At 72.3% G+C, this 56,870-nt stretch carries 53 protein-coding genes (1 of these 53 running past the window's edge); 25 read left to right on the forward strand and 28 right to left on the reverse strand.

Annotated elements, in window-relative coordinates; all coding sequences use genetic code 11:
- Positions 1 to 262 precede the first annotated feature (262 nt).
- Positions 263 to 2,032 (forward strand): M14 family zinc carboxypeptidase, encoded by a 1,770-nt coding sequence (locus AB0H12_RS35965; protein WP_499628916.1) that lies wholly within the window; start codon positions 263 to 265, stop codon positions 2,030 to 2,032.
- Between the two features lie 69 nt (positions 2,033 to 2,101).
- On the opposite strand, the gene AB0H12_RS35970 is transcribed toward AB0H12_RS35965, so the two are convergent.
- Both AB0H12_RS35970 and AB0H12_RS35975 read right to left on the reverse strand, forming a co-directional pair.
- On the reverse strand, positions 2,102 to 2,476 hold the full coding sequence (locus AB0H12_RS35970; protein WP_499628918.1) for a hypothetical protein: 375 nt from the start codon (positions 2,474 to 2,476) through the stop codon (positions 2,102 to 2,104).
- A 398-nt stretch (positions 2,477 to 2,874) separates the two neighbouring features.
- Positions 2,875 to 4,497 carry a glycosyl hydrolase family 18 protein gene (locus AB0H12_RS35975; RefSeq protein ID WP_499628919.1) on the reverse strand — a complete coding sequence of 541 codons (1,623 nt, stop codon included), beginning with the start codon at positions 4,495 to 4,497 and terminating at the stop codon, positions 2,875 to 2,877.
- Between the two features lie 264 nt (positions 4,498 to 4,761).
- Between AB0H12_RS35975 and AB0H12_RS35980 the strand changes: the two genes are divergently transcribed.
- The gene (locus AB0H12_RS35980) at positions 4,762 to 5,871 is read left to right on the forward strand and encodes a serine hydrolase domain-containing protein (RefSeq protein ID WP_499628921.1); all 1,110 of its coding nucleotides are present in this window, start codon (positions 4,762 to 4,764) and stop codon (positions 5,869 to 5,871) included.
- Between the two features lie 80 nt (positions 5,872 to 5,951).
- Here the strand turns inward: AB0H12_RS35980 and AB0H12_RS35985 are convergent, their stop codons facing one another.
- Positions 5,952 to 7,706, reverse strand: a complete 1,755-nt coding sequence (locus AB0H12_RS35985; protein ID WP_499628923.1) for a serine hydrolase — start codon at positions 7,704 to 7,706, stop codon at positions 5,952 to 5,954.
- A gap of 141 nt (positions 7,707 to 7,847) precedes the next feature.
- Here AB0H12_RS35985 and sigJ point away from each other — a divergent pair, with 141 nt between their 5' ends.
- Positions 7,848 to 8,771: an RNA polymerase sigma factor SigJ gene (sigJ, locus tag AB0H12_RS35990; RefSeq protein ID WP_499628924.1), complete on the forward strand. Its 924-nt coding sequence runs from the start codon at positions 7,848 to 7,850 to the stop codon at positions 8,769 to 8,771.
- A gap of 82 nt (positions 8,772 to 8,853) precedes the next feature.
- On the opposite strand, the gene AB0H12_RS35995 is transcribed toward sigJ, so the two are convergent.
- A complete protein-coding gene (locus AB0H12_RS35995) occupies positions 8,854 to 9,315 on the reverse strand; it encodes a heme-degrading domain-containing protein (protein ID WP_499628926.1) in 462 nt (153 codons plus the stop codon).
- On the reverse strand, positions 9,312 to 10,331 hold the full coding sequence (locus AB0H12_RS36000) for a Gfo/Idh/MocA family protein (protein WP_499628928.1): 1,020 nt from the start codon (positions 10,329 to 10,331) through the stop codon (positions 9,312 to 9,314). The genes AB0H12_RS35995 and AB0H12_RS36000 overlap by 4 nt, the downstream gene beginning before the upstream one ends.
- A gap of 53 nt (positions 10,332 to 10,384) precedes the next feature.
- Between AB0H12_RS36000 and AB0H12_RS36005 the strand changes: the two genes are divergently transcribed.
- Together AB0H12_RS36005 and AB0H12_RS36010 are read left to right on the forward strand one after the other, a co-directional pair.
- On the forward strand, positions 10,385 to 11,440 hold the full coding sequence (locus AB0H12_RS36005) for an ROK family transcriptional regulator (protein ID WP_499628930.1): 1,056 nt from the start codon (positions 10,385 to 10,387) through the stop codon (positions 11,438 to 11,440).
- A gap of 66 nt (positions 11,441 to 11,506) precedes the next feature.
- A complete protein-coding gene (locus tag AB0H12_RS36010) occupies positions 11,507 to 12,256 on the forward strand; it encodes a PP2C family protein-serine/threonine phosphatase (RefSeq protein WP_499628932.1) in 750 nt (249 codons plus the stop codon).
- On the opposite strand, the gene AB0H12_RS36015 is transcribed toward AB0H12_RS36010, so the two are convergent.
- On the reverse strand, positions 12,253 to 12,930 hold the full coding sequence (locus AB0H12_RS36015; RefSeq protein WP_499628933.1) for an ArsR/SmtB family transcription factor: 678 nt from the start codon (positions 12,928 to 12,930) through the stop codon (positions 12,253 to 12,255). The genes AB0H12_RS36010 and AB0H12_RS36015 overlap by 4 nt on opposite strands.
- A 64-nt stretch (positions 12,931 to 12,994) precedes the next feature.
- On the opposite strand from AB0H12_RS36015, the gene AB0H12_RS36020 reads away from it, so the two are divergent.
- Positions 12,995 to 14,281, forward strand: a complete 1,287-nt coding sequence (locus AB0H12_RS36020) for an isocitrate lyase/PEP mutase family protein (RefSeq protein ID WP_499628935.1) — start codon at positions 12,995 to 12,997, stop codon at positions 14,279 to 14,281.
- Between the two features lie 143 nt (positions 14,282 to 14,424).
- On the opposite strand, the gene AB0H12_RS36025 is transcribed toward AB0H12_RS36020, so the two are convergent.
- From AB0H12_RS36025 to AB0H12_RS36040, 4 genes are all read right to left on the reverse strand, one after another.
- Positions 14,425 to 15,588: an alginate lyase family protein gene (locus AB0H12_RS36025; protein WP_499628937.1), complete on the reverse strand. Its 1,164-nt coding sequence runs from the start codon at positions 15,586 to 15,588 to the stop codon at positions 14,425 to 14,427.
- Positions 15,589 to 15,631: 43 nt separating this feature from the next.
- Entirely contained in the window at positions 15,632 to 16,750 is a 1,119-nt protein-coding gene (locus tag AB0H12_RS36030) for an MFS transporter (RefSeq protein ID WP_499628939.1), read from the reverse strand.
- Between the two features lie 111 nt (positions 16,751 to 16,861).
- Positions 16,862 to 18,157, reverse strand: a complete 1,296-nt coding sequence (locus AB0H12_RS36035; RefSeq protein WP_499628941.1) for a PepSY-associated TM helix domain-containing protein — start codon at positions 18,155 to 18,157, stop codon at positions 16,862 to 16,864.
- A 75-nt stretch (positions 18,158 to 18,232) separates the two neighbouring features.
- Entirely contained in the window at positions 18,233 to 18,754 is a 522-nt protein-coding gene (locus AB0H12_RS36040; protein ID WP_499628943.1) for a hypothetical protein, read from the reverse strand.
- 430 nt (positions 18,755 to 19,184) lie between these two features.
- On the opposite strand from AB0H12_RS36040, the gene AB0H12_RS36045 reads away from it, so the two are divergent.
- Positions 19,185 to 21,866, forward strand: coding sequence for an ATP-binding protein (locus tag AB0H12_RS36045; protein ID WP_499628945.1), 2,682 nt, complete (start codon positions 19,185 to 19,187; stop codon positions 21,864 to 21,866).
- Here AB0H12_RS36045 and AB0H12_RS36050 read toward each other — a convergent pair.
- Positions 21,783 to 22,334, reverse strand: coding sequence for a DUF6328 family protein (locus AB0H12_RS36050; RefSeq protein ID WP_499628947.1), 552 nt, complete (start codon positions 22,332 to 22,334; stop codon positions 21,783 to 21,785). The genes AB0H12_RS36045 and AB0H12_RS36050 overlap by 84 nt on opposite strands.
- A gap of 43 nt (positions 22,335 to 22,377) precedes the next feature.
- A complete protein-coding gene (locus AB0H12_RS36055) occupies positions 22,378 to 23,154 on the reverse strand; it encodes an NAD(P)H-binding protein (RefSeq protein ID WP_499628949.1) in 777 nt (258 codons plus the stop codon).
- A 61-nt stretch (positions 23,155 to 23,215) separates the two neighbouring features.
- Here AB0H12_RS36055 and AB0H12_RS36060 point away from each other — a divergent pair, with 61 nt between their 5' ends.
- Positions 23,216 to 23,884 (forward strand): helix-turn-helix domain-containing protein, encoded by a 669-nt coding sequence (locus tag AB0H12_RS36060; RefSeq protein ID WP_499628951.1) that lies wholly within the window; start codon positions 23,216 to 23,218, stop codon positions 23,882 to 23,884.
- Here AB0H12_RS36060 and AB0H12_RS36065 read toward each other — a convergent pair.
- The 6 genes from AB0H12_RS36065 to AB0H12_RS36090 all read right to left on the reverse strand — a co-directional run bounded on the left by AB0H12_RS36065 (position 23,881) and on the right by AB0H12_RS36090 (position 28,311).
- Positions 23,881 to 24,399 carry a GNAT family N-acetyltransferase gene (locus tag AB0H12_RS36065; RefSeq protein WP_499628953.1) on the reverse strand — a complete coding sequence of 173 codons (519 nt, stop codon included), beginning with the start codon at positions 24,397 to 24,399 and terminating at the stop codon, positions 23,881 to 23,883. The two genes, AB0H12_RS36060 and AB0H12_RS36065, sit on opposite strands and share 4 nt — an antisense overlap.
- 27 nt (positions 24,400 to 24,426) lie before the next feature.
- Complete coding sequence (locus AB0H12_RS36070) at positions 24,427 to 25,650, reverse strand: MFS transporter (protein ID WP_499628955.1); 1,224 nt, start codon at positions 25,648 to 25,650, stop codon at positions 24,427 to 24,429.
- A gap of 45 nt (positions 25,651 to 25,695) precedes the next feature.
- Positions 25,696 to 26,502 (reverse strand): aminoglycoside phosphotransferase family protein, encoded by an 807-nt coding sequence (locus AB0H12_RS36075; RefSeq protein ID WP_499628957.1) that lies wholly within the window; start codon positions 26,500 to 26,502, stop codon positions 25,696 to 25,698.
- A 97-nt stretch (positions 26,503 to 26,599) separates the two neighbouring features.
- Positions 26,600 to 27,646: a WXG100-like domain-containing protein gene (locus AB0H12_RS36080; RefSeq protein ID WP_499628959.1), complete on the reverse strand. Its 1,047-nt coding sequence runs from the start codon at positions 27,644 to 27,646 to the stop codon at positions 26,600 to 26,602.
- 15 nt (positions 27,647 to 27,661) lie between these two features.
- Complete coding sequence (locus AB0H12_RS36085) at positions 27,662 to 27,961, reverse strand: hypothetical protein (RefSeq protein ID WP_499628961.1); 300 nt, start codon at positions 27,959 to 27,961, stop codon at positions 27,662 to 27,664.
- A complete protein-coding gene (locus AB0H12_RS36090; protein ID WP_499628963.1) occupies positions 27,958 to 28,311 on the reverse strand; it encodes a YbaB/EbfC family nucleoid-associated protein in 354 nt (117 codons plus the stop codon). Before AB0H12_RS36090 ends, AB0H12_RS36085 begins: the two co-directional genes overlap by 4 nt.
- A 155-nt stretch (positions 28,312 to 28,466) precedes the next feature.
- Between AB0H12_RS36090 and AB0H12_RS36095 the strand changes: the two genes are divergently transcribed.
- Positions 28,467 to 29,525: a PLP-dependent cysteine synthase family protein gene (locus AB0H12_RS36095; RefSeq protein WP_499628965.1), complete on the forward strand. Its 1,059-nt coding sequence runs from the start codon at positions 28,467 to 28,469 to the stop codon at positions 29,523 to 29,525.
- 4 nt (positions 29,526 to 29,529) lie between these two features.
- Here AB0H12_RS36095 and AB0H12_RS36100 read toward each other — a convergent pair whose 3' ends face one another.
- The gene (locus AB0H12_RS36100) at positions 29,530 to 29,928 is read right to left on the reverse strand and encodes a hypothetical protein (protein ID WP_499628967.1); all 399 of its coding nucleotides are present in this window, start codon (positions 29,926 to 29,928) and stop codon (positions 29,530 to 29,532) included.
- 122 nt (positions 29,929 to 30,050) lie between these two features.
- On the opposite strand from AB0H12_RS36100, the gene AB0H12_RS36105 reads away from it, so the two are divergent.
- The gene (locus AB0H12_RS36105) at positions 30,051 to 30,347 is read left to right on the forward strand and encodes an ArsR/SmtB family transcription factor (protein WP_499629094.1); all 297 of its coding nucleotides are present in this window, start codon (positions 30,051 to 30,053) and stop codon (positions 30,345 to 30,347) included.
- On the forward strand, positions 30,344 to 30,808 hold the full coding sequence (locus AB0H12_RS36110) for an SRPBCC family protein (protein ID WP_499628968.1): 465 nt from the start codon (positions 30,344 to 30,346) through the stop codon (positions 30,806 to 30,808). The genes AB0H12_RS36105 and AB0H12_RS36110 overlap by 4 nt, the downstream gene beginning before the upstream one ends.
- On the opposite strand, the gene AB0H12_RS36115 is transcribed toward AB0H12_RS36110, so the two are convergent.
- The 5 genes from AB0H12_RS36115 to AB0H12_RS36135 form a co-directional block, all read right to left on the reverse strand.
- The gene (locus AB0H12_RS36115) at positions 30,782 to 32,026 is read right to left on the reverse strand and encodes an RNA polymerase sigma factor (RefSeq protein WP_499628970.1); all 1,245 of its coding nucleotides are present in this window, start codon (positions 32,024 to 32,026) and stop codon (positions 30,782 to 30,784) included. The genes AB0H12_RS36110 and AB0H12_RS36115 overlap by 27 nt on opposite strands.
- Before the next feature lie 51 nt (positions 32,027 to 32,077).
- Positions 32,078 to 32,509: a YciI family protein gene (locus tag AB0H12_RS36120; protein ID WP_499628972.1), complete on the reverse strand. Its 432-nt coding sequence runs from the start codon at positions 32,507 to 32,509 to the stop codon at positions 32,078 to 32,080.
- Positions 32,510 to 32,641: 132 nt separating this feature from the next.
- Entirely contained in the window at positions 32,642 to 33,481 is an 840-nt protein-coding gene (locus AB0H12_RS36125) for an SDR family oxidoreductase (protein WP_499628974.1), read from the reverse strand.
- An 89-nt stretch (positions 33,482 to 33,570) separates the two neighbouring features.
- The gene (locus AB0H12_RS36130) at positions 33,571 to 34,008 is read right to left on the reverse strand and encodes a DoxX family protein (protein ID WP_499628975.1); all 438 of its coding nucleotides are present in this window, start codon (positions 34,006 to 34,008) and stop codon (positions 33,571 to 33,573) included.
- 26 nt (positions 34,009 to 34,034) lie between these two features.
- Positions 34,035 to 34,784, reverse strand: coding sequence for an MSMEG_6728 family protein (locus tag AB0H12_RS36135; protein ID WP_499628977.1), 750 nt, complete (start codon positions 34,782 to 34,784; stop codon positions 34,035 to 34,037).
- Between the two features lie 85 nt (positions 34,785 to 34,869).
- Between AB0H12_RS36135 and AB0H12_RS36140 the strand changes: the two genes are divergently transcribed.
- Both AB0H12_RS36140 and AB0H12_RS36145 read left to right on the forward strand, forming a co-directional pair.
- Positions 34,870 to 35,526, forward strand: coding sequence for a TetR family transcriptional regulator (locus AB0H12_RS36140; RefSeq protein ID WP_499628979.1), 657 nt, complete (start codon positions 34,870 to 34,872; stop codon positions 35,524 to 35,526).
- A gap of 11 nt (positions 35,527 to 35,537) precedes the next feature.
- Positions 35,538 to 36,170: a ThuA domain-containing protein gene (locus tag AB0H12_RS36145; protein ID WP_499628980.1), complete on the forward strand. Its 633-nt coding sequence runs from the start codon at positions 35,538 to 35,540 to the stop codon at positions 36,168 to 36,170.
- A 143-nt stretch (positions 36,171 to 36,313) separates the two neighbouring features.
- On the opposite strand, the gene AB0H12_RS36150 is transcribed toward AB0H12_RS36145, so the two are convergent.
- Positions 36,314 to 37,585: an ROK family transcriptional regulator gene (locus AB0H12_RS36150; RefSeq protein ID WP_499628982.1), complete on the reverse strand. Its 1,272-nt coding sequence runs from the start codon at positions 37,583 to 37,585 to the stop codon at positions 36,314 to 36,316.
- A 156-nt stretch (positions 37,586 to 37,741) separates the two neighbouring features.
- Between AB0H12_RS36150 and AB0H12_RS36155 the strand changes: the two genes are divergently transcribed.
- Genes AB0H12_RS36155 through AB0H12_RS36175 form a run of 5 tightly spaced genes read left to right on the forward strand, consistent with a single transcriptional unit; the run spans position 37,742 to position 45,216 of the window.
- Complete coding sequence (locus AB0H12_RS36155; RefSeq protein ID WP_499628983.1) at positions 37,742 to 39,430, forward strand: ABC transporter substrate-binding protein; 1,689 nt, start codon at positions 37,742 to 37,744, stop codon at positions 39,428 to 39,430.
- 29 nt (positions 39,431 to 39,459) lie between these two features.
- The gene (locus tag AB0H12_RS36160) at positions 39,460 to 40,449 is read left to right on the forward strand and encodes an ABC transporter permease (RefSeq protein ID WP_499628985.1); all 990 of its coding nucleotides are present in this window, start codon (positions 39,460 to 39,462) and stop codon (positions 40,447 to 40,449) included.
- A 17-nt stretch (positions 40,450 to 40,466) separates the two neighbouring features.
- Positions 40,467 to 42,293: a dipeptide/oligopeptide/nickel ABC transporter permease/ATP-binding protein gene (locus AB0H12_RS36165; RefSeq protein WP_499628987.1), complete on the forward strand. Its 1,827-nt coding sequence runs from the start codon at positions 40,467 to 40,469 to the stop codon at positions 42,291 to 42,293.
- Complete coding sequence (locus tag AB0H12_RS36170) at positions 42,290 to 43,153, forward strand: ABC transporter ATP-binding protein (protein ID WP_499628989.1); 864 nt, start codon at positions 42,290 to 42,292, stop codon at positions 43,151 to 43,153. Before AB0H12_RS36165 ends, AB0H12_RS36170 begins: the two co-directional genes overlap by 4 nt.
- The gene (locus tag AB0H12_RS36175) at positions 43,150 to 45,216 is read left to right on the forward strand and encodes a glycoside hydrolase family 36 protein (RefSeq protein ID WP_499628991.1); all 2,067 of its coding nucleotides are present in this window, start codon (positions 43,150 to 43,152) and stop codon (positions 45,214 to 45,216) included. Before AB0H12_RS36170 ends, AB0H12_RS36175 begins: the two co-directional genes overlap by 4 nt.
- 5 nt (positions 45,217 to 45,221) lie before the next feature.
- Here the strand turns inward: AB0H12_RS36175 and AB0H12_RS36180 are convergent, their stop codons facing one another.
- Positions 45,222 to 45,755, reverse strand: coding sequence for a DUF3558 domain-containing protein (locus AB0H12_RS36180; protein ID WP_499628993.1), 534 nt, complete (start codon positions 45,753 to 45,755; stop codon positions 45,222 to 45,224).
- Positions 45,756 to 45,965: 210 nt separating this feature from the next.
- Complete coding sequence (locus AB0H12_RS36185; RefSeq protein ID WP_499628995.1) at positions 45,966 to 48,083, reverse strand: alpha-galactosidase; 2,118 nt, start codon at positions 48,081 to 48,083, stop codon at positions 45,966 to 45,968.
- A 118-nt stretch (positions 48,084 to 48,201) separates the two neighbouring features.
- On the opposite strand from AB0H12_RS36185, the gene AB0H12_RS36190 reads away from it, so the two are divergent.
- From AB0H12_RS36190 to AB0H12_RS36220, 7 genes are all read left to right on the forward strand, one after another.
- A complete protein-coding gene (locus AB0H12_RS36190) occupies positions 48,202 to 50,646 on the forward strand; it encodes a glycoside hydrolase family 2 protein (protein WP_499628997.1) in 2,445 nt (814 codons plus the stop codon).
- Complete coding sequence (locus AB0H12_RS36195) at positions 50,643 to 51,476, forward strand: LacI family DNA-binding transcriptional regulator (RefSeq protein WP_499628999.1); 834 nt, start codon at positions 50,643 to 50,645, stop codon at positions 51,474 to 51,476. The genes AB0H12_RS36190 and AB0H12_RS36195 overlap by 4 nt, the downstream gene beginning before the upstream one ends.
- A gap of 10 nt (positions 51,477 to 51,486) precedes the next feature.
- The gene (gene mgrA / locus AB0H12_RS36200) at positions 51,487 to 52,467 is read left to right on the forward strand and encodes an L-glyceraldehyde 3-phosphate reductase (RefSeq protein WP_499629002.1); all 981 of its coding nucleotides are present in this window, start codon (positions 51,487 to 51,489) and stop codon (positions 52,465 to 52,467) included.
- 86 nt (positions 52,468 to 52,553) lie between these two features.
- Positions 52,554 to 53,510, forward strand: coding sequence for an ROK family protein (locus tag AB0H12_RS36205; RefSeq protein ID WP_499629004.1), 957 nt, complete (start codon positions 52,554 to 52,556; stop codon positions 53,508 to 53,510).
- 10 nt (positions 53,511 to 53,520) lie between these two features.
- The gene (gene manA, locus AB0H12_RS36210) at positions 53,521 to 54,651 is read left to right on the forward strand and encodes a mannose-6-phosphate isomerase, class I (RefSeq protein WP_499629006.1); all 1,131 of its coding nucleotides are present in this window, start codon (positions 53,521 to 53,523) and stop codon (positions 54,649 to 54,651) included.
- 208 nt (positions 54,652 to 54,859) lie between these two features.
- On the forward strand, positions 54,860 to 55,708 hold the full coding sequence (locus AB0H12_RS36215; protein ID WP_499629008.1) for an Evf family palmitoylated virulence factor: 849 nt from the start codon (positions 54,860 to 54,862) through the stop codon (positions 55,706 to 55,708).
- A gap of 26 nt (positions 55,709 to 55,734) precedes the next feature.
- On the forward strand, positions 55,735 to 56,424 hold the full coding sequence (locus AB0H12_RS36220; protein ID WP_499629010.1) for a hypothetical protein: 690 nt from the start codon (positions 55,735 to 55,737) through the stop codon (positions 56,422 to 56,424).
- A gap of 85 nt (positions 56,425 to 56,509) precedes the next feature.
- On the opposite strand, the gene AB0H12_RS36225 is transcribed toward AB0H12_RS36220, so the two are convergent.
- Positions 56,510 to 56,870: the 3' portion of a lytic polysaccharide monooxygenase auxiliary activity family 9 protein gene (locus AB0H12_RS36225; RefSeq protein WP_499629012.1), read on the reverse strand. Its footprint extends 311 nt past the window's final position; the window shows 361 of its 672 coding nt (coding positions 312–672); the start codon falls outside the window, past its right edge; its stop codon occupies positions 56,510 to 56,512.

The following is a 56,870-nucleotide window of genomic DNA, read 5'->3' on the forward strand; positions in this document are numbered from 1 at the left end:
GGACCCCAAGCCCTTCATCTGGACCAAGGACGCGGACGAGATCCTCGACCGCCTCGCCTCATATCTTGATCGAATTCCTGGCGCAGGACACTAGTTCATCGTCCGTCACGACTCCTCCTCCATCCGGACCAAGCGCCGGGGTACCTCACCGGCATCGGTCAAAACCCCATGTCATCACGCTGAGCAATGGCCGATTGGCGGGTGTGCAAGGAGGTGGTCCGTCCCCCATCCTCCTGCTCAACCCTGCCTAGGAGGAACAACCGTGAAGTCGACCAGACGTTCACTGCTGACACTGGCCGTGGCCGGTGTCGCGGCGGCGGCGGTGGTCACCGGGGGCGTCCCCGGTACCGCCGGTCCCGCACCCGAGACCGCCGCCGTCCAAGCCGGTCCGACCTACGTCTACAAGGTCCACGCGCCGCTCGGCGCCGCCGCCCAGAACCTGCTCGGGCGCGGCTTCGACGTGCTGGAGGACCGTGACGGCGACTACCTGTTCGTGCTCGGTGACGCGAGCACCGGCGGCGGTCTCAAGCAGGCCGGTTTCGCCGCCGTGATCGACGAGGTGCTGCCCGCGCCCGAGTGGCAGCCGCCCGCGAAGAAGTCGCAGTCCCCGACGTTCGACGCCGCCGACATCAACGAGACCTACTACGGCGGCTACCGCACGATCAACGCGCACTGGTCGCACCTGGACCTGGTCGGGCAGCAGTACCCCGCGCTGACCACGTTGGTCGACTACGGCGACTCCTGGAAGAAGACGCAGGGCGCGGGCGGCTACGACCTGCGCGCCATCTGCATCACCAAGAAGAACGCGGGCGACTGCGCGCTGAACCCGTCCGCGCCGAAGCCCCGGTTCTTCGTGATGGGCCAGCTGCACGCCCGCGAGCTCACCACCGGTGACACGGCGTGGAAGTGGATCGACCACCTGACCACCGGTTACGGGGTCGACGCGGAGGTCACCGCGCTGCTCGACACCACCGAGGTGTGGGTCGTGCCGATCGCCAACCCGGACGGCGTGAACATCGTGCAGCAGGGCGGCAACTCGCCGCGCTACCAGCGCAAGAACGCCAACACCACGAACGGGTCGAACTGCTCCGGCACGTCGTCGTCGCAGATCGGCATCGACCTCAACCGCAACACCGACTCGCACTGGGGCGGCGCGGGCACGTCGTCCAACCCGTGCGACCAGACGTACAAGGGACCGTCGGCGAACTCCGAGGTGGAGACGAAGGCGTTGCAGGCGTTGTGGCGCAACCTGTACCGCGACCGCCGGGGCACCGGCACCACCGACGCCGCGCCCGCCGACACGACCGGTGTCGTGATCTCCATGCACAGCTACTCGAACCTGGTGCTGTTCCCGTGGGGCTGGACGACGCAGTACAAGACGGGCAACGACGCGCCGATGCGGGCCATGGCGAAGGACATGGCGACGTTGGCCGGCGGTTGGCAGTACGGGCAGCCGGGCGAGGTGCTCTACAACGCGGCCGGCGCGACGGACGACTGGGTGTACGACGACCTGGGCGTGGCGTCGTTCGTGTGGGAGATCGGGCCGTCGTCGGGGACGTGCTCCGGGTTCTTCCCGGCGTACTCGTGCCAGGCGTCGACGTTCTGGCCGAAGACGAAGCCGATGCTGATGTACGCGGCGAAGAAGGCGGCCAACCCGTACGGCGGCGGTGGCAACCCGCCGGTCGGGTGCGCCAAGGCGACCAACGACGCCGACGTCGCCATCCCGGACAACGGGCCGGCGGTCACCAGCACGATCACCATCGCCGACTGCGAGGGGACCGCTTCGGCGACGTCGCAGGTGGAGGTGCACATCGTGCACACCTACCGGGGTGACCTGGTGATCGACCTCGTCGCGCCGGACGGCACGGCGTACCGCCTGAAGGCGTCGAACAACGACTCGGGCGACAACATCGACACCACGTACACCGCGAACGTCTCGTCGGAGGCGCGCAACGGCGCGTGGCAGCTCCGGGTCCAGGACGTGTACTCGGCCGACACCGGGCGCATCAACTCCTGGAGCCTGACCGTCTAGCCGGCACTGCGGAGGACTCGCGCGAGCATCCGCGCGGGTCCTCCGCACGCCGCCGTGCCCGGCCGACGTTCACAGACCGGGGTTGATCGGGTCGTCGTCGCCGACCGACACCATGGTAAAAGTGCCGCGGTTGATGCGGACCAGCACCTGATTCGGGTCGCCCGGCTCGTCGGCCGGGCGCGGGGTGCAGAGGGCCATCAGGACCATGAGGTGATCGGCCAGGTCCTGGAACTGCTCCTCCGCGAACGGCTCGGCGAAGTTCGTCGGCCCGTGATCGAAGTAGTAGAGCGCCATCTGCTGCAGGCTGTACTCGCCGTAGCGGTTCAAGAACGGCTGCACGTTGTAGAACAACCGGCTGTCGGAACCGGACTCGGAGGTCAGGTCGTCCTCATCCCGCCACGCCGAGACGAGCGCTGAGACGAAGCTCTGCGCGAGCTCGACCATGCGGCCGTCCGGGACGGCGTCCCGTGGCTCTTTGCGGTGCCGGTAGTGGTACCTGGTGAAGAAGCGGATCAATGGTCCGCCCGCGCGGAGGATGACCGTGCCTCCATCCGCGGCGCGTCGGTGCGGGCCGTGTGCGCGCTAGGTGACGAGCGACATGACTTCGGTTCTCGTGACCGGCGGGACTGGGTTCACCGAGTCGCACTTCAAGTGGTGCCGGGTGCGAGAGCACTCCGCGGACGGCGTGGTGGCGCTGCGCTGAGCGTTGAACTCAGGGGCCCTGGACGTAGGACTCACGCGACGCGAACGCAGGACTCTCGCGGCCGGAAGGTAGGACACGCGGGTAGGCGAACGGGCCCTGCGGGAGGTGTCCGCAGGGCCCGTTCGCGTGGTGCAGGGGGTTACTTCAGGCCGTTGCCCATCGCGGTGACGAGCTCGCCGTTCGCGGTGTCGCCGTCGAGCGCCCAGAAGAACGCGCCGCCGAGACCCTGGTTCTTGGCGTAGGTCATCTTGCCGCCGATGGTGGACGGCGTGTCGTAGCTCCACCACTGGTTGCCGCAGTGCGCGTACGCCGTGCCCGCGATGGTGCCGGTGGCGGGGCACTTGGTCTTGAGGACCTTGTAGTCCTCGATGCCAGCCTCGTAGGTGCCCGGCGCCGCGCCGGTCGCCGTGCCGCCCGGCGCGGACTGCGTCACGCCCGTCCAGCCGCGACCGTAGAAGCCGATGCCCAGCAGCAGCTTGGCCGACGGCACGCCCTTGCCCTTGAGCTTCTGGATCGCCGCGTCGGAGTTGAACCCGGCGGTCGGGATGCCGGACCACGACGTCAGCGGCGAGTGCGGAGCCGTCGGGCCCTGCGCCGCCCACGCGCCGAAGTAGTCGTAGGTCATGACGTTGTACCAGTCGAGGTACTGCGCCGCGCCGCCGTAGTCGGCGGCGTCGATCTTGCCGCCGTTGGACCCGTCCGCCGTGATGGCGGCCGTGACGAGGTAGTTGGCGCCGAAGCGGGCGCGCAGGGCCTGGGAAACCGTCTTCATCGAGCTGAAGCCGGAGGTGTCGCAGGTCAGGCCGCAGGCGTTCGGGTACTCCCAGTCGATGTCGATGCCGTCGAACACGTCCGCCCAGCGCGGGTCCTCGACCAGCCGGTGGCACGACTCGGCGAACGCGGCCGGGTTCTGCGCCGCCTGGCCGAAGCCGCCCGACCAGGTCCAGCCGCCGAACGACCACAGCACCTTGATGTGCGGGTACATCTTCTTCAGCTTGCGCAGCTGGTTGAACGAGCCGCGCAGGGCGCCGGTGTCCCACGTGTCGGCGACACCGTCGACGGAGTTCGCCGCGGTGTAGGCCATGTCGTAGTCGGCGTAGGCGTCACCGATGGTGCACTGGCCGTTCTGCACGTTGCCGAACGCGTAGTTGATGTGCGTCAGCTTCGCGGCCGAGCCGGAGGTGTGGATGTTCTTCACGAAGTACTGGCGGCCGTAGACGCCCCACTGGGTGAAGTAGCCCAGGTTCTTCCGCGAGCCGACCGGCGGGTTCGACGTGGTCGTCGTCGGGCCCGTGGTGGTCGTCGTCGTGGTGGTGGTCGTGGTGGTCGTCGTGGTCGTCGTCGGGTTGGTCCCGCCGGCGTCGCACGACGCGCCGTTCAGCTTGCAGTTGGCCGGCCCGCTGAACGTGCCGGAGTAGGTCACGTTGAAGCCGAAGCTCACCGTGCCGCCGACGCCCACGCTGCCGTTCCACGTGTTCTTCACGGTCACGTGCTGGCCGCTGACGGTGTGCGAGCCGTCCCACACGGAGCTGACCTTGTGGCCGGCGGGCAGGTCGAACTCGACCGTCCAGGACGACAGGGCGGACGTCGAGCCGTTCTTGATCGTGTACTTGCCCTCGTAGCCGGTGCCCCAGTCCGAGCCCTTGCTGAAGGTGGCCGAGACGCCGCCCGCACCGCTGGCCGCGGGCGCGACGACCAGCCCCACCACCAACGTGGCGACCGCCACGAACAACGCTGTGACATGCCATCGGATCTTGGACATCGTGCTCCTTGTCAGGAAAGGAGTGCAGGGTTGACCCACGATGTGGTTCAGACCACTTCACGGTCAAGGTCTAGACCATTGGCGTCACTCGAACGGACTAGTGGTAAACCCTTCGGAACCGGTTCCGAAGACGCCCGACCACTAAGGGTGGACGAGCCTAAAGTCTGATCCCCTCCGAGACCGGGGGCCGACGCCGGGACGCCGCCGGACGGCCAGACTCGAACCCGCCGAAGGGGTCGGCGACGTGACCGAGGGAGGAACACGTTGACGGGCAAGAGGGGTATCGCGGTAGCCGCCGCAGTGGGGTTGGCGGTCGTGGGGGTCGGGGGGACGGCGTTGGCCGAGCCGTCGGGCGACCGGGGGACCAGGATCGACCGGCAGGTCGTCCAGCGCGCGGTGGGCGCCATGGCGCGCACCGGGGGTCAGGGGGTCCAGGTCCGCGTCAGCGACGGGCGGCAGCAGTTCACCGCGCGCGCCGGCACGGCGGAGGTCGACTCGCCGCGGCCGGTGCCGACCGACGGCCGGTTCCGGGTCGGCAGCATCACCAAGACGTTCGTGTCGACCGTGGTGCTCCAACTGGTCGGCGAGGGGGAGGTGGAGCTCGACGCGCCGGTGCAGCGGTACCTGCCCGGCCTGCTGCCGGACGGCGACCGGATCACCGTGCGGCACCTGCTGCAGCACACCAGCGGGCTCTACAACTACACGGCCGCGCTGCCGCTCGGCCCGGACGGCGTGCTGTCCATCCGGTACAAGACGTGGGCGCCGACCGAGCTGGTCGCCCTGTCCACGGCGCAGCCGCTGGACTTCCAGCCCGGCACCGGCTGGAAGTACTCGAACACCAACTACGTCGTCGCCGGGATGCTGGTGGAGAAGGTCACCGGCCGGCCGTACGGTGCGGCGGTGGAGCAGCGCGTGCTGCGCCCGCTGGGCCTGCGGTCGACCTCCGTGCCCGGCGCCCGCACCGCCATCCCCGGCCCGCACGCGCACGGCTACATCACGGCCGGCGGGCAGGTCGTCGACATCACCGAGTTCAACCCGTCGGTGGCGTACGCGGCGGGCGAGATGATCTCCACGACGGCGGACCTCGACCGGTTCCTGGACGCGCTGCTGGACGGCCGCCTGCTGCGGCCGGCGCAGCAGGCGGAGCTGACCTCGACGCTGCCGACCTCCAACGGCTACGGGTTGGGCATCGAGAAGACGGACCTGCCGTGCGGCGTGGCGGTCTGGGGCCACGGCGGCGGCATCCCCGGCTACTCGAGCCTGACGATCAGCACGCCGGACACGAAGACCCGGCTGACGGCGTCGCTGACCTCGGCTCCGGACCCGGGCCAGGTCGAGGGTTACGAGGAGCTGTTGAACGAGGTGTTCTGCTGACGACGTCGACCACGCGGACGACGCCGACGCGCTGAAGCGGTGGGGGCGACCGGGACCGGACGCCCCCACCGCCGGACGGCTCAGGCCCGCCACTGCTCCGCGGGCGCGACGCCCGGCAGCGGCTTGCCGATGAGGGCGAGGGGGATGAAGAAGCAGACCTGGCCGATCGCCACGGTCAACGTGGCCAGCGCCTTGTCGTCGTAGTGGGTGGACGCCAGGGCGTACAGCTCGTCGGTGACGCGCTCGCCGTGCGGGTTGGGGGTGAGCACGGCGTCGACGAGTGCCAGCGCGGCCCGTTCGGCGGCGGTGAAGTGGGGCGCGTCGTGCCAGGAAGCGACGGCGGTGATGCGCTCCTCCGACTCGCCGGCCCTGCGGAGGTTGCCGGTGTGCAGGGTGGTCAGGTAGGTGCTGCCGACGATCTGCCCCGCGCGCAGGTGCGCCAGGCTGACGGTGGTCTGCGGGATCGAGCCGTTGCCCACGGCCTGGAACAGGGTTCCGGCGACCTGCGCGAACTCGGGGATGAGCACGGCGGGGTCGGGCAGACGCGACTGGAGGGCGTCCGGGGTGGCGGTCATCGTGGACCTGTCCTTTCGGGATTTCGTTGCTGTCACCGCACTGACGCGTCGCGAGGCGCGGATGTGACCGTCGGCTCCCGAGGGATCCGCGGTCCGGTCGGGAACGTGTCGGCGAGCAGTGACCGCGCGGTGGACCGCGGCGGCCAGCCGGTCGTGCTCGGGGTAGGACCAGTTGAAGGAGAAGCGGCGGCGGGTGTAGCCGAAGGCGATGCCGCAGAGGGGGTCGGCGAACGACTCCGCGCCCGCGGACCCGTTGTGGCCGAACGCGTTCGCGCTCAGGAACGGGTAGCGCAGGCCTTTCGCCTGGAACCCGAGGGCGTACTGGCCCGCCTCGCCGGTGACGAGGTCGCGACCCGTGGAGTGGAGAACGGCGAACTCGCCGAGCGTGTCCGGCTCGAGCAGCGGCGCCCGGCCGTCCAGGCCGAACACCGCCGCCGCGTACATCCCGGCCAACCCGCGGGCGTTGCCGACGCCACCGGCGGACGCCTGGCCGAGCGCGCGCACCCGCCGGGTGTTGAGGAAGGCCACCTGGTCCAACGGCGGGGTGGAGTTCAGGCCGTAGCCGATGCCGGTGAGGCTGTGCGGTCCCGGGACGTCCGCCCAGAACGCGGCGAGCTCCTCCGGGCTCGCCGACCCCGGCCGCACCTCCCGGAACCGGTCCTCCAGCGCCTCCGGCAGCCCCAGGTGCAGGTCCAACCCGAAGGGCGCCCGCACCCGCTCCTCGAACTGCGCCTGGAGCGACCGGCCCGTGGCCCGGCGGACGACCTCGCCCACGATCGCGAACGTCACGAACCCGCCGTAGCCGTAGGCCGAGCCGGGCCGCCAGCACGGCCGCTGCCCGGCCAGTCGCCGGGCGATCAGCTCGTCGTCCGCGAGTTCGTCGGCGGTGAGGCCGCCGTCGACGCCGATCACGCCGGAGCGGTGCGTGAGCACGTCCCGCAGCGTTATCCGGCCCTTGCCCGCGGCGGCGAACTCCGGCCAGTGGTGCGCGACGGGCTGGTCCAGCTCCAGCGCGCCGTCCTGCACGAGCAGCGCCACCGCCAACGTCGCGGCGCCCTTGGTCGCGGAGTAGACCCCGGTCAGGGTGTCGCCGGTCACCGCGTCGCCGTCGTCGTCACCGGACCACAGGTCGACCACCAGGCGACCGTGCGCGTAGACCGCCAACTGGGCGCCGGACCCCGGGCCGACCGCGTCGGCGAACTCCTCGCGCACGGCCTCGAAACCCTCGGCTACCGTGCCCCGTACCTCGATGTCCCTCATCGTCCGGTCCGCTCCGATCGTCGTGTCACCGCTTCGTCGCGGCCATGACGCGCGGCCGGCCGGGAACGTGACCGGATCCCGCCGGTCACATCGCGGGCGTCCCGTTCGTCATCGGTTCGACCGCCGACACGAGAGGTGACCATGAACGACAGCGACTTCCTGGCCCGGCGCTTCGAGGAGCACCGCGGGCACCTGAAGGCGGTGGCCTACCGGATGCTCGGTTCCCTGACCGAGGCCGACGACGCCGTCCAGGAGGCCTGGCTGCGGCTGGCCCGCTCCGAGGCGGAGGACATCGACAACCTCGGCGGCTGGCTGACCACGGTCGTCGGCCGGGTCTGCCTCGACCTGCTGCGCTCACGCCGGCAGCGCCGCGAGGACCCGCTCGACGACCGCCTGCCCGACCCGGTCGTCACCGACGAGGTCGCCGACCCCGAGCACCAGGTGCTGGTGGCCGACTCGGTGGGCCTGGCGCTGCTGGTGGTGCTGGAATCGCTCAACCCCGCCGAACGGCTGGCGTTCGTCCTGCACGACCTGTTCGGCCTGCCGTTCGAGGAGATCGCCCCGATCCTGGACCGCACGCCGGTCGCGGCCAGGAAGCTGGCCAGCCGGGCCCGGCAACGGGTCCAGGGCGCGGCGCCCGCGCCGGACCCCGACCCGGCCGCCCAACGCCGCGTCGTCGACGCCTTCCTGGCCGCCGCGCGCGGTGGCGACCTCACGGCCCTGCTGGCCGTCCTGGACCCCGCCGTCACGCTGCGCGCCGACGGCGGCAAGGCGCTCGCCGGCATGCGGGTCCTGCACGGCGCCGAGGCCGTGGCCGGGCAGCTCGACACGTTCCACCGCATGGCCACCCTCGCGACCGCGCGTCCCGCGCTGGTCAACGGCACGGCCGGACTGGTCAACACCATCGACGGCGAGCTGTTCTCGATCATGGCGTTCACCGTCGCCGACGGGCGGATCGTCGAGATCGACATCCTGTCCGACCCCGACCGGCTGGCCGGCTTCGACCTCGACGGCTTCGGTCCCGACGACCTCGACGGCACGGACCGCGACGGCACGGGGCGCTGACGCCCGACGGCCCGCCCGGGGGCAGGACGGGCCGTCGGGTGGGGAAGAGCGCGGCGGCCGGGCGGCGCCGCCGAGCCCGGGTCTAGGCGGTGGCCAGGAACTTCTCCACCTGCTCCACGACGAACGCGTGGTCCTCGGCCTGGGGCAGGCCGGACACGCCGACGGTGCCGACCAGGCCGACGCCGGCCACGTTCACCGGGAACACGCCGCCGTGCGCGGCGTAGCGGTCGGGGTCGAGCCGCGAGTCCGCCTCGAACGTCTTGCCGCTCGCCCGGAAGCTCTCACCGACCCGGTAGGAGCTCTGCCCGTAGCGGTCCACCACGCGGCTCTTGCGGTCGATCCACTCGTCGTTGTCCGCCGACGTGCCCGGCAGCGCCGCGTGGAACAGCCGCTGCCGCCCCCGGCGCACCGAGATCGTCACCGGCAGCGATCGCTCCCGCGCGGCGGCCAGCAGGAACGCGCCCAGCGCGAGCGCCACCTCGTTGTCGAACGACGTGAACACCAGCCGGGACTCCTGCTCGACCAACGTCTCCAGCAAGCTCACAGCGACACCACCTGTCCGGTCCGGGCGGAGGCGAACGCCGCCTCGATCACGTCCAGCGCGCGCACGGCGGACGCCGGCTCGACCGGCAGCGGGCCGCCGTCGGTCAGCGCGGCCACCAGCAGCCGGTAGAACTCGGAGTAGGCGCCGGGCAGGCCGACGACCTCCTCCACGTCGTCCAGCACCCCCAACCGGCCATTTGTCGACAAATTGTCAAATGGCTTGCCGGTGTCCAGGGCCTCCTCCTGGCGGTCGAGGCCGTGCGAGACGTACGCGCCGGTCGAGCCCAGCACGCGGAACCGCGGCCCGTGGTCCGGCGCGGCGGAACTCGCCCAAAGGTGTGAACGCACCCCGTTCGCGTGCGTCAGCGCCACGAACACGTCGTCGTCCACCTCGACGCCGGGCCGCCGCAGGTCCAGTTCCGCGTACACGGTCGACACCGGGCCGAACAGCTCCAACGCCTGGTCGACCAGGTGCGCGCCGAGGTCGTACAGCAGCCCGCCGGCCTCCTCCGGCGCGCCGAACTCGCGCCAGTTGTCCCACACCTCCGGCGCCCACCGCTCGAACCGCGACTCGAACCGCGTCACCTCGCCCAGCGCGCCCTCGGCCAGCAGCGACCGGAGCGTGCGGAAGTCGCTGTCCCACCGCCGGTTCTGGAACACCGTCACCGGCACGTCCCGGTCCTCCGCCGCCTGGAGCACCTGGCGCGCGTCCGCCGAGGTCGGCGCGAACGGCTTGTCCACCACGACCGGGATGCCCGCCTCGATCGCCGCCAACGCCAGCGGCACGTGGGTCCGGTTCGGGGTGGCGACCACGACCAGGTCCAGCTCGAGCGCGAACAGCTCCTCGACCGTGCCCGGCAGCGCGACGCCGGGGTAGGTGGCCCCGACGTGCGCCCGGCGGGTGGCGTCCGAGGTGACGACGGCGCTCAGCTCCAGGCCGGGCGTCGCCGCGATGAGCGGTGCGTGGAACACGCGGCCGGCGATGCCGTAGCCGAGCAGTCCGGTGCGGAGAGGCATGGCAGTGATTAAAGCAACGGTGTGTAGTAAAAGCCAGGTGCGATGATGGACCCGTGGCCAACTTGCGCTTCCTGCGGGGGTACAACGACGCGGTGGTGCTCGGGTTGGCCAGATCCGGCGCCGTGACCAGGGTGGAGCTGGCCGACCGCAGCGGGCTCACGCCGCAGGCGGTGTCCAAAGTGGTGAGCAGGCTCATCGACGACGGCCTGCTGGTCGAGTCCGGCACCCGGAACGTGGGCGTCGGCAAGCCGCGCACCCTGCTCAAGCTCGTCGCCGACAGCAGGCTCGCGCTCGGCGCGCAGGTCGAGCGCGACGAGCTGCGCGTCGTGCTGACCGACCTCGCGGGCACCGTGCTCGACCGCGCGGTCGCGCCGCTGCCGCGCGACTTCGACCCGCCGACGTTCGTGGCGGAACTGCACCGGCTGGTCGACGGCCTGCGCAGCGACCGGCTCCGCAGCGACCGGCTCCTCGGGGTGGGCATCGGGTTCGTCGGCCCGCTGGACCACCGCACGGGCGTGGTGCACTACCCGACCGGCCTGTCCGAGTGGCAGGACGTGCCGCTGCGCGCGTTGGCCGAACGGCGGCTCGGCCTGCCGGTCGTGCTCGACAAGGACACCAACACGGCGGTCGTGGCCGAGGCGTGGCGGCGCGGCGAGGAGCTGCGGGACGCCGTGCTCGTGCTCGTCGGCACGGGTCTGGGCATCGGCATGCTCCTCGACGGCCGCGTGCACCGGGGCGTGCGCACCAACGCGGGGGAGTACGGGCACACCACCATCCAGCTCGACGGCCCGCCGTGCGTGTGCGGGCGCAGCGGGTGCATCGAGGCGCTGCACAACCTCGCCGCCGCCCGGGGCGACCTGGTCGAGGCCACGTCCGTCGTCGGCGTCGCGGTGGCCGACCTCGTGCAGCTCCTGGACATCGACCACGTGGTGCTGGCCGGTCGCGCGGTGCTCGCCGAACCCGCCGCCTACCTGGACGGCGTGCGCGCCAGGCTGCCCAAGGACGAGTGGTTGCCGGTGGACGTGTCGATCACCCCGTTGGGTGATGACGTGGTCGCGGCGGGGGCGGCGATGCTCCTGCTGAGCGAGTTCTACGGCCGTCCCCGCTGACCGGAGCCGGCCGAATTGGGACATGCCCTGCTCACGGGCACCCGTGCGGGTGATTCACTGTGCGGCATGTATGCGCTCCGGTACGCCGTCGGCACCGACCCCGGCCTGCGCCGTGAAGCGAACGAAGACTCCGTGTACTTCAGCGAACGCCTGTTCGCCGTCGCCGACGGCATGGGCGGGCACGCGTACGGCGAAGTGGCGAGTTCGATCGCGGTGGCGGTGCTGGCCGACCTCGACGTCGACGCCGACGACCCACTCGGCGAGCTGGCCGGCGCGGCGCGGGAGATCGCGATCCGGCTGACCGACCTGGCCGAGGAGAACTTCGACATGCGCGGCATGGGCACCACGCTCACCGCGCTGCTGTGGGACGGCGAGCGGTTCGCGGTCGGGCACATCGGCGACTCGCGCTGCTACGTCGTCCGCGAGGGCGAGCTGACCCAGGTCACCCGCGACCACACCATGGTCCAGGCGCTGGTGGACGACGGGCGGATGGCCGCCGAGCAGGCCGCCGAGCACCCCGGCCGGTCCATGCTGATGCGCGCGTTGCAGGCGGGCAGCGCGCACGACCCGGACCTGTTCTTCCAGGACGTCGAGGCGGGCGACCGGTACCTGATCTGCTCGGACGGGCTGTCGGACGTGGTGGGTCCGGCGGAGATCGCCGAACTGCTGACCGCGTCCGCGGACGGTGACGAGGTCGTGCGGACGCTCATCGAGGCGGCCAACGCGCGCGGCGGGCCGGACAACATCACCTGCGTCGTGGTGGACGTGCTGCCGGCGGGCAACTCGTCGTGGCTGCCGACGTGGCTGACGCGCTAGGGGGCTGAGACGCCGAGGAGGTCGCGCAGCGCCGTTACCCCCGTGGGCGTGAGGCGCACGGCGCGACTCGTGCCGATGCCGCGCACCCAGTCCCGGGCGTGCAGGTGGGCGCACACGTGCGCGCCCGCCGTGCCGGCGAGGTGGGAGCGGCGCTCGGTCCAGTCCAGGCACGCCTTGGCCAGCGGGCGGCGGGTGGCCGGCGGGGTGAACGCGAGTTCGTCCTTGAGCCACGTGAGGCCGTCGTCGGTGAGGGCGAGGTCGTCGGTGAGCAGGCCGCGGGCCGTCATGGCGTCGGTGATGGCCACGCCGAGGCGTCCGGCCAGGTGGTCGTAGCACGTCCGGCCGCGGCGCAGCGCCTGGTTGGCGGTGGACGCGCGGAGCGTGCGCGCCGGCGGGTCGGTGGGACCCAGGTAGGCGAGCAGGTCCTCGAGCAGCCTGGCCTGCTTCGGGCCGGCCAGCTGGACGTAGCGGTGGCGGCCCTGGCGGCGTTCGGCCAGGAGACCGGCTCGGACCAGGCGCGTCAGGTGCTCGCTGGCCGTGGACGGCGCCACGTCGGCGGCCTCGGCCAGTTCACCGGACGTCCAGGCCCGACCGTCCATCAGCGCGAGCAGGAAGCGGGCGCGGCTGCGGTCGGCCAGCAGCGCGGCCAGGTTCGCCAGTTCGTCTGCGGCCATGGGGCCATTGTGCGCTCGTGACGGTTCGGCGCCGGCCGAAGTGATGGCGGCTTACGTTGGCGGCATGAACGAGCTGTGGGATTCGTCTTACGTGGTTCCGCCCGTGCCCGCGGCGGCGGCCGGGGTGGCTTGGCTGCGGTCGTCGGTGGCGCGGTTCAGCGAGGGTGACGACCACGTGCGGCGGCGGGCGTCGGTGGAGCGGGTGCTGTCCACTGTGGATCCCGGGGCGTTGCGGCGGCCGGGTGAGCCGGTGGCGGTGCTGGCGGAGGCGTTGGGGCTGCCCCGGTCCGTCGCGTCGGACGTCGCGGTGGTGGCGTCGTGCTACCAGCCGCACGTCGACGTGACCGGTGAGGCCGACGAGGCGGTGGCGCGGTTGGTCGCGGCGTGCGGTGGGGCGTGGGACGAGGAGACGGCGAACCTGATCGGGGTGCTGGTGCAGGCGTCCGGCGCGACCCGGGCGTTGATCGCGGGGGTCGAGCCGCCGGTGCCGGTGACGCGGCGGGTCGCGCCGGACGGTTCGGTGGTGGAGGTGGACCTGCGCGAGGCGTGGTTCGGGGGTGGGCGGCACGGGTGCCCGGGGCGGGCGCACGCATTGGCGCTGGTGGAGGGTGCGCGGGCGTTCCACCGGATGCACGACGAGTTCCTGGTGCTGCCGAACGCGTGGGACTTCGCGTCGGCGGCGGCTTTCGTGCGGGCCGGTTTCGGGGCGGTGGGCACGACGAGCCTGGGGGTGGCGGTGGCGCACGGGCTGCCGGACGCGGCGGGGGTGGCGCGGGCGGAGACGGTGGCGTTGGCGCGGCTGCTCGTGCGGCTGCCCGTGCCGGTGACGGTGGACGTGGAGGCGGGGTTCGGGGGTGACGTGCGCGCGTTGGCGGCGGAGCTGTGGGAGATCGGTGTCGCGGGCGTGAACGTGGAGGACGGGCGCGGGACGGGCTTGGCGGACCCGGCCGACCACGCGCGGATCGTGCGCGCGTTCAAGGAGACCGCGCCGGGCCTGTTCGTCAACGCCCGCGTGGACACGCACTGGCTGGGCGTCGACCGTGCGTCGACCCTGACCCGCGCGCGGACCTACGTCGACGCCGGCGCCGACGGCGTCTTCATCCCGGGTCTCGCCGAGGAGTCCGGGATCGCCGCCGCCGTCACCGCGCTCGACGTTCCCCTGAACACCCTGCCGTCACTGCCCACCGACACCCTCCGCGACCTGGGCGTCCGCCGCGTGAGCACGGGCTCGCTCCCGTTCCGCGCCGCCCTGGCCGCAGCCGTCGACACCGCCCGCGCCGTGCGCTCCGGCACCCCCACCCCCGCCGACCTCCCCACCTACCCCGAAACCACCTCCCTCTCAACCCCGTGAGTCCTACGTTCACAGCGCGAGAGTCCTACGTTCACGCACGCTGAGTTCAACGCTCGGACCGACCGCCCGGTATGCCGAGTGTTGAACTCAGGTGCTCTGAACGTAGGACTCTCGCGCCTGAACGTAGGACTCTCGCGAGGGGGTTAAGAGGGGTTGGTGGCGTGGGTCAGGGTTTCCCAGGCGACGAACAGGCGGTCGGTGGAGGCGGGGCGTTGGCGTTCGGTCAGGGTCTGGGTGTTGGTCATGGCGATGCCCAGGCGGGTGTGCAGGGCGTTGAACGCCACCTCGGTCGTCGGGCCCAGGGATTGATTGCGGGTGCCGCCGCACAGCCAGGACGGCATCGGCTCCAGCTGGTACCGGGAGTGCAGGCCGTAGGCGTGACGCAGGCGTTCACGGACTTCCGACCACAGGTCCTGGCCCTGGTGGTGGGCGGTCTCGGCGATGTGCGCGGCGGCGGCCAGGCCGAAGCCGGTGTGCGCGAAGTCGCGGCACGTCTCCTGCGACAGCCCGTTCACGAACGTGGTCTGCCCGTGCCAGTACGAGACGATCTCGTCACGCGTGTCGATGCCACTGCCCGGCGGCGTGCGCGGCAGCGCTCCGTCGGTGGTCAGGTAGACGTACGCGGGCATCCGGGTCCGGAAGATCGACACGGCCTCGTCGTACACCGCCCGGTCCTCCAGGAACACCGAGATCCCGAGCGTCGCCTCCATCATGGACAGTTCCCAGTTGCCGTTCGTCTTCGCCCGACCGTCGACGATCTCCGGCAGGTAGACCTCGCGCAGCATGGTCGCGAACCGGCCCGAGTTCGGCCATTTCCCGTGCACGTGCTTGATGATCTCCGCCGCACGCGGCCACGACGAGCCCGCCCACGCGGTCTGCAGCGGCGCGTTGCTGTTGGTGTGATCACGGATCGTCGCCGACCACGCGTCCATGATCTCGATCGCCTTCGCCGCGTAACGGCTGTCCCGCGTCACGTACCACGCCAACGCCGTCGTGTACGCGGCCAACGCGTCCTCACGCTCGTCCGTGCACCCGTAGTTGGGGTTGGAGTACGACCCGCACTCCACCACCGCACGCGGTTTCGGCACACGTGACAGCGAGGCGAACGGGTGCGCCACCATCTGGTCGAACGCACCGCGCCACGGCTGCGCGCCCGCGTTCACCTTGGCCCGCACGAAGTCCAGCTGTCCCTTGCTCACCAACACCCCGGGGTGGGTGAACGTGGCGGGCGCCGCCGGGGACTGCGCGGGCGCCACCACCAAGCCGACCGCCACCAACGCGGCGGTGAAGAGCGATTTGCCGACCATGACCCCGAGCTTGTGTGGTCTGGACCACATTCGTCAACACCGTTCACGGTGGTGAAACGGCCACGCCGTCCGCTTCCGGCCGGGTGCGCGACCGGCCGTGACGCGCCCGGCCGGAAAGCGGCAGCAACAACGCCGGCACGAGCACCACGACCGCCACCGCGACCACGCCGCCGAACACCCAAGCCCCGTACACGGCGAACGAGAACACCTCGCTGCCCAGCCCCGCCACCGAGGTCACGGTCGCCCGCGCGTCACCGGTGATCCGCGACTGCAACCGCGCCTCCGCGCTCACCCACACCAGCCGGTACACCCCGTAGTACACCGCCAGACCCGCCAGCCCGAACGGGTGCGCGACCACGCCCAGCACACCCAACAACACCGCCGCACCGCCCAGCAGGACGCCCGACGGCAGCCGCGTCCCGCCCAACGCCGCCCCCGCCGCACCGGCCAACGGGATCGCCAACGTCGCCAGCGGCGCCAACGCGACCGGCACGCCCCAGTCCGCCGCGACCAGCGGGAAGTACTCCTCGAACGCGTCCAGGGCCGCCAACACCGCCACCACCAGCACGGCGAGCCGCACGTCCACCGCCCGCACGGTCTCCGCCAGCCCGGACCGCAACACGGCCAGGTAGCCGGAGGGTTCCGGTCGCGGCGTCTCCGGCAGCCGGGTCGCCACCAGCGCCGCGCCGAGGCACGTCGCCACGCTCACCCACCCGACGAGCGCGAACCCGCCCGCCGAGAACAGCACCACGGCCAGCAGCGCGGCCGGGATCTGCGCCAGCAAGCCGACCGCCGTGACGCGGCCGAGCACCCGCCCGAAGTGCGACGACGCACCGACCGCCGCCAACCCGTCGTGCAGCAGCGCTTCCAGCGCGCCGGACGACATCGCCCCGCCCACGCCCCACAGCACGAATCCCACGGCGAATCCGCTGAACCCGGGCAGCACGGTCCACAACGCGTAGCCGGCCGCCTGGCACACGCCGGCGCCGACGATCGACCACTTCCGCGAGAACCGGTCCGCGAACGCGCCGAACGGGACCTCCGCCACGACCGCGACCGTCGACCAGATCGCGAACAACGCGGAGACCTCGGCGTCCGACAACCCGGTGGACACGAACAGCAGCGCGTACAGCGGGTAGATCGGCACGGTGTCGGCCGGCACCGCCCAACCCACCGCGAGGCGGGCCAGCGGCCGAGCCGGGGGCGGTACGGGGCGTCAACCGAAGCGCATGGCTGGAGGCTAACCCGCTCCCGGCTCGGCCGTCGCGCCGTTTTACCCGGCCACCGGCGACGATTCCGGAGCCGGCTCACCGGACTTCCGACGCCGCGACCGCACAGCCGCCACGGCGTCGATCGCCAGGAACGCCAGCAGGCTCAGCCCGAGCAGCGGGATGAACCAGCCGACGGCGGCGGCCACCACCAGCACGGCCACGAGCTGCGCCCGCGGCACCTTCCGCCACTGCCCGCGCGGCACCGGCCGGCCGAAGCCGACGGTCGGCCGGCGCAGCCACCAGATCCGGTAGCCCAGGACCACCAACGCCACCAGGCCGAGCCCGACGGCCAGCAGCAGGAGCTGGTTGGGCCAGCCGAACAGCACGCCCATGTGCAGGTCGATGCCCCACCGGGTCAGCTTCGCCGCCAACGGGTAGTCGGCGAAGCGCACCTGGTCCACCACCTGCCCGCCGGAGACGGCGACCGCGTCCACCTGCGTGGGCCAGGCGCGGTCGATCTCGGTGACGTTCCACGCCATGCCCGCCATCGGCGGCACGGTGATCTCGATGAGCCCCGCGTCGATGCCCGCCGAACGGGCGTGGGTCAGCACCGAGTCGACCTCGCCGGGCATCACCGGGATCGGGTTGGACATGTCGTGCCCGGCGTGGTCGCCGCCGCCCTCCAGCGCCGGCGTGGTCCAGTCGAGCGCCTGGCGCACGGCGGCGACGTTCTCACCGGCGTAGGCCGACCACGTCAACCCGGTCGCGGACAGGAACAGCGCGCCCACCAGCACGGAGAGGCCGACGGTGGCGTGCTTGCGCGTGGTCGGCTTCGTGCGCTGGGTCCGACGGCGGCTGAACCACAGGAGAACGCCGCCCAGTGCCACGACCCACAGCCAGGACGCGGCCAGCTCGCTGTAGAGCCGACCGGGTTCGCCGAGCAGCAGGTTGCGGTGGATCTGGTCGATGGTGGTGCGCAGCGGCAGCACGCCGCTGGTGCCGTAGGTCATCAGCTCGCCGACCACGGCGCCGTCGGCGGGGTTCACGAACACGGTCGGCCGCGCGTCGCCGTCGGACGCGAACAGCACGCGGGTCGTCGCGCCGGGCTCGGGCGCGGGGCGGATGGCGACCAGCTCGTCGTCCGGCCGCGTGGCCACCGCCGCCTTCACCTGCTGCGACAACGGCACGGACGACGACGACTCGGGCACGCGGAGCTGGTCGGAGTAGAGCCACGACTCCAACTGCGGTGTCGCGGCGTACAGCACGCCGGTGAGGGCGGCGATCAACACGAACGGGCCGACGAGCACGCCCGCGTAGAAGTGGAAGCGCAGCACGAGGCCGCGCCAGGACTCGGTCATGGCGGGAACTCCTGGGTATGGGGGGATGCCACCGGTCCCGCGAGGCGGGACGGTGGTTGGGGGAAGTGCGGATACCTAGGAGTGGGGCGGGCCGCGACGGGGCAGCGTGCGGCGGCGCAGCACCTCGGACAGGGGCTGCTGCGGGTGCGCGGCGATCGGGATGCGCAGCGGCGCGAACGCGGGCGGCGCGCCCAGCCTGCGCGGCAGCACGGCCGCGATGGCGGCGGCCAGCCGGAACACGGCCCGCTCGAAGCCCGCCAGGGCCGCGACGACGATCGCCGTGGCGACGAGGTGGGCCAGCAGCATCGACGGCGACGGGAGCACCTCGCGCGGGTGCCGCGAGAGCACGGCCAGGAACACGTGCGCCGCCACCTGGACCACGCCGACCAGGCCGAGGAGTTCGGTGAACCCGAGTTGCCGGTCGGTCAGCGGCACGCACGTCCACGCGATGGCCAGCGCGAACACCAGCACGTGCGGCAGGGACGGCAGGTGGCCGCCGCCGCTCGCGTGGGCGAGCACGGCCAGCAGCCCGGTGGACAGCCCGACCGCGCCGCAGCGCATCGCGCGCGCGATGCCTCGGGTCGGTGCCGGTGCCACGCTTCCGCAGCGTAGTGGCCTCGTCCAGGGCGGAAGAAGGACTGATGTCCGGCGCGGCGACGACGGGCTCGCCGGACTCCGTTGTCCGGGCGACCCCTATTCGTCGTTATCCGCACCGGTCGGGTGGAATGTTCCCCATTCGGGTGGAATATCGCCGGTCAGTTGTAGGGCATTCCGCCGAACGGGCTGGTGGAGAGATCCGCGGCAGTCGTGAAGACGGCGACCAGCAGGGCGGCGATGAGCACTCGGGCGATTCGCATGCGTTCTCCAGTCGACGGGGACGGGGGAATTCCGGCGATTACCGTGGCAGCAGTCGGAGGGACGCGGAGCGGAATCGGCGTGAACAAACGGCTAACTGGTTGACGATCAGGTTAATTGGCAAACAATGTAACATCTTGTTAACCTGCCGTTTGCACCGTATTCTCACGGTGTGCGTGCCGTCACCCTGCGTCTCGCCGGCCGCGAGCGCGAACTCGGCCGCCTCTCGGCGCTGGTGGACGACCTGGCCCAGGGGCGGGGCACCGCGCTGCTCGTCGAGGGCGAGCCGGGCATCGGCAAGACGGCGCTGGTCCGCGCGGCGTGCGAGGTCGCGGCGGCCCGCGGCTTCCGGGTGTGCCGGGGCGCGGGCGACGAGCTCGGCCGCGCCCTCCCGCTGTTACCCCTGCTGGACGCGCTCGCCGTGGCCCGGTCGGAGAGCGCCGCGGTCACCGCCGAACGCCTGCTGGCGCGCGTGGACGACCTCTGCGCGATCGGCCCGGTGGTGCTGGTGCTGGACGACTTGCAGTGGGCGGACGAGGCGAGCGTCGCGGTGTGGCGGCGGCTGGCGGGCCTCGTGCCGCAACTGCCGCTGCTGCTGATCGGCGTGCTGCGGCCGTTGCCCCGCCGCGACGACGTGGCCGCGCTGCGCAAGGGCGTGACCCGGCTGCCGCTGCCGCGCCTCGCGCCGGCCGACGTGGTGGAGCTGACCGGCCGGCTGGTCGGCGGCACGCCCGACGAGGCGTTGGCGCGGCTGGCCGAGGACGCCGGCGGCAACCCGCTCTACCTGGTCGAACTGGTCGAGGCTCTGGTGCGCGGGTCCGCGATCCAGGTCGACGCCACGGGCACGGCCCGGTTGGTGGACGCGGGCGTGCCGCCGTCGCTGTCGGCGGCCATCGCGGACCGGATCGGGTTCCTCGGCGCGGACGTGCGGCGGGTGCTCGTGGCCGCCGCGCTGCTCGGCGTCGACTTCCCGGTCGCCGACCTGGCCGCCGTGCTCGGCGTGCGCGTGGTCGAGCTGCTGCCCGCGTTGCAGGAGGCGACCGTGGCGGGCGTGCTGGTGGACGGCACGGCCGGCCTGTCGTTCCGGCACCCGCTGGTGCGCACCGCGCTGTACGACGAGGTGCCCGAGGCGGCCCGGGGCGCGTGGCACACCGAGGCGGCACGGGCGCTGGCCGACACCGGCGCGGGCGTGGACCGGGTGACCCGGCAGCTGCTCGCCGCCGACGACCGGCTGCCCGACTGGGTGGCGGACTGGCTGGTCGTGCACGGCTCGATGCTCGTCGCGCACGCGCCCGAAGCCGCCGTAGACCTGTTCAGCCGGGTCGTGGTCGCGCCGAACACCGGCGTCCGGCGCGGCGTGCTGCTGGCGCACCTGGCCGAGGCGCGGTTCCGGCTGGGCGACCACCACGGCGCGGAAGCCGTCGCGCTGGCCGGGCTGGAGCACGGGACGCTCGTCGACCTGCACTGGACGTTGGCGCAGTGCCGCAGCATGACCGGGCGTTCGGCGGAGACGTTGCTGGAGGTCGAGCGCGCCCTCGCGGCGCCGGACGTCACCGCGTCGGACCGGACGCGGCTGCTCGTGCTGGCCGCCCGCGCGCACTGGGACATCGGGCGGCTGGACGACGCCGAACGTCTCGCGCAGGCCGCGCTGGTCGGTGGTGACCGGTGGGCCACGAGCTGGGCGCTGCACGTGCGCACGATCGTGGCGATGGCGCGCGGCCGGATGACCGAGGCGCTGCCGCTGTTCGACCGGGCGCTGGCGGTGGCCATGGGCGAGCCGGCGACGTCGGACCTGCGGCTGCTGCTCCAGATCAACCAGGCCGTGACGTTGGGCGAGCTGGACCGGGGCGCGGAGGCGATCGCGTCCGCTCAGGTGGTCCGGCACGCGGCCGACCAGGTCGGCAACCTCGTGCGGCTCGGGCAGGCGCAGAGCGCGCTGGGCCAGCTGCTGCTGGACGCCGGCCGGTGGGACGAGGCGCTGGTCGACGTCGACCTGCTGGCCGACGACCTGAAGCACCCGATGGTGTCGCGGTGCGACCACGGCGTGGCGGCGTTGATCCACCTGCACCGCGGTGACGCGGCGGGGGCGCGGCGGCACCTCGACGCGGCGGGCACCGGACTGGAAGGGCACGTGATCGGGCCGTTGGCGCTGGCCGTGAGCCTGTCGCTGGAGCAGGCCGGCCGGGTGCGCGAGGCGTGGTCGGTGCTGACCGGGTGGAACGGCGCGGAGGACCTGCTGCCGGACTTCGTGCGGCTGGCCGTCGAGCTGGGCGAGGACGCCTCCGCCGCGGTCGCGCACGCCGAGTCGCTGGCCGCCGAGCCGTCGACCGCGGAACCGGCCGTGCCGCACCGCCGGGCGTCCGCCGCCTACTGCCGGGCGCTGGTGTCCGCCGACCCGGTCGGGCTGCTGCACGCGGCCGAGGAGTACCGGGTGGCGGGCCGGCCGCTGTTCCGGGCCAAGGCGCTGTCGGCGGCGGCGGAGCTGTTCGCGTCGGCGGGCGATCGGACGTCGGCGCGGGCGGCGTTGAGCCACGCCGTGGACGTGCACGCGGAGCTGGGCGCGGACTGGGACTCGACCCGGCTGCTGGCCCGGTTGCGCGACCACGGCATCCGGCGCGGCCCGCACGCCAAGCACCGGCGGGCCACGCACGGGTGGGAGAGCCTGACGCCGATGGAGCTGAAGGTCACCGAGCTGGTCGTGTCCGGGTTGTCGAACCGGCAGATCGGGGAACGGCTGTTCCTGTCCGGCCGCACGGTGGCCACGCATGTGTCACACGTGCTCGCGAAGCTCGGGGTGCGGTCGCGCACCGACATCGCCCGCGAGGGCATCCGTCGCCTCGGCGCGTCGGGCTAGTCGGTAGCGCAACGGCAGCAGGTACCACCAGAAGCTGAACCAGGCGACGATGCCCGCGGTGATCCACACGGCCGGCCACCGGCCGAGGACCACGTCGAGGATCAGCAGCAACGCGGCGGCGAGCGCGAGCTTGAGCAGCACCAGCCCCGCCAGCAGGAGGTGGCTCGACGTGCGCACGAGCTGCGTCTTGAGCCGGCGGCGGAACACCAGGCGGTGGAACGGCGCGGGCGCGATCAGCAGCGCGGTCGACGTCGCGCCGAGCACGAGGCTCAGCACGTAGACGTCGAGCTGGAAGGTGTTGAGGCTGCCGAACCTCGGCGTGAACGCCAACGTGAGCAGGAACGCCAACAGCAGCTGGACACCGGTCTGCGCGACCCGCATCTCCTGCAGGATCTCGCCGTAGTTCCGGTCGATCCGCTGGGCGGGGCTCTCGTCGCGGACGGGGGTGTTCCACTTGTCGTCGTTCATGGGTCCACTGTGTCCCCGCGCGGTTGCGAAGACATCGGTCGGCCTACGTAGACGCGAGCCCCGGGAAGTTGTCGCGTGCCCAGGTGGCGTAAGCGGTCGCCGGGCGTCCGAGCACCTCGGCCACGTCGTCGGTCAGGAACGAGCCCTCGCCGGTGAGCGCCGCCCGCAGACCTTCCGCGTACTCCGGCGGCAGCGCCGTCAACGGCAGGTCCACGGTGGACAGCGTGCGGCCGAGGACCTCGGACAGCACGGCCACCTGGTCGGGCACGCTCAGCAGTTCCGGCCCGGTGAGCGTGTACGTGCGGCCGTGGTGGTCGTCGTCGAGCAGGGCGCGCACCGCCGCCTCCGCCAGGTCGCGAGGGTCCACGACGCCGAACTCCGTCGTGCCCATCGGGTTCGGGATCGGCTCGCCCGAGGCGACGTGCGGCGCCCACTGCAGCGAGTTCGTCGCGAACATGCTCGGCCGCAGCAGCGTCCACACCGGGAACGCGCGGGCCGCCTCCTCGCCGGGACGGTGCCACTCGCCGACCGGGCCGACCGGGATCGAGGACAGCTTCACCACCTTCCGCACGCCCGCGCGCCTCGCCGCGTCGAGCACGGCCGAGTCGTAGGACGGCAGGTCGGAGGTGCCCGGGCCGAGCAGGAACACCGCGTCCACGCCCTCCATCGCCCGGTCGAGGGACGCGGGTTCCGCGTGGTCCCCGCGCACCTGGTTGCCGGACGGCGTTCGTGACAGGGCGCGGAACGCGGTCCCGCGGTCGGTGAGGAGGCGGACGACTTCACGGCCGGTGGTGCCGGTGGCACCCGTGATCAGCAACATGGGACGAGTCTCGGCGTCCGGGGTCGGGAACGTCTTGGACGTTCCGGCGGTTGTCGTGTGCGTGGAGCGACGTTTGCGGCCGTGGGTCGCCGGTATCGGCACCCAGTCGTTCGGTGGCGGGAAGTTCGTGCACGCGCCGGACACGGCCACCACGCTGGTGCTGTGCACGGCGTCGGCCGGCGCGTTCGTGGTCGGTCCGCGCGACCGGGCGCGCTACGTGACCGGGCGGGAGGGCGCGCGGCGGACCGTCGTGCGGTTGACGCCAGGTCGGGCGCAGGCGGTGCTGGACGTGCCGGTGGACGGGCTGGCCGGTCGGGTCGTGCCGCTGAGCGAACTGTGGGGCCGGCCGGTGGGCGACGAGGCCGCGTTGCGGTCGGCGCTGCTGAGCCGGGTCGAGTCGACCGACCCGGAGCGGTCGGACCTGGTGCACGCGGCGGCGCGGCTGCTGCGGACGCGGGGCGTGGCGGAGACGGCACGGGCGCTGGACGTCAGCGAACGGCACCTGCGCACGTTGTTCACCAGGGCGGTCGGGCTGTCGCCCAAGCAGTACGCGCGGGTCGACCGGGTGCGGCGGGTGGTCGCCCGGGGCGAGCGCGGCGGGTGGGCGCGGCTGGCGGCGGAGCTGGGCTACTACGACCAGGCCCACCTGAGCCGGGAGTTCCGGGCCACGATGGGCGTGCCGCCCGGCGCGTACGTGGCGGGGAACCTGCCCGAGGCGACCTACTGCTAGACGTCCTGCTGGAGGTCGCGGGCGAAGAACAGCGCGACCTCGCCGCCGGCGGGCGTGCCCCGGTAGAACGTGGTGTCCAGGCCGCACAGCGCGAACCCCAGCCGTCGGTAGGCGCGCACGGCGGGCACGTTCACCGACGACGTCTCCAGCCACGCGGTCAGCGCGCCGTGCTCGCGGCCGTGGGCGCAGGCGTGCTCCACCAGCGCCCGGCCGATGCCGCGCCCCCGGTGTCCCGGCGCGACGGTGACCTGCCGGATCACCAGCCGCCGGTGCCACTCCTCCAGGTCGACGGTGACGAACCCGCGCACGCGCGGCCCGTCGGCGGCGACGAACACCGTGCCGTCCGGGTCGTCGTCGGGCGGGAAGACCTTGTGCAGCGGTGGGTCCACCGGGGTGGGGCGCAGCGTGAAACCCTCCGGCGCGGCCACGACTTCGAGCACGGTGTCGGTGGTGAACGAGTCGTCCAGCGCGGCGACCTGGTCGAGGTCGGCGGCCTTGGCGGTGCGCAGCTCCACCGCGTCCACCGTACAGCCGGCGCGGCGCTACAGCCGGGCGCGGCGCACGGCGGAGGACGTGATCCAGGCGGCCGTGCCGACCAGGCCCACCACGGCGGTCCACAGCGCCGGCCGGTTGCCGAGCACGTCGGCCAGCACGCCTCCGACCAGCGCGCCGAACACGATCATGGCCCGGTTGACCGACCGCATGGTGGCGTTCATCCGGCCCATGAGCCGGTCGGGCGTGATCGACTGCCGGTAGGCCATCTCCACCGGGGCGTCCAGGATGGCGGACAGGAAGAACACGAACTGCGCCGCGCACAGCAGCACGAACCCGGTCGTGCTCGACGTGGCCAACGGGGCCAGCGCGTAGCCGACCGGGGTGAGCCAGCGGGCAGCCACGATCACCGGGCCGACGCCGAACCGCCGTCCCACCCGCCCGGACAGCGACGCGCCGACCAGCCCGCCCACACCGCCCACCGCGAACGTCACGCCGTACAGGAACGCGTCGAAGCGCAACTCGTCGAGCACCAGCATCGTGTAGGCGGCGCCGGCCGTGGAGATGAACAGGAACCAGGCGTGCGACCCGATGGCGAGCGGGCGGAGCACCTCGTGCCGGTAGACCCACCGCAGGCCTTCCCGCACCTCCCCGCGCAGGTCGCGCTCCGGCGGCGCCTCGACCGGCCGTTCCGGCGTGCGCAGGGTGGCCAGCACCAGGCCCGACACCAGGTACGAGACGGCGTCGACCAGCACGGCGAGCGGTCCGCCGATGAGCTTCACCAACCCGCCCGCGACGAGCGGCCCGACGGCCTGGGCGCCGGCCCGGGTCTGCTCCAGGCGGGCGTTGGCCTCGGTGAGGAGTTCGGTCGGCACGAGCAGCGGCAGGAACGACTGGTGCGCCGCGTCGTAGAACAGGGACAACGTCCCGAACACCACCATCAGCCCGATCAGCGACGGCATGCCGAGCGTGCCGGTGAAGGCGGCCAGCGGGATCAGCGCCAGCACGGCGGCGCGGGCCAGGTCCGTGCCGATCAGCACCGGCCGACGTCGACACCGGTCCACCAGCGCGCCCGCGACCAGCCCGAGCAGCAGGTACGGCAGCCAGCGCGCGGCTTCGAGCATCCCCGCCTCGGTGGCGGACGCGCCCAGCGTCAGCACCGCTACGGCTCTCAGCGCCAAGGTGGTGATCGCCGTGCCGACCAACGACACCGCGTCCGCGGCCCAGAAGCGGACGAACTCCTTGTGGTGCAGCAGTTTCGCGTCGCCGCTCATGCGGTCACCCCCACGGCCATCCTGGCAAACGCCGACCGCTCCCGGTCAGCGCCTCCCCGGCGTCTCCGGCAGCCGGGCGAGGACGCCGTCCAGCCCTTCGCGGGTGATCACGGGGTCGTCGCGGTCGAGGCCGAACGTCACGTGGTGCCAAGGGCCGAGCCGGTGCCACGTGAGCGCGCGTGCCCGCTGGTCCTCGGTCACGCCGTACGCGTCGGCGACGGCCGCGGCGAAGGACGGCGCGGTGTCGTGCAGGGCCCACGCGAGGTCGAGCGCGGGGTCGCCGAGGTGGACGTCGCCGAAGTCGATCACGCCGGTCAGCACGCCGTCGGCGGTCAGCACGTGGTCGGGGCCGAGGTCGCCGTGGACGAGCGTGCCGCCGGCCAGCCGCCGTGCCGCCGCGAGCAGCTCGTAGGCGGTTTCGCGGCGCTCCGCGGGCAGCAGCGGCACCACGTCGGCCTCGAACCGCGGCACGGTGTCGCCGGGTGGCCGGGTCGGCACGCCGAGGCGGCTCGCCTCGTCGGCGGGGCAGTCGTGCAGCGCGCGCAGGAACAGCCCGAGCTCCCGTCCGTGACCGCGCCCGGGGTTGGTGAGGGGTTCGCCGGGCACGAGCACGTGCCGCACGACGAGCGGTTCGTCGGACACCACTCCGGGCACCGGCACGGGCAGCGGCAGGCGAGGCGCGAGCCACGGCATCAACCGGGTCTCCCGGCGCAACTGCGCCGCCACCTCCGGCCGCCGAGGGCGCCGCTCGACCCACCGGCCGTCCACCAACCGCGCGAGGCTGTCCCAGCCGCCGTCGAAGTCGCCGTGGCTCACGGCGCGGGCACGCCCGACCGCGTCTCCTGAGGGCACCTGCGCACCATCGCCTCCTCCCAGCCGGTTCGGGCCGAACGGTACCGGCGGGACCTGCGTGCGACCGAGCCGATTTCCCGTCGCGCCGGCGGTGCGGTCAGCCGTCACCGCGCGACCGGGCCCGCTCCTCCAGCAGGTCCGGCCGTCGGTCCGCGTCGAGCGCTCCACCCGCCGCCGACGCGTTCAGCACCGGGTTGTAGGACCCCAGCAGCGGGTCGGTGCCGCTGACCGCCTCGCCGGTCGGTCGCCAGTACTTGTTGAAGTCGTCGACGATGGTGGACGTCGGTTGGCCGCCGACGTACTCGGCCACGTCGACGCCGAGGTGGGCGAGCAGGACCGGGGTGCCGAGCGGGGAAGCCAGTCCCACCACGTCGAGCAGGAACGTCTCCGGCGGCACGTCCGCCCCGCCCAGGTAGGCGAGCGTGTGGCCCATCAGGGCGCCCCAGCCCAGCGCGGTCGACACGGCTTCGAGCCCCGCTTTCGGGATGACGCCCGCCGGACCGGCCAGCAGGGCGGCGTCGCTCGCGACGCTGAGGCCGGTGCTCGCGTCGCCGCTGACGTCGGCCAGCGCGCTGATCGTGTTCGCGTTGTCCTGGACGAGGTGCAGGGCGTGCTCGCCGAGCCCTCGTGCCGCGGCCAACTGCTCGATGATCTGCCGGTGGTCGATCGGCCCCGGCGCCGTGATCCGCGCGGCGGAGGCGGTGATCTCCGCGGCGATGGCGGACGCCAGGTCGGCGACGATCTGGTCCTGGATGCGGCGTCCGATGACCGGGGGCAGCGCGGCGGCCATGCCGAAGCTGACGAGGTTGAGGTGGATGGCGTCGCGGATGTGGTTCTTGACCCCCTCGACCTCCAGCGCGAACCGCCCGGCCCGTCCGGCGAGCTCGTTCATGTCCTGCTCGACCGCGCCGAGCGCGGCGAACACCTCGCCCAGCTTGCCCAGCAACGCCTGACCCGCCGGGTCCGGCCAAGCGCCGGCGAGCCCGCTCACGTTGGTCGACCTGAGCGCGTGGACGGCCGCTGCGGCGTCCCGCCAGCCGAAGAACAGGTCGACCGCCGCGGTCTCGTCGGTCTCCGGCCAGCCGGTGATCGCCTTGACCGCCGGCCACAGGCCCAGGGCGCTGGTCGGTTCCCCGATGGGCATGCCGAGTCCTCCCGATCAGCGCGGGAAACCCGCGGCGGCACGCTGGTCTGCGGCCACGTAGTCGGCCACACCGTCCTGACCCGCCTTGACGACCGCGGGCACGGCGGCCAACGCGCGGTCGGCGCCCTGCTTCACGGGTTCCGGCACGTAGACCGAGCGGAACGCGTCGGCCAGCGGACCGGCGCCGATGCCCGCCTCACCCGCGTCGATCGTGGCGCGGTGGCCGCGCCAGGCGTCGGTGGCGAGCTTGCCCTCGACGTCGATCCCGTTCAGCTCGAAGCGGGCGGCCTCGGGCGAGAGCTCGACGCCGCTCATCGGGCACCCCGTTCGGCGCGGTCGAGGGAGGTCAGGAAGGGGTCGAAGTCGAGGTCGGCCGTCTTCGGGGTGGCGTCGGCCGGCAGGAACCGGCGCACCAGCGTGAAGACCTCGGCCTGGGCACGCGCCACCGCGCGGTGGATGGTGGCGGTGATGGTCGTCGCCAGGGCGGCGGAGTCGGCGGTCCGGTAGATCCGCGGGTCCAGGCCCAGCTCGATCACCTCGCCGCGACCGCCGACGACGGCGCTGACGAGGCCGTCGTCGGACTCGGCGGTCGCGCGGACCTCGGCCAGCGCGCGCTGGATCGTCTTGACCTCGTCGGCGAGGCGTTCGTGGTCGACCGGGTTCACTGGACCCTCGTTCCCGTGCGGCTGCTGGGGCGTTCGAGCGAAGTGTGGGGCAGGTCCCGGACCTGTCGGGGTGCGCTGACAGGTTCCGGCCACCCGTGCGACCGGTGATGGTCACCGCCGTGGTCGTCCGCAGCCTCCTCGGTAGCATCGAAGCCGTGACGGAGTGGGCCCGGGCCGCGATCGCGTCGCTGGAGGCCTCCCGTGCGGACGAGGAGCCGACGCCGTTGCGGCGCTTCCCGTTGCCCGGGGACGGTTCGGTCGAGCTGTTCGTCAAGGACGAGTCGCTGCGCCCCACCGGCAGCCTGAAGCACGGTTCCGCGCGCGCCCTGCTGCTGGACGCGCTGCGGCGCGGCCTGGTCGCCGAGGGCACGCCGCTGGTCGGGGCCACCAGCGGCAACCTGGCCGTGGCCACGGCGTACTTCGCGCGGATGCTCGGCCTGCCGTTCACCACCGTGGTGCCGAGGCGGACCGGCAGGGCCAAGCTCGACCGCATCGAGGCGCACGGCGGGCGTTGGCTGCCGTGCGACCCGCCGTTGGCGGTCTACGAACGGGCCGCACGGTTGGCCGAGGAGACCGGCGGCCACCACCTCGACCACCTGGCCGCCCTGGGCGGTGCGGTGGACCGCGACGACGGGTGGAACCTGGCCGCCGAGGTGCTGCGCGACCTGGACCGGCTCGGCCGTCCCGCGCCCGCGTGGGTCGTGACGGGCGTGGGCACGGGTGCGACGTCGCGCGCGATCGGCCGCCACCTGCGCCGGCACGGCCACCCGACCAGGCTGGCCGTGGTGGACCCGGAGAACTCCGCGTACTTCCCCGGCTGGACCACCGACTGCGCCGACTACGCGACCGGCCTGCCGTCGAGGATCGAGGGGATCGGGCGGCCGCGGGTCGAGCCGCCGTTCGACGGCGAGGTGGTGGACCTGGTGATCCCGGTGCGGGACGCGGTCAGCGTGGCCGCGACGCGCCACCTCCGCGCGGTGACCGGGTTGGTCGCGGGTCCGTCGGCGGGCGCGTGCCTGTTCGGCGCGTTCCACCTGGTGGCGGGGATGCGGGCGCGCGGTGAGAGCGGCGCGGTGGTGATGGTGCTGGGTGATTCCGGCCTGCCGTACGCCGACACGTACTACGACGACGGCTGGGTGGCCGCCCGGGGCTGGGACCTGACCGGGCCGACGGCCGCGCTGACCCGGTTCACCGAGGACGGCACGTGGCCGTGACCGGTCAGGGCGTGGCCCGGCGGTAGTGCCGCCGAACCCGCGCCAACCGGGCCTCGGCCCGCTCCTGCTGGTCCATGCCGGCCTGGACGCGCTCCCGCAGGCGGTCCGCGACGACCTCGCCCAGCGGCGCGTCGGGGTGCTTGCGGAACCACGCGGGTCGACGGTCGCGCGCGACCTGCTCGGCGCGGTCGGCCGACGCCTCGTCGGCCCGCCCGAGCGCCGCGCGCAGCGCCTGGTCGGCGTGGTGCCGGTCGGCGCGGTGGGCGAGCCGCTTGCTGCGGGGGGTGTTCCTGCGGGAGCTCTTGTCGTTCTCGCCGTAGGTGTTGCGGCGGTCCTTGGCGTAGCTCAGCCGCTTCTTCTCCTGCGGGCCTTTCCGCACCACCGCCACCCCTCCGTCGATCACGTCCGCCGGACGGTACCGGGGCGGCACGCCGGTGGCCGAGCGGTTCTTCCCGGGCGCACGGTCGTCCGACGGGCGCTTCGAGGGCGGCGCCGCGAGCGGTTGACATCGGCGGCTGGGCGCACATACTCCACGCGCTCGCCGATCCGAGCAGGCGGTCCATGGTCGAGCGGTTGACCCTGGGCTCCGCGTCGGTCAGCGAGCTGGCGAAGCCGTTGGAGATGTCCCTCCCCGCGGTGGTCCAGCACCTGCAGGTGCTGGAGGCCGGCGGCCTGGTGCGGACCGAGAAGGTCGGGCGGGTGCGGACCTGCCACGTCGTGCCGTCCGCGTTGCGCCAGGCCGAGCAGTGGATCACCGAGCGCCGCACGACCTGGGAGAGCCGGCTCGACCGGCTCGACGACTACCTGAAGGAGCAGTCATGACCGTGGAGCACGCGACGTTCACGCTGGAACGCGACTACGACGCGCCGCCCGCCGCGGTCTTCGCCGCCTGGGCGAGACCCGAGGCGAAGTCGCGCTGGTTCGTCGGCCCGGACGAGTGGGTGGCCAAGACGCTGGAGCAGGACTTCCGCGTGGGCGGCGAGGAGCGCGTCAGCGGCGGGCAGCCGGGCGGCAAGGTCTTCCACTACGCGGCCCGCTACCAGGACACCGTGCCCGACGAGCGGATCGTCACGACCTACGAGATGCACATGGAGGACACGCGCATCTCGGTGTCGGTCGCCACGGTGGAGTTCACGCCCTCGGGCGGCGGCACGCGGCTCGTCTGCACCGAGTCGGGCGCGTTCCTCGACGGCCACGACAAGGTCGAGTACCGCGAGCGCGGCACCACCGAGCTGCTGGACAACCTCGGCAGGGCGCTAGCAGGCGGCGGCGCGGTCCAGTAGCAGCTTGCGCTCCCGCTCGTTGCGGGTCATCCCGGCCGCCCGCTCGAACTCCTCCCGCGCCTCGGCGTTGCGGCCCAGCTTGGCCAGCAGGTCGCCGCGCACGCTCGGCAGCAGGTGGTAGCCCTTGAGCGCGGGCTCGTCGACCAGCTCGTCCACCAGTTCCAACCCGACCGCCGGGCCGAACGCCATCCCGATCGCCACCGCGTGGTTCAGCTCCACGATCGGTGACGGCGCGACCAGCGACAACCGCTCGTAGAGGCCGGCGATGCGGGTCCAGTCGGTGTCCTCCGGCACGCGGGCCCGCGCGTGGCACGCGGCGATCGCCGCCTGCAACGCGTACGGCCCGCCGGCGCCGCCCAGTGACTCGGCCTTCGCCAACGCGTCCAGGCCGCGGCGGATCAGCAGCTGGTCCCAGCGGGCCCGGTTCTGCTCCAGCAGCAGCACGGGCTCGCCGTCGGGGCCGACGCGGGCCTTGGCCCGGGACGCCTGGACCTCCAGCAACGCCACCAGGCCGTGCACCTCGGGCTCGCGCGGCATCAGGCCGGCCAGCACCCGGCCCAGCCGCAACGCGTCCGCGCACAGCGCCGGGCGCATCCAGTCGTCGCCCGCGGTGGCCGAGTAGCCCTCGTTGAAGATCAGGTAGATCACGCCGAGCACGGACGCCAGCCGGGCGTCCCGCTCGTCCTCCGCCGGCACCTCGAACGGGACGCCGGCCTTGGCGAGCGTCTTCTTCGCCCGCACGATCCGCTGCGCCACGGTCGCCTCGGGCACCAGGAACGCGCGGGCGATCTCGTCGGTGGTCAGCCCCCCGAGCATGCGCAGGGTCAGCGCCACCTGAGCCTCGGTGGACAGCACCGGGTGGCACGCGGTGAACACCAGCCGCAGCAGGTCGTCGTCGATCTCACCGACTCCCGCGGCGGCGTCCTGGACGTGGTCGGCCCCGGTGTCCCGCCCGATCTGCTCCAGCTTGCGCTGGTAGTTCCGGTTGCGCCGGATCAGGTCGACGGCCCGGTTCTTCGCCGCGGTCATCAGCCACGCGCCGGGGTTGCGCGGAACGCCGTGCTCCGGCCACTGCTCCAGGGCGCTGACCAGCGCGTCCTGCGCCAGTTCCTCGGCGAGGCCGACGTCGCGCACCATCCGCGCCAACCCCGCGATCAGGCGGGCGGACTCGATCCGCCACACCGCCTCGACCGCTCGACGCGCATCGGTAGCCGTCACGACCTGGAATCAGATCAGCTACCGATGCGCGTCGGCAAGCGGCGTGCCCGGTCAGCCCTGGGCGGCGCGGGCCTCCTGCTCGGCGCGCAGCTCGCGCTCGCGGTCCTTGAGCTCTTGCGAGGCGTTGACGAAGTCGTCCTCGGTGAAGACCTGCCGGATCTCGATCTGGGACTCGTCGCCGGTGGGGTTCGGCACCCGCTTGACCCATTCGACCGCCTCTTCCAGCGACTTGAGCTCCAGCAGCCAGAAACCGGCGATCAGCTCCTTGGTCTCGGCGAACGGGCCGTCGACCACGGTGCGCTTGTCACCGGAGAAGTAGACCCGCGCGCCCTTGGAACTGGGGTGCAGCCCCTCTCCCGCCAGCAGCACGCCCGCCTTGACCAGTTCCTCGTTGAACGCGGCCATCGCGTTCAGCTCCGCCTCGGTGGGCTGGGCGCCGGCCTCGGTGTTCTCGTTCGCCTTCACGATCACCATGAAACGCATTTCGATCTCCCTGTCGGTTCGCCTGGCCGGTCCATCCTGGCCTCTGCAGACGCGACGAACGAGCGGGGGCGTGGATCGACATCAGCGGCCGAGTTTTTCCAAGATTTTTTGCGGGCCGCTGACCAGCGGTTTTCACGTGATGGGTGAGCCGCCGGTCACGCCGATGACCTCGCCGGTGATGTAGCTCGACTCGGGCGAGGCCAGGAAGACGTACAGCGGCGCGAGCTCGGCGGGCTGGCCGGCGCGGCCCATGGGCGACTGCTCGCCGAAGCTCTCCACCTTCTCCGGCGGCATGGTGGCCGGGATGAGCGGCGTCCACACCGGACCGGGCGCGACCGAGTTCACCCGGATCTTCCGGTCCACCAGGTTCTGCGCCAGGCCCTTGGTGAAGTTCACGATCGCCGCCTTGCTGGTGGCGTAGTCGAGGAGCTGGAAAGAGGGCTGGAACCCCTGGATGGACGACGTGGTGATGATCGAGGAGCCCTCGGGCATGTGCGGCACGGCCGCCCGGCACAGCCAGAACATCGCGTACACGTTGGTCTTCATGACGCGGTCGAACTGCTCGGTGGTGATGTCGAACAGGCCGCCGTCCTGCGCCATCTGGTAGGCGGCGTTGCTGACCAGGACGTCGATCCGGCCGAACTCCTCGACCGCGCGCGCCACGACGGCCGTGCAGTGCGATTCCTCCGTCAGGTCGCCGGGGACGGTGACCGCCTTGCGCCCTGCCTCCTCGACGAGCCGCGCGGTGTCGCGGGCGTCCTTCTCCTCGGACGGCAGGTAGGAGATGAGCACGTCGGCGCCCTCGCGCGCGAACGCCAGCGCGACGGCGCGGCCGATGCCGGAGTCGCCGCCGGTGATCACGGCCTTCTTGTCGGTGAGTCGTCCCGTGCCGCGGTAGGTCGCCTCGCCGTGGTCCGGGGTGGGGTGGACGTCGTCGGTCAACCCCGGGTACTTGATCGGGTTCTCGGCCATGTCCCCAGGGTGCCCAAGCCGGTGCGCCCTGAACACGCCCGAGGGCGCGCCTCCGGGTGGAGGCGCGCCCTCAGGGTTCGTGCGGGAGGTCAGCGGCGCAGGGCGCGCTGGACCGTGAAGGCGCCCGGGCCGAGGACGGCCAGCAGCAGGAACACCCAGCTGTAGACGGCGGCCAACTCGCCCATGTTGTGCATCGGCAGCAGGGCCTCCGGCTGGTGGACGGTGAAGTAGGCGTAGGCCATCACGCCGGACAGCACGAACGCCGCCGGGCGCGCGGCCAGCCCGACCAGCACCAGGACGGCGCCGACCAGTTCGATCACGCTGCCGTACCAGCCCGGCCACGAGCCGAACGGGACGGCGGCGCCCTGGCCGTCGACGCCACCGAGGAACCCGAGGCCCTGCAGGCCGTGCAGGCCGAACAGGAACGACACGACGACGCGGAAGGCGGCGAGCACCAGGTCGTTGGGCCTCGTGGCGGCGGTGGTGGTCTGGGCGGCGGCACGGCGGGTGTCGGTCGTGGTGGTCATCTCGGGCTCCCCATCTCGTGGTCTTGTCAACGTGACGAACGAGGACCCCTCCGGATCGACACGTCCGCCGAACTTTTTTCCGAGAAGTCGAGACGGAGGGTGAAACGGCTGGTCGGGGCCGGTAGGCGTTGGCCGCGGCGGAAGAAGCGGACCCGGCGCGGGTCGGTCGCCTCGGCGCGCACGGCCGCCAGGTCGGCCTCGCCGGGCAGGCGGGCGACCGACGGGCCGGGCCGGTGGTCGAGCGGCGGTGGCGGCGGCTGGTCCTCGTCGGGCAGGGCGGGGCGGTCGACGCGGCACGCGATCAGGCCGGGTGTGTCGGGGACGTCCAGCGGGAACACCGGCGCGGGCCAGACGTAGTCGAGGTCGTCCGGGACGTCGGGGAATAGCGGGCGGTAGTGGTCGGGGTCCTTGCGCAGGAGCGCGGACCGGTGGCTGCGGTGCAGGTCGTCGTCGCCGAGCCAGGGCGGGAGCAGCCCCTCGGCCAGGCACCACGACCACGTCGGCTCCCGGCCGCCGGTGTAGTCGAGGAACCCGGCGCGCAGGCCGTCGCGGTGGCCGCGCCGTCGCCACTCGTCGCACACGGCCACGCCGTAGGCGACCAGCGCGGGCGTGAAGCCGCGCCACATCAGCACCGCCGGGTGCCGCTTCCAGCCGTACTCGGGCCAGACCAGGGCGCGCAGGATCTGGGCGGTCTCCACGCGCTGCTTGCCGAGCCGCCGCGAGTCGAGCACGGCGGCGCTGCGGGCGAAGGTCGCGCACGGCAGGAACGTCTGCACACCGGCCGGCTACCCCGCGTGCGGCCGGTCAAGCGCGTCGGCCGACCGGACCGGCAAAAGACCGGTGGGCTGTTAGCCTGCGGCGGTGGAGTTCAAGCGCGCCCGGCGGCCCGAGCACGTGGAGCAGCGCCGGCGCACGATCCTCGACACGGCGTGCGCGATGCTGCGGGAGCGGTCCGTCGCCGACATCAGCCTGCGCGAGCTGAGCGACCGGGTCGGGCTCGCGAAGTCGAACGTGCTGCGGTACTTCGACAGCCGGGAGGCGATCTTCCTCGAGGTGCTCGACCAGGAGTGGGGCGCCTGGCTGGACGAGGTCGAGGCGGCGGTGGCGCCCGCCGTCGGGGCGGAGGAGGTGGCGACGGCGGTCGCGACGTCGTTGCTGCGCCGCCGGTTGTTGTGCGAGTTGGTCAGCGGCATGGCCGGGGTGCTGGAGCGCAACATCTCGGTGGACTTCGCGCGCGTGTTCAAGCGGCGGGCGCACGCGCACACGACCCGGTTGGCGGAGATCGTGCGGGCCAGGGTGCCGGTGCTGGACGAGGCGGCGGCGCGGCACTTCGCCCGCGCGGTGCTGGTCATGACGGCCGGCCTGTGGCCGCACGCGAACCCGACGGACGCGGTGGCGCAGGTGATGCGGGAGCTGGGCGGGCCGCCGGCGGGCGAGCTGGTGCGGGAGGGCCTGACGGAGGGCCTGGTGAACCAGCTGGTCGGCCTGGTGGCCCGGTCCTCACCCCGGAGGCCTTAGGGTTCGACGTCGTGAAGGCACTGGTGGTTCGCGGTGGCTGGGACGGGCACTCGCCGGTGGAGGCGACCGACTCGTTCCTGCCGTTCCTGCGCGCGTCGGGGTTCGCGGTGGACGTGTCGGACTCGCTGGAGGTCTACGACGACCGCCTCGGCCGGTACGACCTGATCGTCCAGTGCTGGAGCGACGGCGTGCTGACCGACGAGCGGTTCACGTGCCTGGAAGCGGCGGTGCGGGGTGGGACGGGGCTGGCCGGGTGGCACGGCGGCCTGGTGGACGCGTTCCGCCACTCCCGCGGCTACCTGCAATTGGTCGGAGGCCAGTTCGTCGCGCACCCGGGTGATGTCGTGGACCACCGGGTGGAGATCACCTCCACCCACCCGATCGTGGCGGGTCTGGAGGGGTTCGACCTGCGGACCGAGCAGTACTGGGTGCTGACCGACGGCCTCAACGACGTGCACGCGACCACGACCTTCGCCGCCGCCGAGCCGTGGCACGCGCCGCTCACCGTGCCCGCCGTGTGGACCCGCCGCTGGGGCGCCGGCCGCGTCTTCGCCTGCACGATCGGCCACCACCCCGCTGACCTGGACCTGCCACCGGTCCGCACCCTGGTCGAACGGGGCCTCCTCTGGGCCGCCCGCCCCTGACCCCGCGAGAGTCCTACGTCCACGAGCGGTGAATTCAACCCCCAGCCCCCGCGTGTCGAACCTTCAGGCCCCGCGTGTCGAACGCTCAGGTCCCTCGAGTCGAACCTTCAGGACCCGCGAGTTCAACGCCCAGGACCCGCGTGTCACCCGCCCGAGTCGGCCAACGCGGCGGGCTCCGAGTCGGCCAGGTTCTCCGGCAGCCTGAGCCCTTCGTGGAGCGGCACGAGCTCGGATTGCAGCACGAGCGCCGCCCCGCCGATCGCCGACGCCGTGGCGGCCGAACGGGACAGCCTCACGTCGACGCCGTGCGCCGCGCGCGAGAAGAACGTGCGGTCCAGCTCGTCGCGCACCACGGGCAGGTAGACCGACCCGGCGATGGCGAAGCTCGGCCCCGTCAGCACCAGGACCTCCAGGTCCATGACGTTCGCCAACGTCCGCGCCGCCACCGCGATGTACCGCGCCGACCGCTCCAGGATCGCCAACGCCGACGGGTCGCCGCGCCGCGCCGCCCGGCTCACCGCCGCGAAGTCCGACGACACCGACCGCGACCGCCCGGTCAGCCCCGCCGACCCGGCCAGCTCCGCGTCCGCCCGCGCCGCCGCGACCACCGCCGCCGGCCCCGCCAGCACCTCCACGCACCCACGCGCGCCGCACCAGCACTCCGGTCCGTCCGCGTCCACGCAGATGTGGCCGATCTCCCCGGCGTTGCCGCTGCTGCCGCGGTAGGCGATGCCGTTGATGATCAGGCCCGCGCCGATGCCCGTGCCCATGTACAACGCCGCCGAGATCGCCGTCCCGCCGATCGCGCCCGACCAGTGCTCGCCCAGCGCCGCCGCCGTGGCGTCGTTGTCCAGCACCACCGGCAGGCTCGTCTCCCGCTCCAGCTCCTGCGCGAGCGGGAAGTCCTCCCACTTGCGCATCGACGGCGGGGTCAGGCCCATGCCGGTGTCCGAGCTGAGCGGTCCGGGGGAGACGAGGCCGAGGCCGAGCACGCGGTTGTGGTCGACGCCGACGCCGTCGATCAGGCCCTTCACCTCGGCCGCCATCCGCGCCACCACGGTCCGCGGTTCCGCCGCGCCGGCGCCCGCCCTCGAAATGCGGGCCACGACCGAGCCGCCGAGATTGGTCAGCACGTACGTGATGCCCGCGTGGTCCAAGTGGACGCCGACGGCGTAGCGGGAGGAGTGGTTGAGCTGCAGCAGGACCCGCCGCTTGCCCCCGGTCGACTCGGCCCGCCCGGTCTCCACGACCAGGCCCTCGTCGATGAGCTTGCGGACGACCGTCGAGATCGTGGCGCCGGTGAAACCGGTGGCGTTGATCAGGCCGACGCGGCTGATCGTGCCCGCCGCGCGGATCACGTCGAGCACGGCGGACTTGCTGCTCGCGTGTTGCGTCGCCCGCGTCGGTCCGCTCACGTGGTCCCCCGCGTTGGTCTTAGTTCGTTCGTTGGACGAAGAGTAGCAACTTGACCGGTAGATGACGCGGAGGTGTTGACTTCGTTTCTTCGATGACTTAACAATCTGCCTCAACGCGGGACCGCGGCCGGTCTCGGGCCACGAGAGGAATCGACGATGTCCCTGAAGGCAAGGCGCTTCTCACGGGCGCGCATGGCGGCGGCCGGATTGGCCGCGGTCGCCATGCTGGCGACCGCGTGTGGTGGATCGAGCGCGGGCAGTGACGCGAACAAGGACACGCTGATCGTGTACACCGGCCAGTCCGGTGACTGGCAGCTGAACTTCAACCCCTTCTCGCCCACCCAGATCGAGGGCCCCGGCACGATCTTCGAACCGCTGTTCTTCTTCAACAACATCCGCGACGTCGAGCCGCGCCCCCGCCTGGGCAAGAGCTTCGAGTGGAACGCCGACGGCACCCAGCTCGACATCGAGCTGCGCGACGACGCGAAGTGGACCGACGGGCAGAAGTTCACCGCCAAGGACGTCGTCTTCACCCTCGACATGGTCTCCAAGAACCCGACCATGAACAGCACGGGCTACAAGGGCGTGGCGACCGCGGTCGACGACACGCACGTGTCGATCAAGTTCACCGAGCCGTCCTACATGGAGGGCCCGCAGGTCCTCGGCAAGATCTTCATCGTCCCCGAGCACAAGTGGAAGGACATCGCGACCCCGTCGACCGATGTCATCAAGGAGCCCGTCGGCACCGGCCCGTTCATGCTGGACGAGTTCAAGGCCCAGGCGTTCACGCTCAAGTCGAACCCCGGCTACCACTCCGGTGAGCCCGCCCTGAAGAAGGTCCGCTACCTGGCGCTGTCGGGCAACCAGTCCGGCGAGGCCGCGCTGAAGGCCGGCCAGATCGACTGGCAGACCGGCCCCGTCCCGGACATCGCCGACGTCGAGAAGAACTACCCGGGCTACAAGGCCATCACCATCCCGATGAACCAGGTCGCGCTGTTCACGTGCTCCAACGCCGCCCTGGGCTGCCAAGGCCCGCAGACCGACGTGGCCGTGCGCAAGGCGATCTACTACGCCCTCAACCGCACGCAGATCAACTCGCTCGCGTTCGAGAACACCGCCGGCGAGGTGTCACCGGGCGCCGCGCTCCTGGAGCGCGACAAGGACCAGATCTCCTCGAAGCTGAAGGAGAAGACCGCGCCGATGCAGCCGGACGAGGCCAAGGCCACGCAGCTGCTGGAGGCCGCCGGCTACACCAAGGGCGGCGACGGCGTCTACGCCAAGGACGGCAAGCCGCTGGCCCTGACCCTCAAGGTCGTCGCCGGCTGGACCGACTACATCACCGCGGTCGACACGATGTCCCAGCAGCTGCAGAAGGTCGGCATCAAGGTCACCGCGCAGCAGCTGTCCTGGAACGAGTGGTCCGACGCGCGGGGCCGCGGCGAGTTCGAGCTGCTGATCGACTCGCTGCACCAGGGCCCGGCGCCCGACCCGTTCTACAACGCGTCCTACTTCTTCAGCACCGCGACCACGGCCAAGGTCGGCGAGGTGGCGAACCCGAACTTCTCCCGGTTCTCCGACCCCCAGGTCGACGCCGCGCTCACCGGGCTCAAGGGCGTCGACCCGGCCGACGACGCCGCCCGCCAGCCCTACCTGGACACCATCCAGACCAGGATCGAGGAGTCGATCCCGTACATCCCGGTCCTGACCGGCGGCACCACCAGCGAGTACAACGCCAAGAAGTTCACCGGCTGGCCGACCAAGGACGACCTCTACGCGTTCCCGGCGGTCTGGGCGCGCCCCGAGGCGTCCGAGATCTACCTGAAGCTCAAGCCGGCCGGCCAGTGAACGACTGATCGAGGCGAATAGGCGGACCGATGAGGTACTACGCCCGAAAGTTCGCGTTCTACCTGGTCGCCCTCTGGGCGGCGCTGACGCTGAACTTCTTCATCCCGAGGCTCATGCCGGGCAACCCGGTGGACATCCTCATGGCGAAGCTCGCGCAACGCGGCGGAACCGTGGACCCGTCGGCCCGCCGGGCGTACGAGCTGCTGCTCGGCACGAACAGCGGCGAGTCGCTCTTCAACCAGTACATCTCGTACCTGGGCAACATGTTCCGCGGTGATCTGGGCATATCGGTGAGCTCGTTCCCCACGCCGGTGTCCCAGATCATCGCGGAAGCCCTGCCCTGGACCCTGATGCTCGTCGGCATCGCGACGTTCCTGTCGTTCGTCCTCGGCATCGTCCTCGGCACGTTCGTCGGCTGGCGGCGCGGCACCTGGCTGGACAGCCTGGTGCCCGCCACCACCGTGCTGGCCGCCGTGCCGTACTTCTGGCTGGCCCTGATCCTGGTCGCGGTGCTGTCCTCGGCGTGGGGCTGGTTCCCGCTCCAGGGCGGCTACGACGTGGTCCTGTGGCCCGGCTGGAACGCCGACTTCATCGGCTCGGCGATCTACTACGGCACGCTGCCCGCGTTGACCATCGTGATCTCGTCGGTCGGCGGCTGGCTGCTCGGCATGCGCAACATGATGGTGTCGGCCACGGCCGAGGACTACGTGCTCACCGCCAAGGCCAAGGGCCTGCGCGACTCCCGGATCATGATCAAGTACGCGGCCCGCAACGCGGTGCTGCCGTCGGTCGCCGGTTTCGCGATCTCCCTCGGTTTCGTGGTGGCCGGCTCCATCATCACCGAGCAGGTGTTCTCCTACCCGGGCATCGGGTCGAAGCTCCTGCAAGCGGTGCAGAACAACGACTACGCCCTCATGCAGGGCATCTTCCTGGTCATCACGGTCGCCGTGCTCGGCGCGAACCTCGTGGTCGACCTGCTCTACGCCGTCATCGACCCGCGCACCCGCGTCAGCGGCTGAGAAGGAGAACGGACACCGTGACGAATCTCAGTGCTGTCACCGTCGAGGCTCCGCGCGGGCGGGCCGGGTGGCGCTCCATGCTGCCGCGCTGGTCGCCCAAGCTCGGCGTCGGCCTCGTCCTGATCGGCCTGATCACGTTCATCGGCGTGATCGGCCCGCTCCTGGTCGGCGACCCGAACACGATCCGGGACCTGGGCCTGGCCGCGCCGGGCGGCGAGTTCTGGCTCGGCACCACCCAGACCGGCCAGGACATCGTGGCGCAGCTCGCCCACGCCACCAGGGGCTCGCTCTACATCGGCCTGCTCGTCGGCGTGATGGCGACCGCCCTGTCGGCGCTGTTCGGCATCGTCGGCTCCTACATCGGCGGTTACGTCGACGAGGCCTTCTCCCTGTTCTCCAACGTGATGCTGGTGATCCCCGGCCTGCCGCTGGTGATCGTCATCTCCGCGTTCGTGCCCGCCGACCAGCGCGGCTCGTGGACGATCGCGGTCGTGCTCGCGATCACCGGCTGGGCCGCGTCGGCACGGGTGCTGCGCGCCCAGACGCTGTCGCTGCGCAACCGCGACTACGTGGCCGCGGCCAAGGTCTCCGGCGAGAAGCCGTGGCGCGTCATCACCGTCGAGATCCTGCCGAACCTGCTGCCGCTGCTGGCCTCGCAGTTCGTGTTCTCGGTGATCTACGCGATCCTGAGCGAGGCGGGCCTGTCGTTCCTCGGCCTGGGCGCGTCCAACTCGTCCACGCTCGGCACGATGCTCTACTACGCCCAGAACGGCTTCGCGCTGCAACGCGACGCGTGGTGGTGGTTCGTGCCGCCGGGCCTGATCATCGCCCTGTTCGGCTGCGGCCTCGCGTTGATCAACTTCAGCATCGACGAGATCATCAACCCCAAGCTGCGCGACATCCCCCGCCGCACCAAGGCCGAAGCCGCACGCACGCCCGAACCCGTCGAACGCGCGGACGACGACGTGGTGCTCACCGTGAAGGACCTGTCCGTCGTCTACCAGGTGGAGAAGCCGGTGCACGCGGTCAAGGACGTGTCGATCACGCTGCGGCGCGGCGAGATCCTCGGCCTGGCCGGCGAGTCCGGCTGCGGCAAGACCACGCTGGCCTACGCGATCAACCGGCTGCACCGGCCGCCCGCCGAGGTCACCTCCGGCTCGGTCACGTTCCACGACCGCGAGGGCGGCGACGTGGACGTGCCGGCGCTCACGCCGGGCGAGCTGCGCGCCTTCCGCTGGTCCAAGCTGTCGATGGTGTTCCAGGGCGCGATGAACGCCCTGAACCCCGTCATCACGGTCCGCGCGCAGCTCGACGACGTGCTCACCACGCACCGCCCGGAGATGACCAAGGAGCAGCGCAAGGCCAAGTGCGAGGAAGTGCTCAAGCTGGTCGGCGTCGACGTGCGGCGGCTCAGCTCCTTCCCGCACGAGCTGTCCGGCGGCATGCGGCAGCGCGTGATGATCGCCATGGCGCTGCTGCTCGACCCGCAGGTCATGATCATGGACGAGCCGACCACCGCGCTGGACGTCGTCGTGCAGCGCGGCATCCTGCGCGAGATCCTGCGGCTGCGCGACGAGATCGGCTTCGCCGTCCTGTTCATCACCCACGACCTGCCGCTGCTGCTCGAACTCGCCGACCGCATCGCCGTGATGAAGGACGGCGAGGTCGTCGAGTACGCCACCGCGCAGGACATGTTCGAGCAGCCCGCCCACCCCTACACCCGCCAGCTGCTCGACTCGTTCCCCAGCCTGACCGGCGAACGCGGCTCGTTCGTCCGCTCCGGCGAGCAGATGACGCCGGTCGACCGGTCCGGCGAGCCCACCCCGTCCGGAGGCGTCCGATGACCACGTTGGAAGCTCGCGAGCTGGTCAAGGACTTCCACGTCCGGGTCGGCCTGCGGCGGGTGCGGCTGCGCGCGGTGGACAACGTCTCGTTCACCCTCACCCCCGGCCGCACGGTCGCCCTGGTCGGCGAGTCCGGCTCGGGCAAGTCGACCATCGCCCGGATGATCGCCCGCTTGGAGAAGCCGAGCGACGGCGCCATCACGCTCACCGGGCCGGAGGGCGCGAAGGTGCCCGAACGCGCGTACCGGGACAACGTGCAGATGGTGTTCCAGGACCCGTTCGCGTCGCTGAACCCGTTCCACACCATCGAGCACCACCTGGCGCGGCCGTTGAAGCTGCACGGCCGGCCGCACGGCTGGGACGACGTCGTGCAGCTGCTGGAGCGCGTGTCCCTGCCCGGCCGCGACATCGCCGGACGACGGCCGCACGAGCTCTCCGGCGGCCAGCGGCAGCGGGTGGCGATCGCGCGGGCGCTGGCGCCGGGCGCGAAGGTCGTGGTGGCCGACGAACCGGTGTCCATGCTGGACGTCTCCATCCGGCTCGGCGTGCTGAACCTCATGGCGCGGCTGCAGCGCGAGGAGAACCTGGCCGTCCTCTACATCACGCACGACCTCGCCACCGCGCGGCACTTCTCCGACGACATCCTCGTGCTCTACAAGGGGCGCGTCGTCGAACGGGGACCGGCCGACGACGTGATCCTCAACCCGCAGCACCCGTACACCAAGATCCTCGCCTCCGCCGCGCCGAACCCCGAGGCGCGCGGCCGTGCCGTCGAGATCGACCCGGCGGACGTGGAACGGGCCGGCGCCGCCGCGGCGTACGACCACAACACCGGGGCGTGGGAGGAAGTCGCCACATGATCCTCACCTGGTCCACCGGTGCGATCAGGCTGCTGCTCACGCACGGGGACGACCGTCCGGTGAGCCTGCTCTCGCTGCGCCCCGACGGGCCGGTCGAGGGCATCGGGGTGCCGCTGGTCGAGGTCCAGGCCATCGGGCACGGCCGGTTCCCCGGCAGCCACCGCTACGCGGACACCACGATCGGCGCACGGCTGCGCTACTGCTCGCACGCCGCGTCCGTGGACGAGCTCCGGGTCGTGCAGCACGACCCGGGGAGCGGGCTGGTGGTGACGTCGGTGTTCCAGGGCGTGGCCGGCGTGCCCGCGGTCCGGACGTGGACCGAGGTGGCGGTCGAGGGCGAGCCGGTCCACCTCCAGGCCGTGACGTCGCTGTCCACCGGGGCGTTCCTGGTGGACAGCGACCGTTCGGTGGACGAGGTGGACCTCGTGCACGCCGACTCCGACTGGGTCGCCGAGTCGCGCTGGCACCGCACGCCGCTGCGCGAGGCCGGCCTGGTGGCGATGGACCCGACCGTGCACCACCACGCGTCGCGCAGCCGGTTCGCGCTGACGTCGCGCAGCTCGTGGTCCACGGGCGAGCACCTGCCGACCGGAGTGCTGGTGGCGCGGGACGACAGCTGGGCGTTCGCGTGGCAGATCGAGCACAACGGCGCGTGGCACTTCGAGGTGGGGGAGACCGTCGCCGGCGCGTACCTGGCGCTGCTGGGGCCCAGCGACGGCGAGCACCAGTGGGGTCGCGTGGTGTCCGAGGGCGACGGCTTCACCACCGTGCCCGTGTCGGTGGCGATCGCCGCCGGTGGCGTGGACGAGGCGATCGGCGCGCTGACGCGGCAGCGGCGGGCGACGTTGCGCAACCGGCGCGCGCCCGGGCTGCCGGTGATCTTCAACGACTACATGAACACCCTCATGGGCGACCCGACGACGGAGAAGCTGCTGCCGTTGATCGACGCGGCGGCCTCGGTCGGCGCGGACTACTTCTGCGTCGACGCCGGCTGGTACGACGAGGACGGCAAGTGGTGGGACAGCGTCGGCGAGTGGCGGCCGTCGCGGACCCGGTTCCCCCGGGGTTTCGGCGAGGTCGCCGACCACATCCGGGCGCGCGGGATGGTGCCCGGCATCTGGCTGGAGCCCGAGGTCGTCGGCGTGCGCTCGGCGCTGGCCCGGTCGTTGCCGGACGAGGCGTTCTTCCAGCGCCAGGGCGCTCGGGTGGGGGAGCACGGCCGGTTCCACCTGGACTTCCGGCACCCCGCGGCGGTCCGGCACGTGGACGAGGTGGTCGACCGGCTGGTCGGCGAGTTCGGCGTCGGGTACCTCAAGCTGGACTACAACATCATGCCCGGCGCGGGCACCGACGTCGGTGGGTTGGCGCCGGGCGAGGGCCTGCTCGGGCACAACCGGGCGCACCTGGCGTGGTTGGACGCGCTGCTGGCCAGGCATCCGGGGCTGGTGCTGGAGAACTGCGCGTCCGGTGCCATGCGGATGGACTACGCGATGATGTCGCGCTTGCACATCCAGTCCACTTCGGACCAGCAGAACCCGTTGCTGTACCCGCCGATCGCCGCCGCCGCGCCCGCGTCGGTGCTGCCGGAGCAGGCCGGGAACTGGGCTTACGCGCAGCCGGGGATGACGCCGTCGGAGGCCGCGTTCACCCTGGCCACCGGGGTGCTGGGTCGCCTGTACCTGGCCGGCCGGGTCGACCTCATGGACTCGTCGCAGCGGGAACTGGTCGCGGAAGCGGTCTCCGTCCACAAGGGACTGCGGCCGGAAATCGCCACGTCGGTCCCGTTCTGGCCGCTGAACCTGACCGGCCGCTCCGGCCCGTGGGTGGCGCAGGGGCTGCGTGCGGCGGCGAACAGCTACGTGACCGCGTGGCGGCTGCCCGACGCCCCGCCGGCCGTGGACCTGCCCGTGCCGCACCTGCGCGGACAGGACGTCACGGTGTCCCCGGTGTTCCCGGCGACGTCACCGGAGTGGGCCTTCGAGTGGGACGCGGCGCGAGGGGTGCTGCGTGCCACCCACAGCGGCGCCACGCCGTCGGCGGTCGTCGTGCGGCTGGGCGCCTGAAGGCGTCAGGGCAGCCTGGGCTCGACCAGTTCGGCGACCCGCATCGCCGACGGGCACGGGTCCTCGGCCGGGCTGCCCGAGTTCAGCACCACGTCGACCCGGGACGACGCCGTGACGCCGATGAAGACCCCGCAGCTGCCGGTCGCGCCCACGGCCTGCTTGGCCTGGTGGCGGCCGATCACCAGCTCCTGCACCACGTTGCCGTTCGACTGGACCTGGTCCAGCCCGGACGTGGTCCGGATGCCGACGCCGAGCCGGGCCTGCCGCGGCGAGAAGTTGCACACCCGCGCCGAACCGAGCTGCTCCACCACCGGCTCGGCGGTCTGCGCGCCGGTGATCTGCTCGGCCTCGGCCTTGGTAAGCAGGTCGCAGGGGTCGGCGCCGTCCAGCGGGCCGCCCCGCGACGGCCCGACCGCGGGCGCGGTGGCCGGTTGCGACGAGCCGTCGGAGGTCGGGCCGGACGGGCTCTCGGCGGGCCCACCGCAGGCGACGGCCGAGAGCAGGACCGCGACGGCGGCCAGCGTGGTGCGAGGGTTCACTGGGTCGTTCCCCGGTCGGTCAGGGCGGGAGGGCGCGCCGCCGGCGTTCCGGTCGGTCCTCACCCCGGTGACGCTCGCGACCGGGACCGACACTTCGGTGCGCCGACCGTAGCGCACGCTCTGGGAGCGCTACCAGAGCTGTCTCCCACGAGCCGTCGGCCACGACGGCCGCCCACCCGGAGGCGGACGGCCGTCGCGCGGAACGCGCCGCTAGACCGCCGTGGCGCGCACCAGCACCAACCGCTCCGGGTGCTGCACGGGAGCCTGCACGCCCGCCGTCTCCAGCACCCGGCCCGGCAGCGTCACGCCGTCCTGCCACCACGGCAGGCGCACGCCCCAGTTGTCGGCGTTGCCGTCCGGCACGTCACCGGGCGCCAACGGGCGCACGTGGTACGAACGGTCGGCCGACAGGCCCGGCAGCCGCACCGCGCCCGGCGGGTAGAGCTGGGACGTGGCCAGCGCGACGATCGCGAACACCGCGTCGGACCCGTCCTCCGCCACCACCCCGTGCACCTCGATCGCGGGATCCGGGTGGTCGCCGTGCACCGACACGCCGGAGTGCAGCAACGGCCGCAGCTCCTTGTACAGAGCCACCCACGACCGCAGCCGCTCCAGGTCCGACTCCGACGCCGCCGTCAGGTCCCACTCGATGCCGAAGTGCCCGAACAGCGCCGTCCCCGCCCGGAAGTCGATCGGGTGCTGCCGGTGCGTCGTGTGCGACGTCCCCGAACCCACGTGCGTGCCCATGAGCTCCAACGGGATCAGCGCGTTCGTCCACCGCTGCATCGACTGCCGCTCCAGCGCGTCGATGCAGTCCGACACCCACACCCGGTCCGTGCGCTCCAGGATCTCCAGGTCCACCCGCCCGCCACCGGACGAGCACGACTCGATCTCCACCCCGGGGTGGCGCCGCCGCAGCTCGTCCAGCAGCCGGTAGACGGCCGACGTCTGGCCGTGCACCCCCGCCCGCCCGGTGGGCCGGTGCCCGGCGTCCACCAGGTCCCGGTTGTGGTCCCACTTCAGGTACGACACCGGGTACTCGGACAGCAACGCGTCCAGCCGCTCCAGGATGTGCGCGAACGCCTCCGGCCGGGCCAGGTCGAGCACCTGCTGGTGCCGTGCCGTGCCGGGCAGCCGGTCACCCGCCGCCATGATCCAGTCCGGGTGCGCCCGCGCCAGCTCCGAGTCGGGGTTGACCATCTCCGGCTCGACCCAGATGCCGAACTGCATGCCCAGCCCGGTCACGTGGTCGGTCAGCGGCCCGAGCCCGTCCGGCCACGCCTCGTCCGACACGTACCAGTCGCCGAGGCCGCGCCGGTCGTCCCGCCGCGACCCGAACCAGCCGTCGTCCAGCACGAACCGCTCCGCCCCGACCGACGCGGCGGCGTCCGCCAACGCCTTCAGCCGGCCCAGGTCGTGGTCGAAGTACACGGCCTCCCACGTGTTCACCACGACCGGCCGGGGCGAGGACGGGTGCGACGCGCGCGAGCGCAGGTGCCGGTGGAACCGCGCCGACACCTCGTCCAGCCCCCGCCCGTACGACGCGTACTGCCACGGCGACGTGTACGACTCGCCGGGTCCCAGGACGACCTCGCCGGACAGCAGCAGCTCACCCGACCCGAGCAGGGACACGGAGTGGTACGTCTTCTCGGCGAACGTCCGGTGGTTGCCCGACCAGGCGGTGTGCACGGCCCAGATCTCGCCCGAGCGGTTGCCGAACCCGGCGGTGCCCGCGGCGAGCAGGTACGCCGAGTCGAAGCCCGTCCGACCGGTCCGGTTCTCGCGCACGTGCAGGCCGTGGTTCCACGGCGTGCGCTGCGGGCTGCGCTCCCGCGTCCAGCGCCCGGTGAAGTCCAGGAGCTCGACCGCCTGCGGCGGCGCGGGCAGGGTCAGGTTCACCGCGTCCACGGCGAAGTCCGACGACCCGGTGTTGGTCAGCACGGCTCGTTGCCGCACCAGCCCGGACGGGGTCAGCTCGACGACCAGTTCCAGCCCGAGCCCGGCGACCTCGTCCACCGCGGCGACCACGGGACCGTTCACCGACACCACGCGGAACGCGGTCGAGAAGTCCCGCCCGCCCCGGTTGCCGACGATTCCCGGCGTGCCCAGCCAACCCGCCGACTGCTCGGGCAGCACGGCCACGTCCACCGCGCCGTCGACCGAGAAGCCGATGGGGTGCGGAGTGTGCGCAACGAGTACCGCGCTCAGCTCCGCCGAGGTGAGTTCTCCCAGGTCGGCGCCCCAGTAGCGGACCCGGGGGAGGGTGCTTCCGGAGAAGTCGAGCACCAGGCTCACACCCGCTGCCCGCAGGTGCGTCACGTCTGCCACTTGTGGTCTTCCTCTCTGGTGGTGAACCTCGTTGACTTACTTTAGTTGCTGGCGTAAGAATCGCCATACCTTGGATGTCACACGGCAGGAACCCACCGCCGCCGCGAAAAGAGGAACGATGATTCGCACGACCTTGCACGACGGGTGGCGCCTGAGCGCGGTGGGCGGGCCGATCCCGGCGGTCGTCGCCGATCGCCTGGTACCCGCCGCCGTGCCCGGCAGCACGCACCTCGACCTCCTCGCTGCGGGCCTGATCCCCGAGCCCTACCTGGACACCAACGAGGCCGAGCTGGCCTGGATGCACCGCGCCGACTGGCGCTACGCCCTGACCTTCGATGCCGAGGCCGCGCGGCCCGGCGAGAAGGTCGAGCTCGCGTTCGACGGCCTCGACACCGTCACCACGGTCGAGCTCAACGGCCACGTCCTCGGCCACACGGCGAACATGTTCCGCTCGTACCGCTTCGACGTTCGCGAGCACCTCAAGGACGGCGCGAACGACCTCGTCGTCACCTTCCACTCCGCCTTGGCCTACGCCGAGCAGCAGGAGGAGGAGCTGGGCCGGCGCGACCGCGCCTACCCGCACCCGATGAACGCCTTGCGCAAGATGGCCTGCTCGTTCGGCTGGGACTGGGGCCCCGACCTGCAGACCGCGGGCATCTGGAAGCCGGTGCGGCTGGAGCGCTGGACCGAGGCGCGCCTGGCGCAGGTGCGCCCGCTCGTCACGGTGGACGCCGACGGCACGGGCCGCGTCGAGGTGCACGTCGAGGTCGACCGCGCCCGAGACGGCGACCTCACCGCGATCGCGACCGTGGCCGGCGTCGAGCAGCGCGTCCGGGTCGAGGGCGACGCCGCCGTGGTGACCGTCGAGGTGCCGGACGTCGCCCTGTGGTGGCCCGTGGGCTACGGCGATCACCCCCTCTACGACTTGACCGTCATCCTCCAGGCCGGCGGCGAGGACGTCGACCGCGCCGACCGCCGCATCGGTTTCCGCACCATCACCGTCGACACGACGCCCGACGAGGTCGGCACGCCGTTCACGTTCGTCGTCAACGGCAAGCCGGTGTTCGCCAAGGGCGCCAACTGGATCCCGGACGACCACTTCCTCACCCGCGTCACCCGCGAGCGGCTGGCCCACCGGGTCGACCAGGCCGTCGACGCCAACATGAACATGCTCCGCATCTGGGGCGGCGGCATCTACGAGACCGAGGACTTCTACGACGTCTGCGACGAGCGCGGCGTGCTGGTGTGGCAGGACTTCCTGTTCGCCTGCGCCGCGTACGCCGAGGAATCGCCGCTGTGGGAGGAGGTCGAGGCCGAGGCGCGCGAGAACGTCGCCCGGCTGACCTCGCACGCCTCCCTGGCGCTGTGGAACGGCAACAACGAGAACCTCTGGGGCTTCGCCGACTGGGGCTGGGAAGAGCAGTTGCAGGGCCGCACCTGGGGCCTCGGCTTCTACACCGACCTGCTGCCGAAGATCGTCGCCGAGCTCGACCCGACCCGGCACTACTCGCCGGGCAGCCCGTACAGCCCCGGCGAGCTGCACCCGAACGAGGACACCCACGGCACCCGCCACGAGTGGGAGGTCTGGAACCGGGTCGACTACACCCACTACCGCGACCACACCCCGCGGTTCTGCTCGGAGTTCGGCTTCCAGGGCCCGCCGACCTGGGCGACGCTCACCGAGTGGGTGCACGACGAGCCGATGACGCCGACCTCGCCCGCGTTCCTGCTGCACCAGAAGGCCGAGGACGGCAACGGCAAGCTCGACCGCGGCCTCGCGCCGCACCTGCCCGCGCCGGCGGAGTTCGGGGACTGGCACTGGGCGACCCAGCTCAACCAGGCCCGCGCGGTCGCGTTCGGCGTCGAGCACTTCCGCTCGCACTGGCCCCGCACGGCGGGCGCGCTGGTGTGGCAGCTCAACGACTGCTGGCCGGTCACGTCGTGGGCCGCGATCGACGGCGAGCAGCGGCCCAAGCCGCTGTACTACGCGCTCAAGCACGCCTTCGCGCCACGCCTGCTGACCGTCCAGCCGCGTGACGGCGCGGACGTGCTCATCGCGGTCAACGACACCGACGAGGTCTGGGCCGGCGACGTCGCGCTGGAGCGCCAGACGTTCACGGGCGAGGTGCTCGCGGCGGCTAAACTCCCGCTCGACGTGCCGGCCAGGTCGGTGGCGCGGCTCGACCTGGCGGCCGAACTCCGCACGCCGGGCGACCCGAAGGGGGAGGTGCTGGTGGTGAGCACGGCCGAAGCGCGCACCGCGCACCTGTTCCGCGAGGACCTGGAGCTGGCCTACGACCCCGCGCCGCTGACCGCCGAGGTGCGGCGGGTGGACGGCGGTTACCGGGTGGACGTCACCGCGTCCTCCTTCGCCCGCGACATCGCCGTGCTGGCCGACCGGGTCGCCGAGGACGCCGTCGTGGACGACACCCTGGTCACCCTGCCGGCCGGCGGCACGCACTCGTTCCTGGTCCGGACCGCGGCCGAGCTGGCCGACCCGTCCGCGCTGACCGGTCCGCTGGTGCTGCGATCGGCCAACGACCTGTGCGCGGTGCGGACATGACGACCGGCTCGACCGGCGCCGTCGGCCTCGTCCTGGCCCGCCCCGCGCGGCTGCTGGGCGCCGAGCCGTTCTTCATGGAGTTCATCGCGGGCATCGAGGAACGGCTCGCCGAGGGCGACCGGTCCGTGCTGCTGCACGTCGTGGGCGCCGAGGACGCCGAGATCGCCGCCTACCGCAGGTGGGCGGCGGGCGGCCTGGTCGACGCGGTCGTGGTCGTCAACCGCACGGTGGACGACCACCGGCCGGCGGTGCTGCGCGAGATGGGCCTGCCCGCGCTGTACGTGGGCGAGCCGGACGAGCTGGCCGTGCCCGCGGTGCGCACCGACGACGCGGGCCCCGTGCGGGAGGCGTTGGCGTACCTGCTCGACCTCGGGCACCGGCGCATCGCCCGGGTCAGCGGCCCGGACACGCTGCTGCACACCAGGGCGCGCACCGCCGCGTTGCTCCAGGGCTGCGCGGAGGCGGGCATCGAGCCCGTCGTGCTGGAGGGCGACTACTCGGAGGAGTCGGGGGCGAAGCTCACCACCGCGCTGCTCAACTCCTCCGAGCCGCCCACCGCGATCCTCTACGACAACGACGTGATGGCCGTCGCGGGCCTCAACGTCGCCAAGGAACTCGGTGTCGCCGTGCCCGACCGGCTCAGCCTGGTTGCGTGGGACGACTCGTCGCTGTGCCGGCTCGCGTCACCCGCCCTGACCACGATGAGCGTGGACGTGCACCAGTTCGGCGTCACGGTCGCCGAGTCGGTGCTGGAGCTGATCGAAGGCGTCGAGGTCACCGAGCGCTGGTCGCCCAAGCCCACGCTCATCGCGCGGGAGAGCACCCGATAGAAGGATCCACATGACTCACCACGCCGCCGAGTCGCGGTACGACGCCATGCCCTACCGCCGGTCCGGCCGCAGCGGGCTCAAGCTGCCCGCCGTGTCGCTCGGCCTGTGGCACAACTTCGGGCACGACAAGGACCTCGACGGCCAGCGGGCCATCCTGCGCCGCGCGTTCGACCTCGGCGTGACGCACTTCGACCTGGCCAACAACTACGGGCCGCCGCCCGGCAGCGCCGAGGAGAACTTCGGCCGGCTGTTCGCGACGGACTTCCGGCCGTACCGGGACGAGATCCTGGTGTCCACCAAGGCCGGCTACCACATGTTCGCCGGCCCGTACGGCGAGTGGGGCTCCCGCAAGTACCTGGTCAGCTCGCTGGACCGGTCACTGGCCCGGATGGGCCTCGACCACGTCGACATCTTCTACCACCACCGGCCCGACCCGGACACCCCCATCGAGGAGACGATGGGCGCGCTGGACCACGTCGTGCGCTCGGGCAAGGCGCTGTACGCCGGCATCTCGAACTACTCGGCCGAGCAGACCGCGGAAGCGGCCCGGGTGCTGCGCGAGCTGGGCACGCCGCTGCTGATCCACCAGCCGTCGTACTCGATGTTCAACCGGTGGGTCGAGGACGGCCTGCTGGACGTGCTGGCCGAGGTCGGCGCGGGCAGCATCGCGTTCTCGCCGCTGGCGCAGGGCGTGCTGACGGACCGCTACCTCGACGGCGTGCCGGAGGGTTCGCGCGCGGCGAGCGCCTCGCCGTTCCTCTCGGAGTCCAACCTGGACGACGCGACGCTGGCGAAGGTGCGCGCGCTGAACGAGATCGCCAAGGGGCGCGGGCAGACGCTGGCGCAGCTGGCGATCGCGTGGGTGCTGCGCAACGTGACGTCCGCGCTGATCGGCGCCTCCAGCGTGAAGCAGCTGGAGGACAACGTGGCCGCGACGGCGAACCTGGCGTTCGAGGCCGACGAGCTGGCCGAGATCGAACGGCACCTGTGACGTCGCGAGCGGCGTGAGGTGAACCGCTTCAGTGCTGCTGGCAACGCCTCTTGACGAAACTTTGCTTAACCGCTTAACTAAGTCGCATGGGGCAAGCACTCGACCCGGTCGCGGTCGCCATCGACATCGGCGGCACCAAGCTCGCCGCGGCGTTGGTCGAGTCGGACGGCACCGTCCTGGCCCGCCGCACCGCGGCGACGCCCGCGGGTGACGCGGAAGCGGTCTGGGGCGGCCTCGCGGGAGTTCTCGACGAGCTCCTGGGCGCCGCCGCGGACCGCGCCGTGCTCGGCGCGGGCATCGCCTCGGCCGCGCCGATGGACCTGCGCACCGGCACGATCAGCCCGGTCAACATCGCGGGCTGGCGCGACTTCCCGATCACCGCCCGCGTCGGCGAGCTGCTGCCCGGCCTGCCGGTCCGGCTCGGCGGCGACGCGCTGTGCATGGCGCTGGCCGAGTACCACCACGGCAACGGCCGCGGCAGCGAGTGCCTGCTCGGCATGGTCGTGTCGACCGGCATCGGCGGCGGGTTCGTCTTCGCCGGCAAGCCGCACTTCGGCGCCACCGGCAACGCGGGCCACGTCGGTCACTTCGTGGTCGACCCGGCCGGCCCCCGGTGCGGCTGCGGCGCGAACGGCTGCTCCGAGGCCTTCGCCAGCGGCCCGTCGATGGTGCGCTGGGCGTTGGCGCAGGGCTGGCAGCCGCTCGGCGGCACGGCGGACGGCGTCGCGCTCGCCGCGTCGGCAAGGGCGGGCGACCCGACCGCGCAGGCGGCGTTCCGCCGTTCCGGCGCGGCGGTCGCCCGGGTGATCACGGTCGCCTCCGCGTTGTGCGAGGTCGACCGCGTGGTCATCGGCGGTGGTGTCGCGCAGGCCTGGGACCTGCTCGAACCCGCCATCACGCAGCCGCTCGCGGACTACGCGGGGCTGGAGTTCATGCGCCGGGTCGACGTGTGCCCGGCGACGTTGGGCGTCGACTCGGGACTGATCGGGGCCGCGGCGCTGCTCGCGGACGACCGCGTCCCGTCCGCGCCCGTGGGAATCTGAGGGACGCACCGTGCGCAAGTTGGACACCACCGTCCGGGAGTACCACTGGGGTTCGCGGACCGCGCTGGCCGAGCTGCGCGGCGAGCCGTCGCCCAGCGCCGTGCCGCAGGCCGAGCTGTGGATCGGCGCGCACCCCGACGACCCGTCCCGGCTGGCCGGCTGCGACGTGCCGCTGGACGCCTACCTCGCCGCCAACCCGGCCGGCCTGCTCGGGCCGGACAGCCTGGCCGCGTTCGGGCCGCGCCTGCCGTTCCTGCTCAAGGTGCTGGCCGTGGACGCGCCGCTGTCCTTGCAGGTGCACCCGAACCGCGAGCAGGCCGTGGTCGGGTTCGCCGAGCACGGCTACCGCGACGACCGGCCCAAGCCGGAAGTCCTGGTGGCGCTGACCGAGTTCGAGACGCTGTCCGGCTTCCGCCGCCCCGCCGAGACCGTGGCGCTGCTGGACGAGCTCGGCCTGCCGTCGCTGGCCCCGATGCGGGCCGAGCTCTCGGTCTGCGACACGTGGGGCGCGCTGCGCTGGGCGTTGCACGCCGCGGACGCGGCCCTGGTCGCGGAGGTGGCGACGGCGACGGCGCGCGTGCCCGCGCTGGCGCACGTCGCGGCACTGGCCGAGGCCTACCCGGCGGACGCGGGCGTGGTGGCGGCGTTGCTGCTCAACGCGGTGAAGCTGCGGCCGGGGCAGGGGGTCTACGTGGGCGCGGGCGTGCTGCACGCCCACCTGCGCGGCACCGGCGTCGAGCTGATGGCGAACTCCGACAACGTGCTGCGCGCGGGCCTGACCACCAAACCGGTCGACGTGCACGCCGTGCTGTCGCTGGCCGACCACGAGAGCGGACCCGCCGCCGTGCTCGACGGCGAGGGTGACGGTCCACTGAGGACCTACCGGACGCCGGAACCCGAGTTCCGCCTGCACACCGTGCGCGCGGGCGCCGTGCTGGTCGCCGACGGCCCGCAGCTCCTGTTGTGCACCAAGGGTTCCGTCGTCGTCAGCCGTGGCGGTGAGGAGGTCGCGTTGCGGGGCGGTGAGTCGGCGTTCCTGCCGCACCGCGCCGACGCGGCCGAGGTCTCCGGCGACGGCGAGGCGTTCTGGGCGACCACGAACCTCTCCGGACCCGGAACCTCGCCGGATCGCGACCTCTGACGACCGCGCACCGGCCTGCGCCCGATCGAGGGTCGGGTGACCCGCTCCCGAGTGGTTCGTGACGGTCGCATCAACAATCCGGCCCCGCGCCTCACCCGTCCTGGTGAAGTCGCCTCACCGTCGAGGTCGACCCCTGTCGATCATTCCTGCGCCGTGATGTTCTGGCCATGACTTGCTCACTCCAAACGCATTGGGAGAGGGACGAATCATGACCATCACCGTCAATTCCGGGGCGAATAAGATCGGTCGGTCCATCGTCGACGACGAATTCCTGGCCGCGAGCGCGTTCTTCGCGCACGAACTGCCCGCGGCGGGTCTCGCCGTCGACGAGGGTTCCGAGGAGAGCGTTTACAACAGAGCCGATTCGGCGGCCTCCGCGATCGTCCTGCCCGAGGTCGTGCCGCCGGAATTGCAGAAGCAGGTGGCGGAGGCCAAGAAGCGCCTGATCCAGTTGACCAGCCTCGGCTCGACCAAGATGCGCAAGTGGATCACGCAGGCCTCCGACCCTGACCTCATCTTCAACGTCGACGCGTGGAAGCAGATCTACACGAAGTACCCGCTGCTCGCGTACGACGAGGTGCTCGACTCCCGCTTCCGCCACAGCGGCAAGGGCGTCGAGGTGGCGCAGAGCGTGGCCTCGGCGCTGATCTCGCTGGCGGTGGGACCCGGCGGGGCGATGATGGCGTTCAGGCAGTTCCTGCAGGGGATGCAGACCAACATCAAGGCGTCGATCGAGAACCAGAAGGCGCCGATCGCCCTGTTCATCCAGTCGATCTCGATCACGATCCAGGGCGGGACGGTGATTCCGCGGTTGAACGGCTTCTTCATCACCTACAGCGAGAGCAAGCGGATCATCAACACGCCGTGCGCCAGCTACGAGAGCTTCGGGATCGACAGCTCCTACCAGCGCATCGGCGGCCTCTTGGACCTCGACTCGCTGGGCGAACCGGACATCAGGAAGAAGTGGGACGACCTCATGAAGCAAGCCGCTCTCGACGACATCGAGAACTCGCAGGACTTCTTCGAGGACGACGAGGGCTTCGTGCCGTCGACGTGATCCCCGCCGACATCGGGAGGCACGCAGTGACCACCTCGGTTCCGGTCCGGCGCGACCGGGTCGGCAGTGCGCAGGCCCGGGTGTTCTCCGGCAGCGACGACCACGGCACCGCCTTCGCCCTGCTCGTCAACCGCTCCGGGCGCGCGGACGAGGCGTACCGGCGGTTCGCGGACACCATGCTGACCTACCCGGTCGGGCTCGCCCGTTACGTGGCCAAGAAGTCGGACCCGTACGACGCGGACACCTGGCAGACGGCGTTCGGCGTGCTACCCGCCCTCGCCGGGGCCGACGTCGAGCACCTGGGCGGTCGACTCGACGGCGCCGAGACCGCGCGGGGGATCCTCGACGCCATGGCCCCGGAGACGCGGGGCGAGGTCGAGCAGGACAAGGCCTTCGCCGACCTGATCGGGCTGTTGGCCGGCCCGGCGATCAGCGCGCACCTGCGCGGTGCCGAGAAGTACTCGGTGGTCGGTCTGGCGCTCACCGTGGGCATCGGCGACGGGGCGGAGGAGTTCGACGGGAGGCTGCACACCTTCACGTTCGAGGTCTCGGTCGGAGCCGTCGACGCCGGTCTCCGGGCGGACTACGACGTGCGGCGCACCTCCGCGCGGTTCACCGGTGACGAGGAAGCCCTGCACAAGGTCTTCCGCAAGCCGTCGTCGGAGGAGCTGGACCTCCTGCGCGCCTCGCTCCACTACCGCGAGCTGACCGCCTGACGTGGTCGAGCACACGGGCGCGGCGTGGTTCGGCCGCACCCGTGTGCTCTTCCCGCTGTGCCACCGGGGTGGTTACCGGCAGGTCCTACTGGAAGTTCACGTCACTGCACAGGTAGTAGGCCTGGTCCATGTGGCTGGCCTGCCAGATCGTGAACACCACGTGGCGGCCGGTGCGGCTGCCCGCGTTCACCTGGGCCTGGTAGAGGCCCGTGGTGCCGTAGCGGCCGGTCGAGGTGACCAGCTCCAGGTCGCTCCAGCGCAGCGGCGTGGACCCGGTGTTGACGCCCTGGCGGGTGATGTAGATGCGCAGGTAGTCCGCGCCGTGCCGGGCCTGGTCCGTGATGGTGAGGGTGAACTGGCGCGGCTTGGTGGCGGTGTTCCACGCGCCGACCGCGTCGAGCGCGCGGTACCGGCCGCTCTCGGCCAGGCCACCGCTGCACAGCTGA

The organism is Actinosynnema sp. NPDC023794 (assembly GCF_040639675.1).
GTDB lineage: Bacteria > Actinomycetota > Actinomycetes > Mycobacteriales > Pseudonocardiaceae > Actinosynnema > Actinosynnema luteola.

Bases quoted from the DNA above. Each gene is read 5' to 3' on its own strand.
- AB0H12_RS35970 (WP_499628918.1), bottom strand. From the start codon at position 2,476: ATGGTCGAGCTCGCGCAGAGCTTCGTCTCAGCGCTCGTCTCGGCGTGG.
- AB0H12_RS35975 (WP_499628919.1), bottom strand. From the start codon at position 4,497: ATGTCCAAGATCCGATGGCATGTCACAGCGTTGTTCGTGGCGGTCGCC.
- AB0H12_RS35985 (WP_499628923.1), bottom strand. From the start codon at position 7,706: ATGAGGGACATCGAGGTACGGGGCACGGTAGCCGAGGGTTTCGAGGCC.
- sigJ (WP_499628924.1), top strand. From the start codon at position 7,848: ATGAACGACAGCGACTTCCTGGCCCGGCGCTTCGAGGAGCACCGCGGG.
- AB0H12_RS36000 (WP_499628928.1), bottom strand. From the start codon at position 10,331: ATGCCTCTCCGCACCGGACTGCTCGGCTACGGCATCGCCGGCCGCGTG.
- AB0H12_RS36010 (WP_499628932.1), top strand. From the start codon at position 11,507: ATGTATGCGCTCCGGTACGCCGTCGGCACCGACCCCGGCCTGCGCCGT.
- AB0H12_RS36015 (WP_499628933.1), bottom strand. From the start codon at position 12,930: ATGGCCGCAGACGAACTGGCGAACCTGGCCGCGCTGCTGGCCGACCGC.
- AB0H12_RS36020 (WP_499628935.1), top strand. From the start codon at position 12,995: ATGAACGAGCTGTGGGATTCGTCTTACGTGGTTCCGCCCGTGCCCGCG.
- AB0H12_RS36025 (WP_499628937.1), bottom strand. From the start codon at position 15,588: ATGGTCGGCAAATCGCTCTTCACCGCCGCGTTGGTGGCGGTCGGCTTG.
- AB0H12_RS36035 (WP_499628941.1), bottom strand. From the start codon at position 18,157: ATGACCGAGTCCTGGCGCGGCCTCGTGCTGCGCTTCCACTTCTACGCG.
- AB0H12_RS36050 (WP_499628947.1), bottom strand. From the start codon at position 22,334: ATGAACGACGACAAGTGGAACACCCCCGTCCGCGACGAGAGCCCCGCC.
- AB0H12_RS36055 (WP_499628949.1), bottom strand. From the start codon at position 23,154: ATGTTGCTGATCACGGGTGCCACCGGCACCACCGGCCGTGAAGTCGTC.
- AB0H12_RS36070 (WP_499628955.1), bottom strand. From the start codon at position 25,650: ATGAGCGGCGACGCGAAACTGCTGCACCACAAGGAGTTCGTCCGCTTC.
- AB0H12_RS36080 (WP_499628959.1), bottom strand. From the start codon at position 27,646: ATGCCCATCGGGGAACCGACCAGCGCCCTGGGCCTGTGGCCGGCGGTC.
- AB0H12_RS36085 (WP_499628961.1), bottom strand. From the start codon at position 27,961: ATGAGCGGCGTCGAGCTCTCGCCCGAGGCCGCCCGCTTCGAGCTGAAC.
- AB0H12_RS36110 (WP_499628968.1), top strand. From the start codon at position 30,344: ATGACCGTGGAGCACGCGACGTTCACGCTGGAACGCGACTACGACGCG.
- AB0H12_RS36120 (WP_499628972.1), bottom strand. From the start codon at position 32,509: ATGCGTTTCATGGTGATCGTGAAGGCGAACGAGAACACCGAGGCCGGC.
- AB0H12_RS36125 (WP_499628974.1), bottom strand. From the start codon at position 33,481: ATGGCCGAGAACCCGATCAAGTACCCGGGGTTGACCGACGACGTCCAC.
- AB0H12_RS36130 (WP_499628975.1), bottom strand. From the start codon at position 34,008: ATGACCACCACGACCGACACCCGCCGTGCCGCCGCCCAGACCACCACC.
- AB0H12_RS36155 (WP_499628983.1), top strand. From the start codon at position 37,742: ATGTCCCTGAAGGCAAGGCGCTTCTCACGGGCGCGCATGGCGGCGGCC.
- AB0H12_RS36160 (WP_499628985.1), top strand. From the start codon at position 39,460: ATGAGGTACTACGCCCGAAAGTTCGCGTTCTACCTGGTCGCCCTCTGG.
- AB0H12_RS36170 (WP_499628989.1), top strand. From the start codon at position 42,290: ATGACCACGTTGGAAGCTCGCGAGCTGGTCAAGGACTTCCACGTCCGG.
- AB0H12_RS36175 (WP_499628991.1), top strand. From the start codon at position 43,150: ATGATCCTCACCTGGTCCACCGGTGCGATCAGGCTGCTGCTCACGCAC.
- AB0H12_RS36190 (WP_499628997.1), top strand. From the start codon at position 48,202: ATGATTCGCACGACCTTGCACGACGGGTGGCGCCTGAGCGCGGTGGGC.
- AB0H12_RS36195 (WP_499628999.1), top strand. From the start codon at position 50,643: ATGACGACCGGCTCGACCGGCGCCGTCGGCCTCGTCCTGGCCCGCCCC.
- mgrA (WP_499629002.1), top strand. From the start codon at position 51,487: ATGACTCACCACGCCGCCGAGTCGCGGTACGACGCCATGCCCTACCGC.
- AB0H12_RS36205 (WP_499629004.1), top strand. From the start codon at position 52,554: ATGGGGCAAGCACTCGACCCGGTCGCGGTCGCCATCGACATCGGCGGC.
- AB0H12_RS36215 (WP_499629008.1), top strand. From the start codon at position 54,860: ATGACCATCACCGTCAATTCCGGGGCGAATAAGATCGGTCGGTCCATC.